At 51.8% G+C, this 57671-nt stretch carries 47 protein-coding genes and 1 tRNA gene; 23 read left to right on the forward strand and 25 right to left on the reverse strand.

Features of this window, described 5'->3' with window-relative positions; translation table 11 throughout:
• Positions 1-265: 265 nt before the first annotated feature.
• The 7 genes from ACFSSA_RS10905 to smc form a co-directional block, all read right to left on the reverse strand.
• Complete coding sequence (locus tag ACFSSA_RS10905) at positions 266-1165, reverse strand: IS110 family RNA-guided transposase (RefSeq protein ID WP_386820529.1); 900 nt, start codon at positions 1163-1165, stop codon at positions 266-268.
• Positions 1139-1215 (reverse strand) — tRNA-Arg (locus ACFSSA_RS10910). The genes ACFSSA_RS10905 and ACFSSA_RS10910 overlap by 27 nt, the downstream gene beginning before the upstream one ends.
• Positions 1216-1311: 96 nt before the next feature.
• Positions 1312-2502, reverse strand: coding sequence for a tyrosine--tRNA ligase (gene tyrS, locus ACFSSA_RS10915; protein WP_386820481.1), 1191 nt, complete (start codon positions 2500-2502; stop codon positions 1312-1314).
• Between the two features lie 104 nt (positions 2503-2606).
• On the reverse strand, positions 2607-5003 hold the full coding sequence (locus ACFSSA_RS10920) for a serine/threonine protein kinase (RefSeq protein ID WP_386820482.1): 2397 nt from the start codon (positions 5001-5003) through the stop codon (positions 2607-2609).
• Positions 5004-5043: 40 nt separating this feature from the next.
• The gene (locus tag ACFSSA_RS10925; RefSeq protein ID WP_386820483.1) at positions 5044-6030 is read right to left on the reverse strand and encodes a SurA N-terminal domain-containing protein; all 987 of its coding nucleotides are present in this window, start codon (positions 6028-6030) and stop codon (positions 5044-5046) included.
• A 249-nt stretch (positions 6031-6279) separates the two neighbouring features.
• On the reverse strand, positions 6280-6681 hold the full coding sequence (locus ACFSSA_RS10930) for a hypothetical protein (protein ID WP_386820484.1): 402 nt from the start codon (positions 6679-6681) through the stop codon (positions 6280-6282).
• A 203-nt stretch (positions 6682-6884) separates the two neighbouring features.
• The gene (gene smc, locus ACFSSA_RS10935) at positions 6885-10631 is read right to left on the reverse strand and encodes a chromosome segregation protein SMC (protein WP_386820485.1); all 3747 of its coding nucleotides are present in this window, start codon (positions 10629-10631) and stop codon (positions 6885-6887) included.
• Between the two features lie 273 nt (positions 10632-10904).
• Between smc and ACFSSA_RS10940 the strand changes: the two genes are divergently transcribed.
• Both ACFSSA_RS10940 and ACFSSA_RS10945 read left to right on the forward strand, forming a co-directional pair.
• Positions 10905-13106 carry a tetratricopeptide repeat protein gene (locus ACFSSA_RS10940; RefSeq protein WP_386820486.1) on the forward strand — a complete coding sequence of 734 codons (2202 nt, stop codon included), beginning with the start codon at positions 10905-10907 and terminating at the stop codon, positions 13104-13106.
• Entirely contained in the window at positions 13103-13699 is a 597-nt protein-coding gene (locus ACFSSA_RS10945) for a hypothetical protein (RefSeq protein WP_386820487.1), read from the forward strand. The genes ACFSSA_RS10940 and ACFSSA_RS10945 overlap by 4 nt, the downstream gene beginning before the upstream one ends.
• A gap of 132 nt (positions 13700-13831) precedes the next feature.
• On the opposite strand, the gene ACFSSA_RS10950 is transcribed toward ACFSSA_RS10945, so the two are convergent.
• The 5 genes from ACFSSA_RS10950 to ACFSSA_RS10970 form a co-directional block, all read right to left on the reverse strand.
• A complete protein-coding gene (locus tag ACFSSA_RS10950; RefSeq protein WP_386820488.1) occupies positions 13832-14758 on the reverse strand; it encodes a PulJ/GspJ family protein in 927 nt (308 codons plus the stop codon).
• A gap of 21 nt (positions 14759-14779) precedes the next feature.
• Positions 14780-15523, reverse strand: a complete 744-nt coding sequence (locus ACFSSA_RS10955; RefSeq protein ID WP_386820489.1) for a type IV pilus modification PilV family protein — start codon at positions 15521-15523, stop codon at positions 14780-14782.
• A 4-nt stretch (positions 15524-15527) separates the two neighbouring features.
• Positions 15528-16232 (reverse strand): pilus assembly FimT family protein, encoded by a 705-nt coding sequence (locus ACFSSA_RS10960; RefSeq protein WP_386820490.1) that lies wholly within the window; start codon positions 16230-16232, stop codon positions 15528-15530.
• Positions 16233-17481: 1249 nt separating this feature from the next.
• Positions 17482-18492, reverse strand: coding sequence for a COX15/CtaA family protein (locus tag ACFSSA_RS10965; RefSeq protein ID WP_386820491.1), 1011 nt, complete (start codon positions 18490-18492; stop codon positions 17482-17484).
• A gap of 84 nt (positions 18493-18576) precedes the next feature.
• Positions 18577-19731 (reverse strand): AI-2E family transporter, encoded by a 1155-nt coding sequence (locus ACFSSA_RS10970; protein ID WP_386820492.1) that lies wholly within the window; start codon positions 19729-19731, stop codon positions 18577-18579.
• 752 nt (positions 19732-20483) lie between these two features.
• On the opposite strand from ACFSSA_RS10970, the gene ACFSSA_RS10975 reads away from it, so the two are divergent.
• From ACFSSA_RS10975 to ACFSSA_RS11045, 15 genes are all read left to right on the forward strand, one after another.
• Positions 20484-20759, forward strand: a complete 276-nt coding sequence (locus ACFSSA_RS10975) for a hypothetical protein (RefSeq protein WP_386820493.1) — start codon at positions 20484-20486, stop codon at positions 20757-20759.
• Positions 20760-21316: 557 nt separating this feature from the next.
• Positions 21317-22300: an AAA family ATPase gene (locus tag ACFSSA_RS10980; RefSeq protein ID WP_386820494.1), complete on the forward strand. Its 984-nt coding sequence runs from the start codon at positions 21317-21319 to the stop codon at positions 22298-22300.
• 22 nt (positions 22301-22322) lie between these two features.
• Positions 22323-23213 carry a DUF58 domain-containing protein gene (locus ACFSSA_RS10985; protein ID WP_386820495.1) on the forward strand — a complete coding sequence of 297 codons (891 nt, stop codon included), beginning with the start codon at positions 22323-22325 and terminating at the stop codon, positions 23211-23213.
• 4 nt (positions 23214-23217) lie between these two features.
• The gene (locus ACFSSA_RS10990) at positions 23218-23763 is read left to right on the forward strand and encodes a hypothetical protein (protein ID WP_386820496.1); all 546 of its coding nucleotides are present in this window, start codon (positions 23218-23220) and stop codon (positions 23761-23763) included.
• Positions 23760-24773: a VWA domain-containing protein gene (locus ACFSSA_RS10995; RefSeq protein ID WP_386820497.1), complete on the forward strand. Its 1014-nt coding sequence runs from the start codon at positions 23760-23762 to the stop codon at positions 24771-24773. The genes ACFSSA_RS10990 and ACFSSA_RS10995 overlap by 4 nt, the downstream gene beginning before the upstream one ends.
• A 2-nt stretch (positions 24774-24775) precedes the next feature.
• A complete protein-coding gene (locus tag ACFSSA_RS11000) occupies positions 24776-26740 on the forward strand; it encodes a vWA domain-containing protein (protein ID WP_386820498.1) in 1965 nt (654 codons plus the stop codon).
• Between the two features lie 3 nt (positions 26741-26743).
• Positions 26744-29185, forward strand: a complete 2442-nt coding sequence (locus ACFSSA_RS11005; RefSeq protein WP_386820499.1) for a hypothetical protein — start codon at positions 26744-26746, stop codon at positions 29183-29185.
• Positions 29182-30207 carry a chorismate-binding protein gene (locus tag ACFSSA_RS11010; protein WP_386820500.1) on the forward strand — a complete coding sequence of 342 codons (1026 nt, stop codon included), beginning with the start codon at positions 29182-29184 and terminating at the stop codon, positions 30205-30207. The genes ACFSSA_RS11005 and ACFSSA_RS11010 overlap by 4 nt, the downstream gene beginning before the upstream one ends.
• 86 nt (positions 30208-30293) lie before the next feature.
• Entirely contained in the window at positions 30294-31283 is a 990-nt protein-coding gene (locus tag ACFSSA_RS11015; RefSeq protein WP_386820501.1) for a malate dehydrogenase, read from the forward strand.
• A 150-nt stretch (positions 31284-31433) separates the two neighbouring features.
• Entirely contained in the window at positions 31434-32285 is an 852-nt protein-coding gene (locus ACFSSA_RS11020; protein ID WP_386820502.1) for an SMP-30/gluconolactonase/LRE family protein, read from the forward strand.
• Between the two features lie 11 nt (positions 32286-32296).
• The gene (locus tag ACFSSA_RS11025; protein WP_386820503.1) at positions 32297-32875 is read left to right on the forward strand and encodes a Maf family protein; all 579 of its coding nucleotides are present in this window, start codon (positions 32297-32299) and stop codon (positions 32873-32875) included.
• Positions 32872-33855, forward strand: a complete 984-nt coding sequence (locus ACFSSA_RS11030) for a diacylglycerol/lipid kinase family protein (protein WP_386820504.1) — start codon at positions 32872-32874, stop codon at positions 33853-33855. Before ACFSSA_RS11025 ends, ACFSSA_RS11030 begins: the two co-directional genes overlap by 4 nt.
• A gap of 32 nt (positions 33856-33887) precedes the next feature.
• Positions 33888-34523: a SanA/YdcF family protein gene (locus tag ACFSSA_RS11035; RefSeq protein ID WP_386820530.1), complete on the forward strand. Its 636-nt coding sequence runs from the start codon at positions 33888-33890 to the stop codon at positions 34521-34523.
• Positions 34524-34807: 284 nt separating this feature from the next.
• Positions 34808-35449: a MarC family protein gene (locus tag ACFSSA_RS11040; protein ID WP_386820505.1), complete on the forward strand. Its 642-nt coding sequence runs from the start codon at positions 34808-34810 to the stop codon at positions 35447-35449.
• A 115-nt stretch (positions 35450-35564) separates the two neighbouring features.
• A complete protein-coding gene (locus ACFSSA_RS11045) occupies positions 35565-36638 on the forward strand; it encodes an Ldh family oxidoreductase (RefSeq protein WP_386820506.1) in 1074 nt (357 codons plus the stop codon).
• A gap of 114 nt (positions 36639-36752) precedes the next feature.
• On the opposite strand, the gene ACFSSA_RS11050 is transcribed toward ACFSSA_RS11045, so the two are convergent.
• The 5 genes from ACFSSA_RS11050 to ACFSSA_RS11070 form a co-directional block, all read right to left on the reverse strand.
• Entirely contained in the window at positions 36753-37322 is a 570-nt protein-coding gene (locus ACFSSA_RS11050; protein WP_386820507.1) for an elongation factor P, read from the reverse strand.
• 88 nt (positions 37323-37410) lie between these two features.
• Positions 37411-37881, reverse strand: coding sequence for a molybdopterin adenylyltransferase (gene mog, locus ACFSSA_RS11055; protein WP_386820508.1), 471 nt, complete (start codon positions 37879-37881; stop codon positions 37411-37413).
• Positions 37878-38324 (reverse strand): cyclic pyranopterin monophosphate synthase MoaC, encoded by a 447-nt coding sequence (moaC, locus tag ACFSSA_RS11060; RefSeq protein ID WP_386820509.1) that lies wholly within the window; start codon positions 38322-38324, stop codon positions 37878-37880. Before moaC ends, mog begins: the two co-directional genes overlap by 4 nt.
• Before the next feature lie 12 nt (positions 38325-38336).
• A complete protein-coding gene (locus tag ACFSSA_RS11065; protein WP_386820510.1) occupies positions 38337-39491 on the reverse strand; it encodes a molybdopterin molybdotransferase MoeA in 1155 nt (384 codons plus the stop codon).
• Between the two features lie 6 nt (positions 39492-39497).
• Positions 39498-42212, reverse strand: coding sequence for a helicase-related protein (locus tag ACFSSA_RS11070; RefSeq protein WP_386820511.1), 2715 nt, complete (start codon positions 42210-42212; stop codon positions 39498-39500).
• A 137-nt stretch (positions 42213-42349) separates the two neighbouring features.
• On the opposite strand from ACFSSA_RS11070, the gene ACFSSA_RS11075 reads away from it, so the two are divergent.
• From ACFSSA_RS11075 to ACFSSA_RS11090, 4 genes are read left to right on the forward strand one after another with little or no spacing between them, the layout of a single operon-like run.
• Positions 42350-42697, forward strand: coding sequence for a VOC family protein (locus ACFSSA_RS11075; protein WP_386820512.1), 348 nt, complete (start codon positions 42350-42352; stop codon positions 42695-42697).
• A gap of 33 nt (positions 42698-42730) precedes the next feature.
• The gene (locus ACFSSA_RS11080) at positions 42731-43075 is read left to right on the forward strand and encodes a DUF2288 domain-containing protein (RefSeq protein WP_386820513.1); all 345 of its coding nucleotides are present in this window, start codon (positions 42731-42733) and stop codon (positions 43073-43075) included.
• A 59-nt stretch (positions 43076-43134) separates the two neighbouring features.
• Entirely contained in the window at positions 43135-43881 is a 747-nt protein-coding gene (locus ACFSSA_RS11085) for an HAD-IIB family hydrolase (protein ID WP_386820514.1), read from the forward strand.
• Positions 43882-43902: 21 nt separating this feature from the next.
• Positions 43903-46116, forward strand: a complete 2214-nt coding sequence (locus tag ACFSSA_RS11090) for an HAD family hydrolase (protein ID WP_386820515.1) — start codon at positions 43903-43905, stop codon at positions 46114-46116.
• A 102-nt stretch (positions 46117-46218) separates the two neighbouring features.
• On the opposite strand, the gene ACFSSA_RS11095 is transcribed toward ACFSSA_RS11090, so the two are convergent.
• The 6 genes from ACFSSA_RS11095 to ACFSSA_RS11120 all read right to left on the reverse strand — a co-directional run bounded on the left by ACFSSA_RS11095 (position 46219) and on the right by ACFSSA_RS11120 (position 52085).
• Positions 46219-47043 carry a LysM peptidoglycan-binding domain-containing protein gene (locus ACFSSA_RS11095; RefSeq protein WP_386820516.1) on the reverse strand — a complete coding sequence of 275 codons (825 nt, stop codon included), beginning with the start codon at positions 47041-47043 and terminating at the stop codon, positions 46219-46221.
• A 168-nt stretch (positions 47044-47211) separates the two neighbouring features.
• A complete protein-coding gene (locus ACFSSA_RS11100; protein ID WP_386820517.1) occupies positions 47212-47535 on the reverse strand; it encodes a YegP family protein in 324 nt (107 codons plus the stop codon).
• A gap of 95 nt (positions 47536-47630) precedes the next feature.
• Positions 47631-48302, reverse strand: coding sequence for a lysophospholipid acyltransferase family protein (locus tag ACFSSA_RS11105; protein ID WP_386820518.1), 672 nt, complete (start codon positions 48300-48302; stop codon positions 47631-47633).
• Positions 48302-49801, reverse strand: coding sequence for an FGGY family carbohydrate kinase (locus ACFSSA_RS11110; protein ID WP_386820519.1), 1500 nt, complete (start codon positions 49799-49801; stop codon positions 48302-48304). Before ACFSSA_RS11110 ends, ACFSSA_RS11105 begins: the two co-directional genes overlap by 1 nt.
• A gap of 81 nt (positions 49802-49882) precedes the next feature.
• Positions 49883-50521, reverse strand: a complete 639-nt coding sequence (can, locus tag ACFSSA_RS11115) for a carbonate dehydratase (protein ID WP_386820520.1) — start codon at positions 50519-50521, stop codon at positions 49883-49885.
• 64 nt (positions 50522-50585) lie between these two features.
• Positions 50586-52085, reverse strand: a complete 1500-nt coding sequence (locus ACFSSA_RS11120; protein WP_386820521.1) for a CbiX/SirB N-terminal domain-containing protein — start codon at positions 52083-52085, stop codon at positions 50586-50588.
• Positions 52086-52277: 192 nt separating this feature from the next.
• Between ACFSSA_RS11120 and ACFSSA_RS11125 the strand changes: the two genes are divergently transcribed.
• Positions 52278-52538: a hypothetical protein gene (locus ACFSSA_RS11125; RefSeq protein ID WP_386820522.1), complete on the forward strand. Its 261-nt coding sequence runs from the start codon at positions 52278-52280 to the stop codon at positions 52536-52538.
• 206 nt (positions 52539-52744) lie between these two features.
• The gene (gene rpsA / locus ACFSSA_RS11130) at positions 52745-54454 is read left to right on the forward strand and encodes a 30S ribosomal protein S1 (protein ID WP_386820523.1); all 1710 of its coding nucleotides are present in this window, start codon (positions 52745-52747) and stop codon (positions 54452-54454) included.
• 280 nt (positions 54455-54734) lie between these two features.
• On the opposite strand, the gene recN is transcribed toward rpsA, so the two are convergent.
• Both recN and ACFSSA_RS11140 read right to left on the reverse strand, forming a co-directional pair.
• Entirely contained in the window at positions 54735-56393 is a 1659-nt protein-coding gene (recN, locus tag ACFSSA_RS11135) for a DNA repair protein RecN (RefSeq protein WP_386820524.1), read from the reverse strand.
• Positions 56394-56571: 178 nt separating this feature from the next.
• On the reverse strand, positions 56572-57615 hold the full coding sequence (locus ACFSSA_RS11140) for an N-acetylmuramoyl-L-alanine amidase family protein (protein ID WP_386820525.1): 1044 nt from the start codon (positions 57613-57615) through the stop codon (positions 56572-56574).
• Between the last annotated feature and the right edge of the window lie 56 nt (positions 57616-57671).

Here is a 57671-nt window from a genome sequence, read left to right on the forward strand (position 1 = left end):
GTGGTTTTACCACAAGAACTCTAAAAAGGAGCTGTCCGATTTTCTGGGGTCAGGCCAAGGACAGCACTCCTACCGACGATTATGAAGCGAAGCAAATTCTATGAGGTGAGGAATTTGCTCGAATATCACAATACACCTGATGAGATTGCTTCACGCACAGATTCGCTATGGCAATAACAAATAAACCGAACAAGATGCTGCGTTGAAAGCGCAAGGGTAATTTGTCGGTTTTAGGAGTTTTTTGTGGTGGTAGTGAAGGGATATTTCAAGACTCGATGAAGCCTCTTTTTTCGGGGTTGTAGGGTAGTCCTGACTTGAGGATTCCGTAGATTTGGTGAAGCAGTTTTTTGCGCATGATTGCGATGATGACCTGCTTGGGTTTCTTACCGTTTTCCTTGAGCCTGTCGCAGAAGGTTTTGAGCAGGGGATTGTTGTTCCGGGCTGTCATGGCGGGCATGAATAGACCCCGTCTCAAGCGCACCGATCCTATCTTGGTGATGGGTGTCTGGGTCTTGCCTGATGTCCCGCTCTGGAAGTGACGTGGTGTTAGGCCTGACCATGCGGCGAGCTGGCGCGCATCTTCGAACTCGGACAGATCAGGAAGCTCGGCGATGACGATCTGAGCGGCAACATCCCCGATGCCGGGAATGGTTTTCAAGAGCTTGTATTTGGCGAGGAGTCCGGCATCGGATTTGATGGTTGTGAGGATGCCTTTGCGGATGGATTTGATCTCCTTTTCCAGGAATTTGATGGTCCGCTCGAGTGATGCCACAACGGTTTTCTCCGGTTCGGCGGAGAGCCTGGTCTTGAGTCTTGCCGCGTCCTGGGTGAGGGAGTCGGCGTGGCGACTGAGTTCGGTGATTCGTTGCTGCTGCGGGCTTCGCGGCTGCCAGGGACGTAGTTCGTGTTGTTCTGCTTTAAGGAAACGGGCGATGAGTTTGGCGTCGGCGGTGTCGCTTTTGTTGCGCCTGAGTTTTTGTTGTCCGAATGATTTGATCCACTGCGGATTGACCAAGTGTAGGCTGTTCATCCCACGCATGTGAAGGGCTGCGGCAATGGCACCGCCGCATTCCGCCAGTTCGGTTTCTCTCCCGGCACTTGGTTTGTTTGGGGAAATCCTTCCATCCCTTATGGAATATGGTGCGCCCGACTGGATTCGAACCAGTGACCGTCCGCTTAGAAGGCGGATGCTCTATCCAGCTGAGCTACGGGCGCTTGGGAGAGGGGAGGTGGGTAACAACAGTTATTGGAAATGTCTAGAGAGACTTTAAGAATATTGAAAATTCGGAGGATGAATTCCGTTTCTAGAGATCAATTTATAAAGCGGACGGCATGCTTTTTGGAGAGTTTCAGCGTATCGCCGGGAGATGGTTTGATTGGCAAGGTTGGATCGGTTTGTTTTTCTCCATTCAGCTGAACTGATCCCGACACGATGAATTGCTTTCGGAGCTCACCGTTTGATTTTTTTAATCCAAAAGAGGCTTCAAAAGCGTGGGAGCAAAGGCTGAGAACAGTAAGGCCTGCAGGTAATGCGCTGAGTGAAATCTCAGGGAGATCTGCGGCATTGAGATCTTTTTTAGAGAAGCGGGTATCCCAATCAAGCCGAGCATTTTCTGCCTCGGTAGCCCCATGGTAGCGGGCGGTTAGTTTTTCCGCCAAAGCTTTTTTGGAGTCCATCGGGTGCTGGGATGCATCGCGTGACTCGCCTAAAAGAAGAAGGTAATAACGATCCATTAGCTGATCGGAAACAGACATCAGCTTACCATACATTTCCTGTGGAGATTCGGACACTCCGATATAATTTCCATAGGATTTCGACATTTTCTTCACCCCGTCCAGGCCTTCGAGGAGAGGCATAACCATAACTACCTGTTGTGGCTGACCTTCGTCTTTTTGCATATCACGACCTACCAAGATGTTGAACAATTGGTCGGTGCCGCCGAGTTCCACGTCGGCGCGGATCTCTACGGAATCCCAGCCCTGCATTACCGGATACTGCAGCTCATGAAGACGGACCTCTTGTCCGGAATCGAGCCGGTTGCGGAAATCTTCCCGCTGAAGCATTTGCTGCAACGTCACCCGGGCATTGAGACGGAGAATCTCTTCATAAGTCATTTTCCGGAACCAATCTCCATTATAGACGATTTCTGTTTGGTCCCGATCGAGGATTTTGAATGCCTGCTCGGTATAGGTGGCCGCATTTTCGAGGACTTCATCGCGGCTCAGCGGCGGCCGGGTAGCGGAGCGGCCGGATGGATCGCCAATGGTGGCAGTGAAATCGCCGATCAGAAGAACTGCCTGGTGGCCGAGAAGCTGGAATTGGCGAAGTTTTTCCAATGCCACTGTGTGCCCGAAGTGGATGTCTGGTGCCGTGGGATCAACACCGAGTTTTACGCGTAATGGACGGCCGAGTTTGAGCTTTTCCAAGAGTTCTTTTTCGGAAAGGACTTTGGCGGCACCGGAGGTGAGCTGGGCAAGTTGTTGTTCTGGAGTGAGAGTCATACCTGTGGAAAAATAAACGGTCGTCGCCGGACGACTGCCGTGTGGAATGCTGAAACAGTTTTCGGCTGCGGTTTAACCACCGCAGCGGTCACATGCAACAACGGTTATTTTCCTCCTTTGGTTTTTTGAACTTCTTTGAGCCTTTGGATGGCTCGTTGCGCAAGATCGATCACTTTGTCGCTATCCGCGGTTTTGGTGAGATTCTCGAGTATGGCAAATGCCCATGGAGCAGGATCCACGTTGGCAAGACCGCGAATTAGCTTTAGCTGTTCGTTCTGGGTCTTGGTTTGCTCTGAGAGAAGGGTCCAATTCTGCTCGACTTTGTCCGGGGAAGCTGCGGCATATTGAATAGCGGAGTCATAAGCCCGGTCACGGAGTTGAACCTCGGGTGACGAGGCCAGATACTCAATGAGGAGTTTATAACCTTCGTTGCCACTCCATGTAGCTAGAGCGACAATAGCTGCGATGTTATCCTTCATGTCTTTGCTGAAGAGATTCTCCTTGGCAAAAGAGAGTGCGAAATCCCCGCCTACACGGCCGAGGAGACGGAGCATGGAGTGACGGATTACATCGTTTTCTGCGGCGCCGTATGCCGAGATAAGATCCGCGGCGAGGCTATTCTTGGAGGAAGACTTTTCTATTATGGTTGCCGCATTTTCTTCAGCTGCCTTGCGGATCAGATCGTTTGAAGTTGTTTTTATGATATTGATGAAAGCCGGTAGCTGCTGCTCGTCCGACATAAACCGGCAGGCCTCGATTGCTGCGACTGCGGCATTTGGCTCATTGGTGCTTTCCGCAAAATCCAGCAATGTGCCGATGATTGCGGGGTTTCCACGTTTACGCAGCACGTCCCGGATGAGAACCACACGGACATCCGGAATCATGGTTTGAGTGGTGGCAAATTCCGCAATGCGTGCGTCAATATCCGTGCCGTCTGTGGATTTTGCGAGGAAGAGCGCTTTGTAGATGACGTAGCGATTTTTGTTAGAGGCTACGGAAGTGGCTGCCCGCAGGAGCATTTCCAGCTTATCCTTATCGACCGGTAGTTCGGTGGCATCACCTTTGGCCACATATTCTATCATGGAATTGTAGGTCTTTGCCTCGGCATTCGCCCGCATTTTTTGCATCAGAACAAAAGCAAGGATGAGGACCACGATTGCGGTGCCGATTCCCAAAACAACCTTGCCGCTGCTTGATAATCCTTTTTGCGGGGTTGAGACCTTTGTCGCCGGTGGCTTAGATCCGATGGGAGAAACCGCTTTTTTACCCGGAGTTGCAGCATTAGTTGGGGCGGGGGTGAGCTTCGGCCCGGTAGGGGGTGTGACAGCGGGAGTGGACGGTGGGGAGGAAGCAGCTGGCTGGGTGGGTTTCGCCGTTGGGATTACCGGGGCTGTGGCCGGCGGGCTGATCGGGGCTCCCGAACTGGTAGGAGTGACGAGGCCTGTTGCCGCACGTGATGCCTGAACTACTTGAGCGGTCGTATGGACACTTGGTTTCGAGCCTTCAGGTGGAGCCAGCGCTTTTGGCGCTGAAGCAGTTTTGACAGGTTGGGTAGGAGTTACTTCTGGGACGACCTCTGGAACTGGAGCCGCACCAGGGATCACTAGTTTCGGACGTTTCGGTTGTTCTGGGGCGGGTGATGGTGTTCCGGTGCTCATTGGGGGAGAAGGTTGTGCTGCGTCGTTTTCCACGAAATTCTGTAATGCCTGCCGGGCGGATTCCGGGCGGTCGGATGGGTTCCGGTTGATATGCCACATGATCCAATCACATGCCCATAGAGGGATTCCGTCCCGGACTTCCTGGAGAGGGTTTACATAGTGCTGGAGATGGGATGCCATGACCTCCGCCGCAGTTTCACCATCAAACGGATAGTAGCCGGTCAGTGCATAGTAGAAGACGCAGCCGATGGCATATAGATCGGTTCTCGCATCAATAGGCACGCGTTCGAACTGTTCGGGAGCCATGAAATAGATGGAACCGAAAACGCCATCAGATTGGTCGGTGGTTTGTAGCGAGGGCTTCGCAGAGAGCTTGGCCAAGCCAAAGTCCACGATCTTCACCTGGAATTTGCCGGAGGGCAACCAAGTCAGCATGATATTGCTGGGTTTGAGATCGCGGTGGACCAGATGCAATTCCTGAGCGGCTATCAGGGCTTCAAGCACTTGCATTGCCAGCTCCCGGAAATCGCTCCAAGTGAAAGAACCTTTGAGGATAATATCTTCAAGCGTCTCGCCGGCGAGTAGCTCCATGACAACATAGGGGCCGTCTTCATCGGATCCCACATCATAGATCGTGACGATATTTGGATGCTGTAGGGATGCCAGCGAGCCGGCTTCCTTCAGTAGCTGCCGGGTGCTTTCCTCGGAAATTTCCGCATCCTCTGAATTGGCGATGATCCGCTTGATCGCCACATCCCGGTTCATCCGGACATCGTGAGCGCGGTATACGGCGCCGAGGCCACCTTGACCGATTTTCCCTTTGATTTCGTAGCGATCTTCCATGGGTTTCTTGCTGGTGTCTGGAGCCTCCGGATAAAACCGATCAGAGCTTTTTGATATCGATCATAGCGCGCTTACGGCGGGACTCGATCCAGCGCTCATATTGAGCGGAAGTTTTATTGCGACGGACCCTTTCCTCGATCATGGAGCGCACTTCCGATAGGGAAGGCGATGGCCCAAGATTTTTGCTGATGACCTTAACGATCGTGAAGCCACGCGGATCGAGAAGAGGACCGATGATTTTTCCTTCGTCCGCTTCAAAGATGATAGCGGCAAATTCCGAGGAGAGATCCGTCCGTGGAAGATCTTCCTGCAAACCGCCTTCTGAGGCGAACGCATCACGTGAGTTCTCCTTCGCAATCTCTTCGAAGTCCGCTCCGTTATTGAGCTTGCTCGCAAGGCTTTCCGCTAGGGCCAGCTGAGTTTCCGGGGTTGCCAGAGGGCTCTCCGGATCGGCTGCCGGGATAAAAATTTTCCGGAAAGTGATCTTATCTTTTGAAATATCCCGAAGGGTGCTTTTGACCTTATTGTATTCGGTTTGGACTTCGTTTGGGAGCGGAGGCGGAGCATCCGAAAACTGCTGGGCACGCATCGCCTGCACGACCATTTTCTCACGGGTCATTTCACGATAACCCTCCATCGTAAGCCGGGATTTTTTCAGTTCCTCCCGGAATTTTGCCTCATCGCCATTGTAAAGCTCCCGAATCTGACGGTCCACTTCGTCATCGACCAGACTCGGCCGTATGCTTGCTCCGAGCTGCTTGAACTCGTCCAATATGATCTGCCTATCGATTAGTTCCTGAATAATCTTGTCCTGAGCCTCTTTGAATTGACGCTCAAATTCAGGACCGCGCCGTGGGAACTGTGTGGCCAGCTGCGCATAAATTGGTGCGAGCATGAAAGAGACCTCGTTTTTAGTGATAACCTGTCCGTTGACCTTTGCCGCGATCCCATTGACTTCGATCGCTTGGGAAAAGGCAGAGGTGCTGGTCAGTATCGGAATAAACAGAAGAGAAAGATAGCGGATCATTTAGATAGAATGGAAAATTATTGCCAAGGTATTGGTGAAGCGGCGTGAAAGAGTTTTCCGCGAGATGACAGATATTGCAAGCGGAGAACCTCGTAGCAAGAAACTCTCTCGTTACCGGTTCATCCTCATGCAACCAAGTGGCACCCCGCTTGTAAAAGTCCGCTTCTTTGGCAATAAATACTTGGGGAATTCTCCCGTTTCTATCTTGGATGCGAGGCTTATTCAGAATTTTTTTCTCCCGGTGGACTCTTAGGCGGTTCGGGCTAGCACTGGAGCTCCACCAGCCTCGGGCATGGCGGAAAATTTCCCGACGACATTAGCGCGATTGATCTCGATGTCATCATTGGGAACCCAATTTGTAAGTTTGCCCAAAGTCTCCGACGGGAGAAACTCAAGAATCCTTCCGTATTGTTTGGTTTTACAGGCAAGTCCCCATGTCTCGGTGTTGTATCTCAAAACAATTTTCTCAATAATTTCGCCAAGGGTCTGATAGCACAGGGTTTCATCTTCCCAATGAAGTAGAGGCGTGCCGGTCTGGCCCCATGATTGGAATTCTATCCGCTCAACGAGCTCCGCGTTACCATTGGGATACAACAGGTAGGCGAAAAGAGCATCGAATCCCGTGCAGATTACGATTTTGTGGGTTTTCATAATAGTTGTTTGAAGAACCCCATCGCAAATAACATGCCGGAATTGACAGTTCTTTTGCACTCAAAAAGTTGTTGGGAAATATAGAGTTTTCAGAATGCCCAGGGTAGTGAGAAAACTCTATCGCGATGCAATCTGCAATATGTGCATTGTGAAATGCACGATTTCGGATGGCCTGCACGCGGACACTTTGAATGAAAATTTTATCATGCGTCCAATCTGAGTGCTGCCTTTTGTGCAGCGGATTTCGCCTCTCCCTTGAGATCGGTCGACGAGCTACTGGTGAGGCGCATTCCCACCGGCTTCGATACACCGAATTCTTCCATAGTGACCCCATACATCACATCGGCCCGGGCCATGGTTCTTTTTGAGTGGGTCACGATGATGAACTGGGATCTGTCGATGAATCGATCGAGAACTTTCACAAACCGATTGATGTTTGATTCATCCAATGGCGCGTCGAGCTCGTCGAGCACACAGAAGGGCGAAGGCTTGATCATATAGATGGAAAACAGCAGTGCGACTGCCGTCATCGACCGTTCACCACCGGAAAGAAGAGTAATCGACTGGAGCTTTTTACCGGGAGGTTTTGCAATCACCTCAATTCCGGATTCCAATGGGTCGTTCTCATCAATCAAAGTGAGATCAGCCTGACCCTTTTCACCGAAGAGTTCCTTGAACATATCCCGGAAATTGATTCTTACCTGGGCGAAGGTTTCTTTGAAACGGCGTTGGGTCTCCTCATTTATCCGTTCGATTACAGACAGTAACTCGGTCTTGGATGATACAAGATCATCGTGCTGGTTCCGCAGGAAGTTATGGCGTTCTTCCAGCTCATCGTATTCTTCGATCGCATCGATATTGACCGGGCCCATGGACTCGATCTTACGTTTGATGTCATGGACCAGAGATTCCACATGGGACCAGTTTGGCTCGCCCGGCATGTCTTTGATCTCCTCAGATGGGTTGATGGCGCTATTGTGCGTAGCTAAGATTTCAGAATCGGTCTCATCCGCTCCGGAGGCATTTCGGGCTGCCCGGGACTGGAGTGTGGCCAGGAGGGAATGCGCATCCGGCTGGAAGCTTGCCAATACAATCTGATGTCTCTCTTCTGTGGATGAAACCAGATTTTCCAAACGTAAATCGAGCTTTGTTGCGGCGATTTCTTCCCGTCCTTTTTGCTCATTGATCGAGGCCAGATCTTTGCGGATCTTGGTGAGCTCGATCTCGGCATCTTCGATTGCTTTAATGAGTAATGTGCGACCTTCCGCCTTTTGACTGAGTTCCTGCTGTAAGTCCTCGGATTCCAGCTGATGGTCTTCCACTTGGGAGGCCAGGGACTCATTCTCGTCGATGGAAGCTTGGATACGCTGGGTGAAATTCTCGATCTCCGTTTCGCGTCGGATAGCGATCTCCCTAAGCTCCGATAGCCGGGCTTCCATGGGGCGTTGCTGCTCTTCGGCTGCCTGTTTGGCCCGTTTTTCGACTGCGAGATTCGTTCGCAATTCGTTTAATACTGCATTGAGCTCCTGCTCTGCTTCCGCTGCGGAATCCGATTGTGATTGCAATGCACGGGTCTGGCTTTCGATCGCCTCCAATCTTTCTCTGGATGCGGCTAGCTCGCTCTCAAGAGACTCGCGTGAATCCGATGCCGCGGATTCGCGCTTTTCAAGCTCGTTACGCTCCCAGCGGACGTTTTCAATGCGGGTATTGAAATTCTCGACTTCACGGGAGGCCAGCGAAAGTTGCCCTTGGAGGGTGGATAATTCCACCTTCTGTTTCTGCAGTCTTTCCCGAGCGACCTCGACAGACTCACGCCCAGCTTCAAGATCTGCTTCCAGGGCAATAACCAACGATCTTGCCTGTTGGTCTTTCGCGGTCAGTTCCGATACTTCATTTTCCAAGGCTCTCACTTCATTTTGCCTTTCCAGCAGGGAAGCGGAGGCTCCCGAGGCAGCACCTCCCTGTATCGTTCCTTCCGGAGAAAGAGTTTCACCGGCCAGCGTTACGAAGGTGAGTGTGGAGTAATCGCCGCGCAGTTTGAGTGCAGTTTTCAGATCCGGCACGATCAAGGTTTTTTCAAGCAATTGCTCGATGATTGAGGATACCCGTGGTTCTGACTTCACACGATCCAAGGCCCAGGCGATCGCTCCGGAAGGGACGGTCTCCATTTGGGTGCCGTTGGCTTTGGGAACCAGATCTCTGGGAAGAATAGCGGCTAGACCGAGCTTCTTTTCCGTCAACCTCTCGATCAATTCCTGAGCAATCGAGGAATCCGTAACCAGCACGGTCTGGAGTTTTGCCCCCAAAGCTGCTTCGATGGCACGGGCTGCGGAATCATCCGCGCGTATGAATGATGCGAGAACCCCTTCGATGGAGTTTTTGAAGTGATCCGGCTGGTCCAAGCCTTTGAGCAAGTTCTGCGTGCCTTTGGCAAAGCCCTCACCAGAAGCGACCAATTGTTTTACCGCATCATGCCGAGCCGAGCGTTGGGCCAGAATTTTGTTCGATTCTGTAGCTGCTTTCCGGGAGGAGTCGAGATCGCCCCGAATGCGTTGGTAGTTGCGCTCGGCTTGCTGGAAAGATTCTTCCAGTTCTGTCAGCTGGGAGCTGGTCTCCGAGACAAGTGAGGCAATGCGGGTCTGTTGTTCGATGTGCTCTTCCACGCCTAAATTCAGCCTTTGCTCCTCCTCGGCCAACTGACGCGCCCGTTCACGGTTGCCTTCCAGCTGGGCAAGGGATGACTCGATTTTTGCCTGCATCGTGGCGATCAAAGTCTGGGTTTTATTGGCTTCTGCCCGGGAGGATCGTAGGGAAGCCTCAAGATTTGCGCGGTTGCTGCGGGCGGCTAGAGTTCGCTCCTCTTGCTTCTCCAGCTCGAGTTCCTGTTCCGCGATTCTTCGGGTGAGCTGTTCGAGCGCTTCGTTGGCAGCAGTGAAATCGAATTCCTGCTGAGCGAGTTTTTCGCGTGTCGCCGCGATATCCGCATGATTCTGCGATATCCGGTTTTCCAGCTCCGCTTTGCGCTCATTATTGAATGCGATCCGTGACTGTGCGGCGGTCAGCGCATTCTGGTGGGTATTCAATTGCTGGCGTATTTCCGCGAGCTCGGACTCGAAAAGCCGTGCTGATGAGCGGGCTTCTGAAACTTTTTCCTCTTTTTCAGGAAGTTGATAGCTCAGATGGGAATCCTGTGCTTCAAGAGAGCGAATAGAGGTCGTGAGCTCTGCCCGCTGTCCGGTGATTTCAGTGAAACGCTTATGGGCAAGATGAGTATCCAGAATGTGGTAGTCGGCACTCAAAGATTGGAAACGGCGGGCTTTGGCCACCTGGCGTTTCAGTGAGTTCATCCTGCGCTCCTGTTCGGCAAGAACGTCTGAAACACGGAGTAGATTCGCTTCGGTATACTCAAGTTTTCGCAGGGCGTCCTTCTTCTCGCGCTTGAATTTGGTGATTCCCGCAGCTTCCTCGAAGACCGCCCGGCGCTCTTCTGGTTTTGAAGACAGAATTTGATCAATCTGGCCTTGGGCCATAATGGAGTATGCGGTGCGGCCAATTCCCGTATCCATTAAAAGATCGTGGATATCTTTCAATCTACACAAGGTGCCGTTGAGTCGGTATTCCGAACGTCCATCTCGAAAAACTCTGCGGGTGAGAGATACCTCATTGAAGTCGACTTTGAGAGATTCCTCGCAATCCGCCATCGTCAGCGTGACCTCGGCCATTCCCAATGGCTTTCGTTTCTCGGTGCCATTAAAAATAACATCGGCCATTTCTCCACCGCGCAGCGCTTTGGCGGAGGTCTCGCCAAGCACCCAGCGGATAGCATCCACGACATTAGATTTTCCGCAGCCATTGGGGCCAACGATCCCTGTCACCCCTTGGGCAAACTCGAAGACTGTTTTGTCGGCAAAGGATTTGAAACCCTGAATTTCGAGCGTTTTGAGATACATGGAGGTAAAATGGCTTAGTGCGGAATTCCACAACCTGTCTGGAGCGGTCCGGAGGATGGTAAATAAATTTTTAAAGTAGGCAAGGTGTGAATCGGTTTGAATGCAATATGTGGTATGTCTTGTGATGGAGTAGGGCCGGATATGGTGGTCGCAGGAAGTTAAGAGGAATTGAATAATCTGTATCGTGGAGGTGAATTTTTATGGGAGCCAACCCATGAACGTCAGAAAATTGAGACTTGCGAAACCAGTCTGCAGTGGTAGTTCTAAGTGCTGATGTTTAAGGTAGATGCGCAAACCCAGGCGTGTTTTAAATGGGCGGTAACTGTCTGTGTGGTGGTATTCATGCAATGCGAAGTCGTTGCGCAATCTCCCGCGAGTCCCCAGTTTGATCCATCGGATGTCTACTTTCAGGCTTACCTTGCAGTAAGAGCCGCCGAGCAGTTGGAAAAAGACGGGGATTACGTTGGTGCGATCAATAAATACCGCCAGGCTGAGGATCTGTTCGGATCAGTAAGCCGTTATTATCCGGACTGGAAATCCGGCATGGTGAAGAACCGGCGGGAGCTAACCGGGAAGTCTATCGCCGAAGTGAGAGAAAAGGCCGGGGAACAGCTGCAGAAGGATCGCGGGGCAATTGCCGAGCTCGAAGGAGGTGCACGGAGTGGGGGAGAATTTATTGATCCCGCTAAAGATGTGATGCCTTTGAATGGAGGGATCCTAGAGGTGGATCCACTGCAAACACGTCGTCTGAAAGACGCGGAAGCCGAAGTAGAGCGTCTTCGTAAAATGCTATCCGGGGCAGGTGGCGGTAGCAATGAGGCGATGAGGAATGCTTCCCGTGTGGATGACCTACGAAGGCAAAACGAGGCACTGACTGCAAAACTCCGCGCTGCGGAGACCAATTTGGAGTCACTGAGGGCCCGCATGGCTGCCGCTCCCATGCAAAATGAGCTGAAAGCCTTGAATAACCAGATCGAGCGTCTGGAACAAGAGCGGGAAGCGATGGCAATGGCTCTGAAAACCAGCCGCGGGGATCATGCTGAAGCACTTTCCAGGATCGAAATATTGAATGCAGATATGGAGATCATGCGGCAGCAAGCCAAAGATTTACGGCAGCAGGAGGCAAACCTCCAGCGGGATCTGGAAACGGAAAGGAATGTGGCCAACGAGGTCGTGGCCGGCCAACGACGACAAATGGATATGCTGGAAAAACAGCTGGAACTAAAATCCAACGAACTGAAGATGGCCAATGAGGAAATCGCGAGCTTGAACCAAGAGCTTGCTGAAAGCCGCGATGCCTTCAATGAGCTGAGGGAGGAACGTGACGGTCTTTTACAAGAACGTGACCAGATGGCAGCCTTGCTGAAGCTGAACGAAGCGGGGCGTATCGAGCAGCTCATCGAGCAGAATATGGGTCTTGCGAAGTCCCTGCGTGAGGCCAATGAGAAAGTAGAGCGGCTGAATGTGGACAACAATGCGGCAAAGGATGACATCGTCGACGCATTGCGGGATCTTGCGATTGCAAAATCACAGATCAATAGGCTTCATCAGGAAAAACGGGAGCAGGACAAGAGGCTGAGTGAGCTGACCGCAAAGTTGAAAGCCGAGGAAAGCGCTTTGGCTGGAGGCGAGGTCCATGCCGATCCCGCGGAAGTGGAAATTCTGCGGGAAGTGATCAAACGGCAGCTGCGTGTGCAGGAGCGCAGAAGGCAAGCGAAGGAACTTTTGGTGCAAGCGGCAAGGGATCTCGGGAAAGAAGATGAGCGGCTCAGCGAGGCGATAGATCTTTTCGATGGAGCGGAGATGGAACTCACGCCGGAAGAGCAGCGTCTGGTCGCGGATCAGCAGGTGGATGGAGAGTTTGTTTCACCTTTCGCCCGCGATAGATCAACCGTCGGTCGCGCGACCAATAAGCTCAACCGCGAATTGGATAGCTACGATAGAGCCGCCCAAAAGGCCTATCTTGCAGGCAGATTGCTCCCCACGCGCGAGCTTTTGGAACTGATGTTGGATCAGAATCCCGGACATATTCCTGCATTATGTAAGCTCGGAGTCGTCCATTTGAAGCTAAACGAACCTGGCGAAGCAGTTGATAGCTTCCGGCGCGCCATCGAATTGGAAGAGAATAATCCTTATGCGAACCGGATGCTGGGCTACTCCTATCTGAAGATGGACGACATGCCATCTGCAGAGCATTTCCTCAAGAAAGCGATCGATATGGCACCGGATGACGCCAAGAGCTATTTGCTGTTGGGCACTATTTCCTACACCCAGGGACAGCTCGTTGACGCGGAGTCATATTTCAAAGCGTCGATCACCGCCGATCCGGTTCCAAATGAACCATACTTCAATATCGCTTTACTCTGTGCCAATGACGGACGCTACGAAGATGCTCGAAAATTTTACAATCAAGCTCTGGAGCGAGGTGCGATCCCGGATCCGAATTTGGAGAACACGTTACAAAAAAACCTATGAAACCTCTACTCACACATTTGTGGACCCTCGCAGGCATCAGTGTCATCGCCACGGGTTGTGCTGACAAGAATGTGGATCCCGCCAAGCCGACTGCTGCAGCCGAACACAAGTCCCTGAGCGAACGTCTTTCCGAGGGAGGAGGCTATAAGCAGGATGAGCAAGGAAATTGGGTCCCGAAATCTGATAAGAGGAGTTCATTCGACAGCCAGCGAGACTCGCCTTACTTCAAAGGAAAGATAGATAAGGAAGAGTACAAGACAGGAGAGGTCGCCAAGAAGTCCTGGTGGGGAAATAAGAACTACCAAACCGCGGAATATGCGGGGAATACGGATGCCTCGAGGTTCCAAACGACGGCGCGGCAGCAAGGACAAGTGGCAGAGGCTAGCGGAAAGAAATCCTCATTAACACGGTCCTACGAAACCAACACGCTGGATAATAGCCGTGCACGGGAATCCAATGCCGCTCAAGTCAGTCGGACATCGAACAGTGCTGTGGAGGCTAGAAGAAAAGTTTTCAAAGCTCCCTCGGTGATCGATTGGCAGCAACAGCGTGAGATGAGTTTGGAGCAATCCAGAGGTATACTGGGTAGATGATTTCCGCCATTTTCTCCGGAAGGTCAGGTCAGGTCTTCTCGATCCCGGAGACGATTTTCTGTCAGAAGAAGGCATAAAAAAGCTCCCGGCCCTCTCAAGGTCGGGAGCTTGCGGAGAATCCTTTACAGTGGATCAGCTTCCGGGAACCGGAATCAGCTTGGAATATTGATATGAATTCTGGGCAATGAAATCATCAATATCGTCATCCGAAATACTTCTACGACGCATTTGCTGCATTCCAAAGTCAGTCAAAACAGTCAGGGAAATCTCAACTGCGGAAACCCTGCCGGTCCGTAGCTGATCGGCGCTTACCGAGGGGTTAGTGATGGAATAGGTGGTTTCAATACCTGAGCCCGTGATAGAGAACTCATCCGTCTGGCTGTCCGACTGACCTACCGGCACAGCGACACTGATAGTCTGCTGGGTGTTTCCGGAGGCGATTGTCACATCCACATGAAAGGTAATGGTAAATTGGAAGACATTTTCACAGATGAAGTTTTCCTCGTCGTCCGCCGCGCCACCTGCTGCCTCGAATGCGGTCTGTAGGGAAGTCTCCCCCAAGAGATCGGTGAACGTATCGTCAGGATCAATTAGTTTACGATACAACACGAAGGTTTTGTAGTCATCGTCCGCTGCTCCATCGATTGGATCCTTATAAGCAAGTTCATAGGAAACCCCTGAAATATCTCCTCCCGCATCGGTATTTGTTCCGATCTGACCCTCATAGCGATCGCTGGCAGCGGTAAGGAAGAAAAGATTCACCGAATTCGGGCTTGCTACCTTTTTAGGGCCATCGGTTGAAGGGGCTGACTCCGCATACAGCCATTCGAAGTTATTCCCATTGCGTGATACCATGGATTCAAAATCGCTCGCCATCGTGTCGAGCATCGCCTTTCCCTGACGTGCGGCACGGATTTCAGAACGATTTCTGTTCCAGGTATCAAGGGAGAGTGAAGTGATCGAAACGAGAATGGTGACGATAATCGTCGTAATCGCCATCGCAACAAGTAACTCGATCAGGGTGAAACCTGGATTGCGTCTAGTGTATTGGGTTTTCATTGAAGTGAGAAATTGATGGGTTCAACGACGGATTGCCAGATTGCGTGTGAAGATAGGGTTTCTCGCACTATTGAAGCGATCCCTGAACTTTGTGCCGGTAAGATAGGAAGACGCTTTTGTTGGAACACCATAAAATTCAGCAGTAAAAGTGATCACCGCATCCTTATATTCGCTTGCGCTCGAAGCTTTGGCGGGATTCTCACCTTTCGGATTTGAAATTTCACCAATCTTGCCCAGAGACATTTTATCTTCGTTCCTTATAAGTTGGGTCGGCTTGACATAAAAGATGGTTCCTTCAATCGCCTGCAGATCTTCGGTGAACTCAGGATCATTAGCCTTACGCACCATCGATTGGATTACATAGTCCACCCCAGGCTGCCCTTCGATCGCGTCCATAGGCTCAGGTGTCCCATCCGTCCTAAGTGAGGAAATATCACCGCGATACTGGTAAACGAAGAGAGCACTATTTGGGTTACCAGCGTCTTTTATCCACTCGAAGCCTTTGTCAAATCCCGTTTTTATTGTGCCAGTCTCCTGGCCAGGCCTCAGGGTAACCAGTTCTTGTTCCAATCCTGTAGCCAGGCGATCTGCCTGCTGAGAGCTTATCGAACGGCGGATACCCTGTGCTGCCGGGGTGAAGACGGCGAGGAAACCGGTGAGTAGCACTGCAAGCACACCGATGGCAATCACAGTTTCCATCAGCGTGAAGCCTTTGGAGGCAGGATGCATTCGATGCCGATAAGATATAACGATAGGGTTTTTCATTGGATTAGAAGTTCTTTGTGGTTTGCGGAATGTTCATTTGATCTGGGCTCCGGTATGATGATGTCCTTCCATTTCTCCAGATCACAAACCCCGCAAAATCCCTCTTCGCTGAAGCAGTAATGAGAGGCTCTCTACCCTTGGGGCGGGCTCCTGAGGCTATAATGAAGCTGGCACCAGGTTGCTGGAAAATCCCTTCACCATTGAACTCGTAATACACATATCTACCGGAATAGTCAGACATGTTCGCTCCTGCTTCACTTTTTAGGGTAATGGACGCCTGATCCATGGCTCCACCAGCTTCCTTGACTGAAAATACCCGGCTGAAAAAGGTGCCTGGAGGCATCGTGTATCCTCGATTTGCCAATACCCATTGTCCAGCTTGCACGGTGCCATCGGCGTTGACCTTTTCATGCGCGATAACAACCCGACGGAGATAGGAATCAGAATTGATGTTCTGGACATCAACCATAATCCGGGTTTTGGCGCGTTTCGAGATCGCGGTCGTTCTAGCTTCCTCGAAAAGCGACTCACATGCGGCAATGGCGCTGGTTGTCCCTTTGCCGGCGGTCAAATTGCCGAGACCGATCGCCCCAGCAGTCATAAGCACAGAAATGATTGCGATAACGACAAGAACCTCCACGAGTGAGAATCCTCCTTGCTCTCTCGCTCGATAGATGGCGGTATTGTATTCTTTTTGAGGGTTTTTCATCAAAATTTTCTGGGTTTTTAGTGTTGATTTACTAGAAAAGTGACCGAATTAGGGATTTTCGCAAGAATATAATGTCAATACATCGCATTTACCGCACTGCGGCATTTTGAGGTTGGATATTCGGTTGGGTGATCCCCGCAGCTGCAGGCCGCGGTGACAGATCAAAACGATTTTAATCGACGCTCCGATACCTCAGGAAAATCCCTGGACGAAAAATTGTTGAATAGACTCGATGGGTATTCTGTCTAAAATGAGTTATGAGAATTCATCGCGCACTGTTGCTGGGATTGGTGGCCGGGGTCTCTGCTTTTGCAGTGTCGTCCTGTGCTTATGATCCGTATTATTCGGGCACATCGTATTCCGGCGGATACGGTGATGGCTACGGTTATGGAAGTTCTAACTTCTCGACCTCTTTATTTGTCAGCACTGGAAGCTCCCGATGGGGTTATGATCCGTATGCCGGAGCTTATTATGACTATACCCGCCGGGCTTATTATGATCCTTATTTATACGGATACTACCCGGTCGGATATCGGCCCCGTTACGTATACGGGGCACCGCATCCACACGGTTGGCATCGGGGGAGCAACTATTGTCCCCCTCCGAGCAGAATACGCACCTACAATCTGACAAATTACCACGATCGTAGCTCAAGATACCAAGGATTGGGCCGGGATTGGTCAAAAAATGTTCGCGTCGAGTCCTCTTCGCGGAGCCACAGGGATTCCCATTCTTCGTTTGGCGGACGGAGGGAATCCGATGGGCGGAATGGAAGCATCTTTGGGGATCGAGGAAGATCACCTTCGGTAACTCCCGATCGTGGTAGGAGGCCGGATCACTTCCAACGGGATAATTCCCGTGGCGATAGCGGACGCGGGGGAAGCCGCCCGGATTACACACGAGGACATACTTCCGTTTCCACCCCGATACCCGCGATTCCGAATCGCGGGAGTGTAGATAGAGGACGTGGCAGTGACTCTTCACGATCCCGGCAAGAGATGATTGATCGAATGAGAAGCCGTGGTTCGTCCAGTTCATCCGGCCGTAGCGAATCTTTCGGGAGACCAGATAGAGGAGGTAATTCCGGAGCGGTTCCGCCGATCAGGGGTGGAGGACGTGATGGAGGGTTTCAACGTGGCGGAGGCGACCGTGGCGGGAGCGATCACAGTCGTGGAAATCGATCCAACGGCGGAGGTCGTGGGGTCCGGAGCCTGGGTGAAGGTTAAACTTCCTTTAACAACCCGACGTCCTACTGCTCACACAGTAGGGCGTTTTTGTTTGGCGTTGTGAGCAGCCAGCGGAAGATCAGGGCTAGCAATATGGCTGCCAAGCCCACATGAAGGACCTGAACCCAGGAATAGATATGAAATTGAGCCATAATCAGCCCCAGGATCATTTGGAATAAAACGATTCCCAAAACTCCATATTGAGTAGGTGAAGGCCCTGATGGCTGGTTCTTTTTCACCAACAAGAACGTCCATAAGGTGAGTAGCAGAATGATCCACGAAAAACTCCGGTGAATGAGGTAGAGACTGGAATTTTCAAGCTCGCCGATCCAGGTTGAACGAGGTGAGTTCAAATGGAATTTCGCCAACTCATCCGTCATTTCCCTGATCTGGGAGCCCATGATTCCTTCCGCGATTGTGGTGACCAAAAGTGCGGCAATGAGAAAGCGTGTTAGGAAAGCATCTTTTTTAACCGGGATTTTGAGAGGTTGACTAGTCCCTGCCCACACGCAGTAAACCAGGACGCAGATTAACAACATTGCGAGAGCCAGATGCGTTGTCAGCACTCCGGGCGAAAGGCCACTGTAAACGACCCGCGCACCCATGATCGCATTGGCCAATACAAGTAAAAGAGCCGAGAACGAGAGCCAGAAAATATGAGGTCGTTCCCTTCGCTGCCAGAAAGAAGCGATGAAGGTGGCGAGCGAAAAAATGCCGACCGGTAGGCTGCACATGCGATTTACAAATTCGGTCCAGACATGGCGCGGGTTGAACTCCTTTCTAAGGGATTCTTCGGTGATCAGGTTTGGATCCCTTCCCATTCTTTCTGCCTTTTTCTGAAATTTTTCGATTGGCAACTTTTCGAAATCGACCTGCTCGACGTGGGTTGGCGGAATTAGCAGTCCCCAACAGGTGGGCCAATCCGGACAGCCCATTCCGGCTCCGCTCACCCGGACAATGGCCCCGACAAAAATCAGTAGAAGAACCGAGACCAGGGCACCAATTGCCAGTTTCTGATAAAAATTCGTATTCATATTTTCGATCGAGGGTGCTGTTTGAAATCGGGGTGACCTCGAACAGACGCGACAAGCCTGCAAATAAAATCACAGAGGGCTAGCTCAATGAGACTCGCTTGACGGCGATATTTTCGCAGGTGGTGTGACTTCGAGTAATTTCTTTTCAGCTGAGCCTGCAGGTTGCTCTGCGGAAATGGCGATCCCGATCCAACGGAATTCGTCGCTGCTTTCCAGGATAACCTTTAGAACCATTGTCAACGGCACTGCAAGCAGCATCCCAAGCGGTCCCCACAGCCATCCCCAAAAAACCACAGAAATTACCACGACCAACGTAGAAATACCAAAACGACGCCCTACGAGCATTGGTTCGACGAAATTCCCCAGGAAATTATTGATGAGTAAATAGCCGCCTGCAACGAGAACCGCATTCGGCAAACCTGCAATACACAGTGCGAGGATTGTCGGCGGCACTCCCGCCACAATTGATCCGATAACCGGGATGAAATTGAAGAAAAAAGCGAGAATTCCCCAGAGAACGTAGAAGTCCAGCCCTGCCGCCCAACAAAGGGTTCCCGCCAATAGCCCGGTGATTACGCTAACTCCGGTTTTTATAGCGAGAAATCTCTGGATATCACGGGTCGCGCTCAATAATTTCGTTAGGTTTGGTCCCCTGGCTTTGCTTATTGCCTCGAACCTTCTGCCAAACATTCGGGCTTCGCTCAGCATGAATACGGTGAGAATCAGAGTAATCAGCGAGGTGCCCAAAAAGCCAACGACCCGGCCCAATACCCCGGTTCCCACATCCCATATCTTTTCGAAACGAATATTCTGCAAATTCGCGACATTGTTGTTCACGACCTCATAGATTTTGGTTTCTGCATCCGGAACGCCATATTCGTTGAGTTTTAAAACCAAAGATTCCGATCCTTCACGGATCTGGTTGGAAACCTCCGCCGCATATCGGCTGTTCCACTTTTCCTGTAGATCTCCGACCAATGTGATGGCTAGCACGGCGAGCGCTGCGAGAAAGATGAAATCGAACCCGACCGTCATCATCACAGCGATGGCCCGGGGGACTTTTTTTTTCCGCAAAAAATGAAGCAGGGGGAAGCTCACTGTCGCGATAAAGAACGCGATGAGGATAGGAATGAAAAAATCCTGGGCCAGCTTGAGTCCGGCGATAACTATCGCCAAAGCGGCAATCATCCAGAGCCCCTTTGCTGCTTTGATCCTACCGGTTTCTGCGTTGCCTGACATCTGGGCTAATTAAATGCCGCCAAGGGATTTGTCGCAACTTATTATCGGTGATATGGCAGAGTAAATCGCCCGTGCCATGAACTCATGAGGAAGGGAGCCTCCGATGGGGATGGACGGGATGACAAGGGTAATAAAAAAGCTCCGAGTCTTCTGAAGACAAGGAGCTCTCTATTGAAAATGGTATGGAATGTCCGGAAATTATTTCGAATATTCGACTTCTACAGGTGCGCTTTCAATTTCCTGGAATTGCGGAAGAGGGCGGAGTCCTGGCGCTTTTGAATCACTCGTGCAGCAGCCGCAAGAAGAGGCAAGAACTGCGATGGCGCTGGCGGAGATGGCAAATAGCAAACGAATCATGGTGGGCTTTGTTTATCGTGGTGGATTTTTGTTGAAAAGAAAATTGATCGCAAATGATCTGAAAAATTCCCGTCCGTTCGAAACCATCTGATTCAGAGTGAATGAACGGACAGGAATAAGATGTGTTACTTGGCTGGTGCTTGGTAAGCAGGAGCTGGTGCTGGAGAGCTAGGGCAGCATGAAGCCGCGAAGAAGGCTGCGAGAGAGGCAACGATGACAAGTTTGATCATGTTCATAGTAATTAAGTTGTGTTGGTTGTTACAGCAGGCACCCGTTATGGATGCTTGCTGACACGCAGCCTAGCCGCAAGTGCAATGGCTGCAAGGCAAAATCGCTGTTCCTTCCAAATGCTTCGTCCGTGTTGACCCGGTGCCGTTTCCGCTTAGGTTGGAGTCATGTCCAGCCAGCGTCCTCCAAAGCCATTTCTCAATATCTGGCTCAAGCGAACCCGTAAGCAGCTGAGTATTAGCGGCAGGCTCTCGGAATTGGCATTGGTTCTTGCTCGAACAGGGGAGAAGGACGCGGAATTCTGGCGAATCAAGCTGCAGCGAATTCTGGCATGTAAGGAAGATCCGACATTTGAACTACTGACCTTCATCGATTCATTTCTGTCATCCTCGGCAGCGGCTTCAGACAGCGAACGAGGAGAGTGTGAATTGCAATTATTTTAAGAAAAAAATGAAGGGGCGATGGACGAATATTCAATGATGATTTGTGAATTATAGTCATTGGATAATTGTAGTTGTTAGATTACTTATGAATAATAGATTTGAATTTTATGCATAAATTGCCCTCGAGATCTATATTGAGAAAATTCCGGATCGCTTCGGTTGCCGTGGTTTTGACCTTTTGCTGTATTCCTCTGGTCCTCGGTTTGCTCGCGTATGGAGTCTTTACGGGCAATGATTACTGGCTCGTGTTCTCGGGCGCCTTTTTGATGGCTTTTATTTGCCTGATCCTAATCGGATTTATGGTCGGAGGACGTCTGAGATGTCCGTTATGTATGGTGACTCCATTGGTGAACCGGAGATGTTCTAAGCATAGATCTGCGAAGAAAATATTTGGCAGCTATCGGCTGCGTGTCGCGCTGTCGATTTTATTTAAAAATTGTTTTCGGTGCCAGTATTGCGGGGAACCGACCGCTATGCAGACGCGCCGTTAGTCTGAATCTCCCGCGACGTTTCTGTTGCACATGCCGATGAGGATGGCAGAGTCTTCCGTGTTAGCTATGACAACCGAAGAACTACAGGAAAAAATCGCGCAGAGCAGTGGATGGATTGGCCAGGTGAAAGCGGAGATGGCCAATGTGTTGGTGGGGCAGGAAAGCCTGGTGGATCGATTGCTGGTCGGGCTCCTGTGCAATGGACACATCCTCTTGGAAGGTGTGCCGGGCTTGGCGAAAACTCTGGCGGTCAAGGCTCTCTCAGGCTCTCTTTCGGCATCGTTCGCGCGCTTCCAGTTCACACCCGACTTACTTCCTGCGGATCTGGTAGGAACGATGATTTACCATCCGCAAGACGCAAAATTCGAGCCCAAGCTAGGCCCGATCTTCAACAATCTGATCCTAGCCGATGAGATTAACCGTGCACCGGCGAAGGTTCAGTCAGCATTGCTTGAGGCCATGCAGGAGAAGCAGGTGACTCTCGGGGATCGCTCTTATCCGTTGCCAAAGCCGTTCTTGGTTCTCGCCACGCAGAACCCCATCGATCAGGAAGGAACCTATCAGCTTCCTGAAGCCCAGCTGGATCGTTTTCTTCTCAAAGTGAATGTTGGCTATCCAACAAAAGATGAGGAGCTGGAAATTTTGAATCGGATGGCAACATCCGCACCCAGCTACGAGACCAAAAACGTGGCAACGCCGGAACAAGTCAGCGCATCCCGGGACTTGGTGAATGAGGTCTACATTGATGATGCGATCCGGAAGTATATTGTGGAGATTATCTACTGCACCCGTTTTCCGGTGAAGATAGATGCTCCGCTGAAAAATTGGATCCGCGCGGGAGCTTCGCCCCGGGGCACGATCAATCTGGCGCTAGCTGCTCGTGCGAGAGCATTTATGAATGGCAGAGCATTTGTTACTCCGCAGGATGTCAAGGACATGGCACTGGATGTCCTCCGTCACCGGATTCTGCTCACCTACGAGGCCGAGGCCGAAGGAATTACAACGGATGCCATTATCGACCGGATTCTCGCAAAAGTAGTTGTTCCCTGACAATCCAAATAGTCACCTAACAATGAGCGAAGAGGAACAAATTGAGGAAATGATGGCCCGCGTGAGGCAGCTTGAGCTAAAGGCCCGGCGGCTGGTCCGAGAATCATTTTCCGGGGAGTATCTGTCTTCCTTCAGGGGGCAGGGCTTGGATTTCGATGATTTCCGCGAGTATCAACACGGTGATGAAGTCCGCTTTATCGATTGGAACGTTACCGCGAGGATGAATGAACCATTTGTCCGGAAATTCCGTGAGGAACGCGAGCTTTCCGTGGTGATGGCCGTTGATGTCTCGGGCTCTGCGGATTTCGGTAGCAAACACCTTAGTAAGCGTGAGCTTTCCGCCGAAATTGCGGCAATTCTGGGCTTCAGTGCACTGCAGAACGGCGATCAAGTCGGTCTACTAATCTTCTCGGAGGAGCCTCTGATGTTCATCCCCCCGGCGAAGGGAACAAAACATCTGTTGCGAATGATACGCGAGGTGCTGATGGCCAAACCGGAAAAAAAAGGAACCTCAATCGAGGAGGCGTGTAATTTCCTGATCAAATCGCTGAAACGGAAGGCGCTGGTATTCATGATCTCGGATTTCCACGCGGAAAATCTCGATAAACCCTTGGGCAAACTGGCAAGAAAACACGAAACCGTGGCCCTCCGGGTGAATGATCCTTTGGAAGAGGAGCTCTCGAATGCTGGAAGAGTGGTTCTCATTGATCCGGAAACAGGGTTCGAGACAATGGTGAACACCAGCAATCCAAATCTCCGGATGGCTTATAAAAAGCTAATGAAGAGACAAGCTGAGGGCGCTGCAACGGTATTTAAGAAACACGGAATTGATACTGCGACTCTGATGACAGATCACGATACGTTGCCAGCGTTGCATCAATTGCTCAAGCGTAGGGGAAGAAGGCGGAAATAGGAAGGTGATGGTAGATGCTGAAAAATTGAAGCTGGTGGAAGATCGGCAGGCTCTTGAGTTAGTCCCTACATGGGAAGCTCAGGGCTGGTGGTATCTGGCTGGAGCCGCAATTATTGTGCTCATCATTTCTCTTTTTATATACAGCCGTCGGAACAAGAATTTCCAGGATCCAGATAAGGAAAAACGGGAGGCATATAAGACCGCCCAAAGCGATTTTGCCGAGCTTGGTGAGATGGATCCAAGAGGTATGGCGGTAGGAGTGTCATTGATCCTGCGCGGCTATCTCGCACGCACTGTGAAAGAGCCTGCATTATTTGAAACGCACGAGGAATTCATCGGTCGCCACGATAGTCTGGCGGAGCTCCCGGATGATGTCCGTGAGGAAACATCGGAATTTTTCAGCAAGCTGGCTGAGCTCAAATACGGACCGGGAAAAGAGGCGGATCCGGATCTGGCAGGGACGGATGGGGATATTGTGGATGTCCACCCCGTTGCCGAAGGCATCAAAGCCGAGGGGAAAACGCTTTTGGAAAGGATTCACGCGGCATGATTGAGAGTTTTTTATCCCATTTTCGTTTGGCTCAGCCGGGTTGGCTGCTCTTGATGCTGCCAGCTTTAATGTTGTTGATCCTACGGCGTGGCAAGGGAGCGGCGGGTGCGGTAATGTTTCCGAACCTTGGAGTGCTCGTGAGCCTGGGGAAAAAAGTCAATCGGCTTTCCTGGAATATTGGTTTCCCGCTCGCTTTCAGCGCGTTGATCATGGCGATCCTCGGAATGTCCCGGCCTGTTTGGAGGAATGAATACCAGAGCCGGATAGCCAGTGGCATCGATATCATGCTGGCGTTCGATGTCTCACTTTCGATGGATATCGACGACTTTCGCCTACGGGGGCAGCCAATGCGCCGGATTGACGCGGCGAAGCAGGTTGTCGATGCATTCATCTCACGTAGGCCGGATGATCGTATTGGTCTTGTGGCCTTTGCGGGTCGGCCGGTTTCTGTTAGCCCGATCACGCTGGATCATGATTGGTTGCGGCAGGGGCTGGATGGGCTGAAGCTCAACCGCCGGGGTAGTGGAACGGTCCAGGAGCAGGGCACGGCAATCGGCTCGGCGCTGGCTACCGCCGCGACCCGCCTCAATAACCGTGAAGCGAAAAGCAAGATCATCGTTTTGATTACCGATGGAGCTAGTAACTCCGGAAAGATTTCCCCTCTGGAAGCAGCGAAGCATATCAAAACGCTCGGTATAAGAACCTACACGGTTGCGATAGGCACTAAGGAAGGGCGGGTTTCCGGAAGTATTCAGCGATTTCCAAGGCAGGAGTTCGATCTGCCGACCTTGAGTAAAATTGCAGCGGAAACGGGTGGCGAGCACTTCTGGGCGCAGAGCCTTGAGGATCTGGAGAATAACTTCCAGACAATCGATAATCTCGAAAAGACGGAATCGCGAAGTTTGACCGTTACGGATGACCGGGAGCTTTATCCATGGTTTGTTGGTGTGGCATTGCTATTTGCCACAGGAAGCGCGGTTTTTATTATTCTGAATAGAACAACGGTCTGAATATGAATTTAGCGCATCCAGCCTGGCTTTTTCTGTGGATTCTCGTGCCGATCCTGGCAATCGGGGGGATCCTTGTCGCCCGCTTCGCGAAACAACCGTGGAATGACTTTGCCGCGGAGCGTTTAAGGGGGAAACTCATCAGGCGCGCCCATCCTTTGCCCCGGTGGCTCTCATTCGTCTTGTTGCTGGCGGCAATTGCCGCATTGGTCGGAGCGCTCGCCCGTCCGCAAGGGGATGCTGGTGTCAAAAGTGAAAAGACGGAGGGAAGAAATGTGATGATTGCCCTCGATTTATCTCGAAGCATGAGGGTGCGGGATGTGAAGCCCGATCGGCTCTCGCAGGCAAAGATCGTGATCTATGAGCTACTTGAGACTCTCAAAGACGACCGTGTCGGCCTGGTGGGTTTTGCTGGAACGTCTTTTCTAGCCGCTCCCTTGACGATTGATCATGTGGCTTTGCAGGAAACTGTAGAGCAGCTCGATGAATACTCGCCGACGCAGGGTGGCTCGGATATTTCTTCCGCGATCCAGCTGGCTACGGAGGTGTTGAAGGAAACCGGGCAGAAGAATAACGCGCTGATTCTGATCAGTGATGGCGAGGAACATGAGGGTGAGCTCAACACAATCATCGCGGAAGCCGAGAGGGCCGGAGTGACGATTTTCGCGATCGGTGTGGGAACGGAAGACGGAGATTTTGTGCCTCATTCCGATTTCCAGGGAGGATTCTTGCTGGATCGCAACGGAGCAAAGGTCTTGAGCACCTTGGAACCCAATGTTTTGAGGAAACTGGCAAATGAGACGGGCGGCCGTTATGTCATTGCCGGCCGTGGCGCGGATATTCCGGCGATGGTGGAACTTGCAATTCAGGGGTTGGACGTTTTCGAGATGGAAGGTGGAAAAACCCGCGTGGTAGTGGAATTTTTCCAATGGTTGCTACTTCCCGCGATCGTTTTTCTGATGGCTTCGATCATTGCCGGAACCCGCTGGAGAAAGCTCATCGGCCCGGGGGTCGGCTTGTTTGTTTTGTTTTCGTTCCAGGATGCGTCCGCTGATTTGCCAGGCGAGGCCAAAAGCGCGTTCCAAGCTAAGGATTATATAAAATCCCGCGATATTTATCGTTCGCTCGCGGAGCAACACGGTGGGGACGAAAAGGCTGCGAGGTATCGTCTCGGTGAAGGACTTGCGGCCTATGAAGCACAGGATTATCGGGGGGCCCGTGGAGCCTATAGTGATGCGTTGCTTTCGGACGAACCCAAGGTGACGGCCAAAGGGCATGAGGGAATAGGAAACACTCTGTTCCAGCTGGGTTGGATCGGTATAGCTGGAGCTCCGTATGACGGTGGTGAAAATGCCTCGATGGAGAAATTCGAAGCAATGGTGCGTGACCGGATTGCCAGGATGAGCGAGGTCGATGTGCCTGAAAAGGGTGAGAATAGTGGTTATACTCGGTTCAAGTCAGTGATTCAGAACTGGACGGATGCAATCAGGCATTATCAATCGGCTACTGAGAATTATCCTTCCGATGAAGGCCCGAAAACCAACGCGAAGCTCACGATGGAATATCTGACCCGTCTGGCGGAGATTTTGAAGGAGGAAAAGGATGAGCTGGAGCAACAGATGCCGCAACCCGGCCAGGGGCAGGAAGGACAGGGCCAGCCACAGGAAGGCGAAGAAAGCGGGGAAGGCGAGCCGCAGGAAGGTGATGGGAGCGGCGGCGAGGAAAATGAGGATGGCCAGGACGACGGGGATAAAGGCGATGAGGAGGATGATGGTAAGGATGGAGATGAGGAAAAGGATGGCGAAAGCGGAGAGGAAGAGTCGGAATCTGATCATGATGACGGAGCCGATCCCAATGAAACGGCCGAAGAACGCGCTAGCCGTCTGCTGAAAGAAAACGCGGACTTGGAAAACGGTAGGTTGAACCGCGGCAACCGCAGAGAATTGAGAAATCCGGAGAAAGATTGGTAAATTATGAAAGCATCGTTTCTAAGAATACTTGCCGTGTTCGTATTACTGGCGGCCGTCGGACACGCAGCCGAAGTTCGCACGCGTCTCGCATCCACCTTTCTCGCCAGAGGGGAAAAATCCTTGCTCGAAGTGCGTGTGGAACAGGATGAACCGGACGAAATGCCCCGAATCCCACAGGTAAAGGATGTGGTTATCGAATCTCTGGGCTTTGCGACTCCCAGAATGCTGCCGGGGAGGAGATTGGAATATGTGTTTCAGTATATCGTTTCCAGCTATGCGATCGGCGAGCACGAGATTGCTCCCTTCGAAGTGGTTGTGGATGGAGTCCGGTCAAAAACCGAACCCATCAAATTTTCCGTTTTTGACCCAAATGATTTGAAGTGGGGCGAGGCAGTGGGGAAACCGCGCGAGGCCCAGGAAGCAGTCCGATACGCAAGTGTTATCAAGGTGGGTGACAGCAAGGTTTTTGAAAATCAGACCATTCCCGCTGAGATAAAAATCTATATTCCTCGTGAACTTTCGCGCTATATACAGGACTGGGGGGTGCCGGAATATGACCGGAAAAACCTGGCAGTCTGGCGTTTCGAGCCATCTGAAATACGGGGTGAGGTGAATCTTCTGGGTCAGCCATATATTTCCCTTTCTTACCCGACCACGATGACGCCGTTATCAGCCGGAGAAGTGGAAATCGGACCCGCGACAGTAAGGATCACCTATGCGAAAATGGTGTTCGATCAATTTGCCCAACGGCTTGATGTCCAGGCCACTCTGGATATTCCAAAACATACCTTTGAGGCCGCGCCTCTGCCAAATGGGGCGCCCGAGGGTTTCGATAATGCCGTGGGGAAATTCATGCTTGGAACTGCGATCAAAGATACGGAGGTGACTGAGGGCGAGCCCCTGGCGCTTGATGTGATCGTTACCGGTAGTGGGAATTTGGACAATCTCCGCTCTCCCAAATTGATCGATCCGGAAGGTTGGAAGATTTATGATGCAACCCCGAATCAGCGCGGTGATGAGCGTCGGAACCTGGATGGAACAGTGGTATTCAGTCAGTTTATCCGTCCTCTTGAGATGAAAACCGCCATTCCTCCTTTCCGGTTGGTCTATTTCGATCCCGAAAAGGAGAAATACGAAACTGTGACGACGGAACCTATTTCGATCAATATGACCCCGGCCACTGGAGGACGTAATTTCGAGACCTCCGGCCCGCCACAAGCGTTGCCGATGCCGGTTGAAAGAATGACGGACATTCTGGGACTAATCGATACAAAGACGCTGTTGGTAGATTCAAATACCGGGAAGATCGGTATCATCGCCAAGGTGATCGGCGTGCTTGTCGCAGTAGCGCTCATGTTAAGAGCATTGTGGCTGCGTTTCGGGCACTTGCTTGAGCGTGATGAAGAGAAGATCGAAATGCGTAAGGATTTACAGGATGTGGAGAAATTACGCAGCGCTGATGGCGTGACTTTCCTCAAAAGGGCGGGTGCCTTTATCGAAAAGTGGTTTCCCCGTGAGGAGGATGAAGAACTTGCCCGGATATTGAGGGAACGGGACCAGTTATGCTATCGGGCTACGAAGCAAGAGACTGATTTAAGCAAAGCACGCCGTGGAGAAATTCTGAAAAATCTGAAAAAGGCGGCGTTTGGATTCATGCTGCTGATCATTTTTGGCGCGACTTCCGGGCATGCGAATGGGAAAGATATCCATACCGCCGCCAAAACCGCCTACGAAGAAGCGAAGTATGAGGAGGCCGCGAAAAAGTGGCTCGATGCGGGCCCTTACGAACAGCTTTCCGCCGATACGCTCTATAACATCGGAAATGCGGCCTATCGAATGGGAGAGCCGGGCCAGGCCGCTCTATATTATCGACGGGCCCTGCTACGGGAAAGGAACCATACGGAATCCTTGCAAAACCTGCGCTTCATCGAACGAAAATATGGAGCAATTACGGTGAAACGCCCTTCCTACCAATACTCCCTTGCAAAGATTGAACTATCCACCTGGAAAGGGATTCTTTGGTCCGGTGGCTGGCTATTAGTGGTAGGTCTATTGATTTTTCCGGCCACGCGTGCCGGCTCTCGCTGGCGTGTGGTAGGAGTCATCGCTTTTGTCCTCGGGCCTTTGTTAATGTCATTGGGGAGCCTCGGCTGGAGATATTATCCTGATGATGCCGAGTTTGCAGCGGCTGAAAGACAAGCGGTGGTTGTGAGGAAAGGAACGGCTTTACATACAGATGCATCGCGCACATCGACAGAAGTTATTGATGCGCCGCAGGGCTCCCTCGCCGAGGTTATAGAGCGCTCAGGTAGATGGGTCTACATTGGCTTTGCGACAAAGACGCGGGGCTGGGTTCCTGCGGAATCCATCGAGATGGTCGTTCCCGATTCAAAACCGGAAGCCCCGAAGGTGAGAAAATCCACAGCCGATGGCAGCAGTGCATGAAGTCGTTCGCGAATCAATCCAACACGCAGATTGCCTGGTTAGCGCGTCGAGATGGCACTGTGGTGATCGGTCATGGCCCTTTTCGAGCGGCAAAGGAGCCATTGGAAGACGGAATTTCCTTTTTCAAACGTGATTTTGCGATCCAGGAAGACTTCCCGTGGCAAATCCCGGCTGATTCGGAGGTGATTTCAGCCGCTGATTTCAAAAGCAGATTTGCTGGGGAGGGGGGGCTGGAAGTCGAGTGGCACACTCCGGATGCGATGCCATTCTCTTTGGTATTTCAGGAAATTATGGATCGGATTCGCCAAGGTTTGATCGAGAAGACGGTCCCTGTGGTTGTTGAGCGGGGGCGCGCAAAACATGCTGCCGGCGCAAATATTGTGGCTGCGATGGCTAGACAAAGCGCCCCCCTTCATACTTACGGTTGGGTCGACGGCGATGCTGGATTTGCAGGGGCCACGCCAGAGCTTTTGATTTCGATGAAAGGCCTTCACCTGGAGACCATGGCCTTGGCCGGAACAGCACGCGAAGAGGATGAGGAGGTTTTCGGCGTCGATGAAAAAGAGATCCGCGAGCACGAATATGTTGCCCAAACCTTGGTATCAAAGTTGCTGGACCTTGGGGGATTAAGGCGCCAGGAACGGGCAATTCTCCATCTGGGATCGATCGTCCATTTTCTCACGAATATCTCTGTGGATTTGGAGAGTGAACAGGAGCCTAAAAGACTGTTGCGGCGCCTGCATCCCACACCGGCTCTTGGCCCATTGCCACGAACCGATGAGACGATGGCGATGCTCAATGAGTGGCGGGAGCGCTTGGACTGTCCCAGTGAATTCGGTGCCCCGTTCGGCGTCTGGGAGGCGGGCCGTTTCGAGGCGGTGGTGGCGATTCGTGGATTATGGTGGCAAGGAAAGGATGTTCTTTTGCCAGCAGGCTGCGGAATCATCGAGGCCAGCCGTTTGGTCAACGAATGGCGTGAGCTGCGTCTCAAACGGGATGCCGTCAAAAGGTTTATCATCTAACATCAAGGACATCGGGAATAGCTCATATTCGGCTAGCCGTGGGCAGGGCCTTTCCCTAGAGTTCATACATCTCAATAAATTCCATTATGAAAGAACCAATCACAGTTTCCATCACAGGGGCAGCGGGCCAGATCGGCTACGCCATTCTTTTCCGTATCGCATCGGGCTTTGTTTTTGGCGAAGAACAGCCGGTAAATTTACGTTTGATCGAGATTGAGCCCGGCTTGCCGGCATTGAAAGGCGTGGTGATGGAACTTGAGGACTGTGCTTTTCCGCTGCTCAATGAGGTAGTGGCAACCACGGACCTGGACGAGGGCTTCAAAGGCGCTAACTGGGCGTTTCTGATAGGTTCCGTGCCCCGTAAGGCAGGTATGGAACGTGCCGATTTACTTGGGATCAATGGTAAGATTTTCACGGGGCAAGGCCAGGCTATTGCTCGTTCCGCCTCAAAGGATGTGCGGGTGCTGGTAGTGGGTAATCCGTGCAATACCAATGCATTGATCGCTATGAATAATGCGGAGGGAGTGCCAAACGACCGCTTTTTTGCAATGACGAGACTCGATGAAAACCGTGCCAAAAGTCAACTGGCCGCGAAGGCAGGAGTTCATAATTCCGATGTCACAAACCTCTGCATTTGGGGCAATCATTCAGCAACCCAATACCCGGATTTCACCAATGCAAAGATCAAGGGTCGCCCGGTCACCGAGGTGATCACGGACCGCGATTGGCTGGAGGGAGAGTTCATCAAAACGGTCCAGCAACGGGGTGCGGCGATTATCAATGCCCGTGGTGCCTCGTCGGCGGCCTCGGCGGCGAACGCTGCGATGGACACAGTGAAAAGCCTTATCAACCCGACTCCGGAAGGAGATTGGTATTCCGTAGCGGTATGTTCCGATGGTTCCTATGGAATTGAAAAAGGTCTTATCGTATCTATGCCAATCCGAACCAAAGACGACGGTTCCTGGGAAGTCGTCCAGGGCGTCCCGGTAAATGATTTCTCCCGGGAAAAAATCGATGCGACCGTAAATGAACTCAAGGAAGAAAGAGACGCGGTGAAAGATCTAATACCTGCCTAATCCGCTCCGGCGCTGTCTTATAACTATTAGCACCTGCAATTGATTTGACAGGTGCTATGGCAGCTGTGGCCGGATGATCGTAGAAGTTTAGGTAGGGCGTAGAACAGTTTTCGATTGTCAGTCCACGGAGAATCGCAAGAGTCTCGAAGCATGATCAGCATCGAAGTTGTCGGAACACATAAGTCACAGTGGGGCGAAGGTCCAATCTGGTGGAAAAATGCTCTCTACTATGTGGATATCGAGGGACATCACGTGCATCGATATCGTCCGGAAACCGGTGAGGAAACTTCATGGGACGTCGGTCAACGGGTTGGCACAGTCGTGCCCCGCGAGAGCGGAGGGCTGGTTATCGCAGGTGATAACGGCATCTTTTTCCTGGAAGAAAAGAGTGGAGATCTTGCCGCGATAGCCGATCCCGAGCCGGGGAAGACGGATAATCGCTTCAATGATGGAAAGTGCTCGCCGGACGGCCGTTTTTTCGCTGGCACGATCAGCTTGGTAAAAAAGCAAGGTGATGCGAAACTCTACCGGCTTGATGGAGATCTATCGCTCCATGACGCCTACGGACCGGTAACAAATTCAAACGGCATTGCATGGTCTGCGGATGGAAAGACCGTTTACTATATCGATACTCCCCGGAAGGAGGTTCTGGCCTTTGATTACGCTGACGGCCTGTTCACGAATGAACGTAGCGCAGTCTCAACGGCACACTATGATTCCTCACCGGATGGGATGACGATCGACAGTGATGGCAACTTATGGATTGCCTTTTGCCATGGGGCGTGTGTTACGTGCTTTGATCCGGAATCAGGGAAGGAACTGAGAAAGATCGATCTACCTTGCCTGGAAACTACCGCGTGTGCATTCGGTGGGCCGGGATTGGCTGATCTCTATGTCACCACCGGGGTCCACAAGACCGAGGAAGAGGAACATGCGGGCCGGGTTTTCAGAATCCGCGGACTTGGGGTAAAAGGCGTGCCAGCCTTTGCCTTCAAAGGCTAATACCGACTCGGATGATGAAATTGATTCTGGCATCTGGTTCGCCAAGGCGGCGCGAACTTTTGGAAAGCGCAGGCTTGGAATTTGATATCGTCGTTTCGCCGGCGGAGGAAATTCATGATGCAACGTTGGGGATGATCACTTTGTGCGAGGAGAACGCCCGGTTGAAAACGGCTGCGGTAGCGGTAGAGCATCCGGATGCCGTCGTGATCGGGGCAGATACACTGGTTTTCATCGGAGATGAACCTCTGGGAAAACCAAAGAATATGGAAGAGGCCCAGCGGATGTTGCGTCGCCTATCAGGCCGCGTTCATCAGGTTTGCACGGGTTTCTGTATCATTGGCCCGGATGGTGGAGTAGTGAAGTCCCACGGACTCACGGCTGTAACCTTCCACGAGCTTGATGAAGCACGCATCGAAGAATATCTCCGGAAAACCCAGCCGCTTGATAAGGCCGGCGCCTATGGCATCCAAGACCACGGGGAGATGCTGGTTAAATGCATCGATGGTTCTTTCGACAATGTCATGGGACTGCCTGTGGATCTGGTTTTGCATGCTTTGCGGGGAATCGGGTTGCCGATTCATGCCAGATGAGCGATGAATTAATCATGTCCCACCCACGGCGATATCCTCTGATATTCAATCCACGCGCCCGCAGTCAAAAGGGGTATCGGGCGCGTCAGTTTTTGATGGAGCATGCCAACCGTTTTGCGCTTTATGCGACAAATACCGGACAGGAAGCTGTCGATTTGGCCAAAAAGTTTGCTGCAGATGGCGAGCCCGTGGTGATTGCAGCAGGCGGCGACGGAACGCTGAATGCTGTGGTCTCCGGGCTTGCCGGCAGTCATACCGCGCTAGGTGTCATGCCGGCGGGGACGATGAATGTTTTTGCCAGGGAACTGGGAATTCCCGCCAACAGTTTGCCAAAAGCCTTTGAAGTCATCGAACAGGGGCTGATCAGGGAGGTGGATCTTTTCTCCGCCAATGGCGCTCCTTTCGTCCAGATGGCGGGCGTGGGCTTTGATGCAATGGTGATTGAGGAGACCAAGTGGGAGAGCAAGAAAATGCTCGGTCCGCTGGCCTATTTACTCTCGGCCGTTAAGGTCCTTGGGGAAACGCCACCGAAGATAGAAGTGATTACCGCCGAGGGCAGGCGTGAGACCGGAGTGGCAATGCTGTGCGGAAATGGCTCATTGTATGGAGGGCAATTCAAGCTTTTCCATAAAGCGAATAACCTCGATTCCAAGTTGGATGTGATTGTTTTCAAGGAAGCAGGTTACAGGTTGGTGCTGGATTCGCTTCACGGGATCGCTCTTGGTGGCATCGATTTGGCCGCTTCCACGAGCTATTTCCAATCGGAGTGCATCACCGTGAAGTCTGATCGTGAAGTCCCGGTAGAAATCGATGGAGAACTTTTGGGACGTTTCGATGAAATTACTTTCTGCGAGACTTCCTCGCGCCTGCGTGTAATCGCTCCGGAAAATCCTTGTGGCACGCCATTTGTGGATGCGGTAAAATCTTTGCTTCAGTGGCCGCCCAAGAAAGTAGAACCGTCAGCGATTCCGGCAAATTGAAAGAAAAGAAAAAATCGTCCCTGTTCACTTGGATCAAGCGGCTGTTCTATCTCGGTCTGCTCTTGTTTTTGGTGATTGTCAGTCTGATCGTTTATGCAAATGTCACGGCTAGCTGGGCATCGCGAGGCAAGCTTTTTGATGAAATTTCTGAGCTTCCGGAGGCAAAGGTGGGTTTGGTTTTCGGCACGTCAGATCGATATAAAGGGCGTGAAAACCGGTATTTCCGCTATCGGATCGATGCCGCTGTCAAAGTATGGAATGCCGGAAAGGTCGAGACCTTGATCGTGTCCGGTGACAATCGGAGTAAATACTATAACGAACCTGAAAAGATGCGTGCCGCTCTCATGGAAGAAGGTGTTCCAAGCGATCGCATTGTCTGTGATTACGCAGGACTGAGGACTTTTGATTCAGTGGTCAGGGCGAAGGAAATCTTCGGCGCCAATACGGTTCTGGTGATCAGCCAGCGCTTTCAAAATGAGCGCGCCATTTATCTCGCGCAGGCAAATGACATGGAGGCTTATGGCTTCAATGCGGAGGATGTGGAGATCCAAGCTGGATTTAAGACCAAAATCCGCGAAGTCGGCGCTCGGGTAAAAATGTGGTTGGATGTGAATTTCCTGGATACCCGGCCGAAACATCTCGGCGAAAAGGTTCAACTTCCGGAATAATTCGCTTTACCCTGAAAATCTGAGAGCACTTTTCATTGGGTAGATAAGTGTTTTCCATATATCTAATTTATTTTCGGCTTTAATAGTCTTTGTATCGGTCTTTCTATAATTACAGGCGTTTGCTCAGTTTGAATACGATCTGTCCTGCTTTTTATCGGAGGAAGATCTATCTAGGGAGTAACGTAAATCAGCAGCGCTTTTGATGGCGAAGAGTATATACTTTGTTTCAAGCAGAACTTGCATAAATCCCAGTCATGCCATTGGATGTATGAACGGATAACACATTGCTGATCCACTTCGCCGCAGCGTTGTTTGCGATCATGAATCCGCTGGGAAACCTTCCGGTTTACATAGGTGCCACAGAGAGTGCCCGTCCCGGGGAACGTAAATATGTAGCGGTTCTATTGGCATTGTTCGTCCTAGTGATGCTTTTGATCTTTTTCTGGGCTGGGGAAAGTATCCTGCATTTCTTTGGTGTGAAACTGTCGTCGTTCCGCATCGCGGGCGGAATTTTATTACTTTTGGGCGGCATTGGAATGGTCCATGGAAAGGAGGGGAAAAAAGTCACTGAGCTTGCGGATAAGGTTTCTGAGGAAAGTGACCTTCGTGCCGCAGAGAATTTGTTGCAGAAGATTCTCATTCCGGTAGGGATTCCGTTATTTGTCGGACCTGGATCGATCAGCACGGTAATACTTTTCGCGGGGAAAACCCCAAGCTTTCTCTCCAAGATCGGGATGAGCGGCGTCATCGTCGGTATGGCATTGATTCTGTGGATTCTACTTATGGTGAGCGATCGCGTGGGCCGTTTGCTGGGTCCGATGGGGCTGGATATCGCTGCTCGCTTGATGGGATTGATTCTCGCAGCGATCGGCGTGCAGTTCATAATCGATGGTCTTTCCCTGGAGATCGTAAATTTTATGAACTAGCGTCTCCAACCTTTTTTATAAGGCTTGGCTTGCCGAAATTTTTTGCGCTATTTTAAATGTGTCTGACAAATTTGTGTATAACTCGCACAGATCAAAATCCTCTATCTACTAAATCATGTCCGAATTCCTTACCATCTCCCGCCAGTCTCACGACGACCTTGTAATTGCTGCGTATAAATCGCGTGGTTATACGGAGGAGGAAGCAAAACTGGGAACGAAGCTTGCCGGCGAAGCCGCGCGGCACGGTATCCGCACCCACAATGCGCTCAAAGCTCTTCATTTGGATCATCTTTTCGGCTCGGCAACAGGTGGTTGCGTCCCGGGTGCTGAGATCGAAGTATTGCCATCCCGTTTTCCGGCCTCGGAAATTTGGAATTCCAATAAGAAGCTTGGTCAGGCAGTGGCCTACCAAGCCATCGATCGAGCCATCGAACTCGCGGATCAGTATGGGATCGCACAGATTTCCATTGATAATTGTTTCCATTACCTTTGGGGCGGTGGCTACGTGATGGAAGCCGCGCAACGCGGATATTTTGCTTATACCAACTGCACTTCCACTCTTGCTGAGGTCGTCCCATTCGGAGGTAAATTTCCGACACTGGGGACCAATCCGCACTCATGGGGAATTCCTTCCCAAGAGGCAAATGGCTTTCCGATCGTTATGGATTGGGCGACTTCCACAGTGGCGATGGGCCGTGTGCAAGCTTTGAAACGGGAAGGAAAACAGCTGCCTCCTGGCGCGGCGGTCGATAAGAATGGACAGCCGACGACCGATCCCAACGAAGTGGCGGCGTTGCTACCATTTGGTGGGCATAAGGGTTATGGAATGTCGCTTCTTAACGAAATTTTCGGAGGCTTGATTGGTGGATCAATTCCGACCATTCGGGGGCGCAAATGCGATGACAAAGAGGAGAAAACGACGATGGCATTTTACTTCCAGGTCATCCATCCTGACGCGCTATCTGGAAATAATTTTGCCAAAGGGCGCACGCAGAAAGAGAACCTCAAAGCTGTTATCGAGGATATTCTCGGCCATGGCAATGAGAATGCGATGCTGCCAGGTCAGCTCGAAGCCGAGGCACGCAAGGTTTCGGATGAGGCTGGTGGTCTCCAATTCACAGCCGCAGAAATCGCGGAGTTCAATGAATTGGCGCGTGAGCTCGGAGTGGCGGAACTCGTCGGAAAATAATTTGATAGTTATCTTCCCAAAAAAAGCCCGGCTCCTCGCTTGGAACCGGGCTTTTTATATACTTCACAAGCAAGTCCGGGTTCTATCCCGAGGCTTGGTTTCTTGCGATATTGATCAGTCGTTGGAGCGGCCCTGATAGGTGCCATCCTCGGTTTTTACAACAATACGCTCACCTTGATTAATGAAGAGCGGGACGTTCACGTTCAGACCCGTTTCCATGGTCGCCGGCTTATAAACATTGTTGGCGGAGTCTCCTTTCACACCTTCGGACGATTCTGCGACAACCATGACCATTGTGAGTGGCAGTTCGATACTTACGACAATACCATCAGCGATAAGAAGCGTGTATTGCTGGCCCTCGATAAGGTAATTTTTAACTCCTTCGATGAGGTCTTCGTAGACGACCATGTCATCGTAGGTTTCCGGGTGGAGGAAATGATAGCCTTCCGTGTCCTTGTAGGAATATTCATACCCGACTTTTTCAAGGTGAACCCCTTCGAGAGAGTCATTGGATGTCAGACGGAGGTTGGAAACCTTTTTGCTAGCCACGCTGCGAATGGACATCTGGACATAGGATGCCATACGGGGAGGTGTTTTCAGTTCGTGCTCGATGACGAGGCAAACTTCGTTGTTGTGGCGGACTGCATGTCCTTTTCGGAGGTTGATTACGTTGACGCTGGCCATAATGTTGTGGGGATTGCCTAAGACGTGGTGCTCGAATTAGCAAGGGTTTTCGCCATGGGGAGCCACACGAGTCTACCTATGAATCGGATTATTCGCGGAGATGTTTTATCGCCTCCCGGACCGCAGGGAGCAACATCGGAAGACATTCTCCGATCGCTTTGGGATTTCCCGGTAAGTTGATGATCAGACTCTTGCCGCGGGTGCCGGCGGTGGATCTCGAAAGGATGGCGGTAGGAACTTTATCAAAAGTTTTGACGCGCATGATTTCTCCAAAACCGGGAAGTTCCCGCTCCAGAACCGTGCGGGTCGCCTCAGGGGTGTTGTCGCGGCGGGAAGGGCCGGTGCCACCCGTTGTAAGAATGAGATCACAGGCATCTTCATCACAAAGCTTGCACAGTAGATCCTCAATATCGGAGCGGTTATCCGGCATGATCAACCGCACCCACTCGCTAACGCAAAAATCGGCTTCCAGGATGATTCGCTCAATTTCCGGACCGCTGAGATCCTTGTAAATCCCCGCACTGGCCCGATCACTGAGGGTGAGTCTGGCAATTTTCATTGTTTGGTTTTTTCTAAAAGTTCGATGCCGTCGATTACCATTTCTTTGTCCACTGCCTTGCACATGTCATAAATGGTCAGTGCTGCGATGGAAACCGCCGTCAAGGCTTCCATTTCCACTCCGGTTTTCGCCGATGTGCTGGCAGTGGCACGGATTCCGACTCCGTTCTCCTTGATTTCAAAATCCACATCCACCCGGTCCAGAGGTAGGCTGTGACAAAGGGGTATGAGTTTATCGGTGATCTTCGCGGACTGGATGGCTGCGATCCTCGCTACCGTGAGAACGTCGCCTTTCGGTAAATTATTGTCGCGGAGAGCGGCCACAGTCTCCGGAGCACACTTGATGAAACCGCCGGCTGTAGCGGTGCGGCGCTGGATGGCTTTTGCCCCGACATCGACCATACGTGCGGTGCCTTCGGCATCTAGGTGGGTGAAGTTTTGCATAATTATGTGTGACTATGAATTCAGTGGAAGAGTCAGTGGAAAATCCTTGGAACTGACGCGTATCAGAGCATTGGTGCCGATGAGAGAAAAGGTATTGCCGGAGCTCGACCAGCTTTTCGGACGGGAGGTCCATTGCTTGTCTTTTACTAAAATTTCCGCTGGCCAGAAGGTTTCGCGAGGATTTGGCTTCAATAGGGATTGCTCCGTAATTTCCAGTGAAAGGAAGCTCCAGTTTGGCGCCATTCCGCAGAGCGTCTCAAGCGCCAACCGTATTGCCACGTGAAAGCATACGAAGTGGGAAACCGGATTCCCTGGAATCACAAATGCCAGCTGATTGCCCCGCGTGGCAAAGGTCAGGGGTTTGCCTGGGCGCAGGTTCACCTGATCAAAATGAATCGTGAAACCCATTTCCCCCAAGACATCCGCGCCGTGATCATAGTCTCCCACACTGGCACCGCCGGAAATTAGCAAAACCTCCCAATCACCCTCGGCCAGTGCACTCATCATGGAAGGCTGATCCGGAACCAGCGATGAATCCATCCCGCTGCAATATTGTGCGGTCAATCCTGCCAGAAGACTGGAATTTGTGTCTCTGATTTGACCCGCCGAGGGCACCTCCGTAGGTTTGACAAGTTCATCTCCGGTCGCAAGATGGCGGATTCTTGGCTTGCGGATCACTTGTGGCTGCGTGCAGCCCAGCTGGGCCAGGACCGCCATTTCCGAGGGGCCGATCAGCTGCCCGGAGCGTAAGATCAGATCCCCGGGTCTCGCCTCAGCTCCTTTTTCCCGGATGAAAAGACTATCTGGAAACTCATTGATGGATACCATGTCACCTTCCCTGACACAGGCTTCCTGCATGACGACGCGTCCGCCGTTTTCCGGGAGAATCCCACCTGTAAAGATCCGCATCGCTTCCCCCCGGCTGAGTTTCCCGTTCGTAATTTGTCCGGCAGGAATTTCGGCGATCACTGAAAAACTACCGGGCTGTTCATCCTCGCGGATCACATAACCGTCCATCATTGATAAATTCGCGGCAGGATAGAATTGATCCGAAGAGATGTCGTGGGCGAGAACCCGTCCATTTACTTTAGTCAGATCGATGGCCTCCGGGTGAAGAACCCGGGTATGGCTGCCAATGATTTGGCGGGCTTCGTCTAGGGATATCATGGTAAATTACTGGCAGAAAATCAGACGGATGGAATCCAAGCGAACACGGGCGTGTGAGAGAGACTCGAGGGTTTCATCCAAGGTGTTCTGTAGGGTTTCGATCTCAGACTCCGGGATATGCGGATTCCGCGTTGCGAGGTCTTTGAGACGTTCGATTTGGTTCCCGATGGTTTCGCTGGCGAGAGCCTTGGCAGTATCAACGGGTTTGGTGGAGGCTCTTGTGGCGACTCCCTTTGCGGACTCAAGCATCGTCGGAAACAGATCGCGGCGGAATGCTTCCTGCGAGACAATCCGGCGTGGATCCCCGGATTTCAACAAAGTGGCAGGAGGTGCCTTGGTCTGTGCTTTTCCTGTGTGATCGACGATCACCCGGAGCAATGTGGGCGGGAGAAAACGATCGAGATGAAGGCGGGATGGCGCAATCACTTCCAGAACGAATGCGCACTCAAGGAGGATGGATTTTCCCTTGCCGGTAGCCAGATTGGCAAACGAGGCATTGCCCGAGTTTCCATCTAACAATTGTTCCAAAGCGTCGCGGAAAACCGGGTGGTCAAAAGTCAGGAACGATAGATCTTCACGGGAAAGCGAAGTTGTCCGGTCGAATGAAACAGAGAGTCCTTCTTCCGGAACATCGGCGAAGGCATCGGACTGGCGTTGCCCGCGTTTGAACAGGAAGGCACGTTCCGAGAGATCGGAAACGTCCAGTCCCAGGTGATCGAACAGACGTATCGCGAATTTTTCAAAACGTTCGTCATTGTCCGCCTTTTCAATGGCTTCCAGCAATTCCGCGGATTGCGATGCGGGTGGAGCACCGAGCTCCAGCAAACGGTCGTGACCCGTGGCCAGTTGATGGGTGACCTCGGATTTTAGCTTGGCGGAATCTTTAAGAAACTTTTTGAACTCTTTCGAAGTGGGCGATGCTTCCGCTAACTCATCAAGCTGTGGGAGGAGAGCTGTGGCTAATGTTGTCGCACCTTTCAGAGGTTCCGAGAAAACGTCCAGAGCTTCGTGCAGCCATCGGGCTTGCAACTCTGATCTACTGCCTTTTCCGTAGGGAATATGGATATGGATATCACCGGTCTGGCCGATGCGGTCCAGCCTTCCGATCCGTTGCTCAAGGACTTCGGGATCGCGTGGCAGGCCGAACAGGACCAGATGTCTGGCAAACTGAAAATTCCGTCCTTCCGAGCCTATTTCAGAACAAATGAGTATTCGTGCACCGTCCTCCTCCTGGAAGTAGGCAGCGTTGCGGTCGCGCTGCATCATGGAAAGATCCTCGTGGAAGAGCGCACTTTCGATATGGATCTCTGCAAGCAGCTTTTCCTGCACCGTAATAGCTGCATCGGGAGAATTTGTAATCAGAAGGATTTTATCGGTCTCCGGTAGGTTACGGAGTAGCTCTGCGAGCCAGGAATAGGGGGAGGTTCCTTTCTTGAGGGGATGAAGAATCGGCAGACGTTTGGGGAATCCCGTAAGCCGCTCACGTGTGTTTCTAAATAGGACACGGCCGGTGCCAAAGGAATCAATAAGCTCCGAAATCAATAATGCGCGCGAGGCTTCATCGCCTTTTTTCAAGGCTCGAAGGTGGGCCTCGGCACGCGGAGAAGATAATGTGAAATCGGAGATATTAGATGGAATGTTGCCGTTGCCGAGTGCTTCTACTGCAGTTGCAAGAGGTCCGTAGGATTCCGTCTCGGAGAGAAATTCATCGAGATCCGAATACCGATCCGGATCCAACAGACGTAGCCGGGCAAAATGACCTTCGGGACCGAGCTGCTGAGGCGTAGCGGTGAGCAGGAGCAGGGAGGGAATCCCCTGGGCAAGGGTTTCCACCGTTTCGTAGGCTGGAGAGGCCTCTTCTTCCGACCATTCCAAGTGATGTGCTTCATCCACAATGAGTAGATCGAAGCCGGCTTCGGCTGCTTGTGCCGCTCGCGTCGGGTTTTCCGAAAGAAAATCCGTCGCACAAAGAATGAGTTGGGATTCTGAAAATGGATTGCTCGGAGGAGTGGTGGAGCTCTCATCCTCAGGAGAAATAGCACCGCAGCGGTCTTCGTCAAAAATCGCAAAAAGCAGGTTGAAACGGCGGAGCAACTCGACAAACCACTGATGGACCAGAGGTTCCGGAACGACGATTAGAATACGATTGGCCCGACCGGTGAGGTGAAGCCGATGAAGGATGAGACAGGCTTCAATGGTTTTTCCAAGCCCGACTTCATCTGCCAACAGGACACGAGGATACAAACGGTTCGAAACCTCGGCGACGATCGCCAGCTGATGCGGAATTAAATCAATCCGTGCGCCGGTGTAGCCACGAGCCGGGGATCGCCTGATGAGAGCATTCCAACGCAGGGCTTCGAGTCGTTGGTCGAAGTCCCGGGGTTTGTCTGTGAGACCGGCAAGCAGCCGTTTATCGGGGCGGATGAATGAAAGTGAATCCAGTAGATCTGCCTCGTGAATACTTCCGCCGGCACCGTGATAGGTGATCAAATCATTTTCTTCGGTGATTTCCTCCACCACGATTTTTAGTCCTGTCTGATCTTCGATCTCATCACCGGGAGCAAACTGGACACGCACCAGAGGTGCGGTAGCCGCGGCATAGGTGCGGACATCTTCCGCTGCGGGGAAGCATATCTCTACGTGTCCGTTTTCTTCCGCAAGGACATGGCCCAAACCGAGGGAGGGCTCTGAAGTGGAGATATATCGCTGGCCGGGAATCATGGGGAATCTTTTTTTGGGGAAGAATAAAGGAAAATCGTGGGAGGACGCGTGCTGGTGCGCGGGGAGTCTTTAACATCGATTCCAGTTCGTCCAACATTGAAGATTGAATATTTCGTGGGGTTGTAAAGAGTGCTGCGATGAACGTCGAGAAGGTGAAATACGTGCTCTGGGCTGCTGACTGGCAGCGGTGTTTGAAGTTTTACCGCGAGATGTTTGGCGGGGTGGTGAGCTTTGAGATGGAAGTGTGGAGCGAAATTGTCATCGCGGGGGCAACGATCGGGATTCATGGTGGGGGAGAGGGTAAAAGAACATGGACGGGACTTTCCTTCCAAGTGGATGATTTGCGTGAGGCGATCACGCGGTTGACCGAATGCGGCGGTGGCTTGACTGCGGAGCCAAATGATACTGAGGACGATCCCCTACACTTGGCAATGTGTGTGGATACAGAAGGCAATGAGTTCATGTTGACGATGAAACGCTCTTGAAATACCCGCTGCTTGCTTCCTAACTTCTCATCCATGGTAGCACCGAACCCGAACAATCCGCAGCCGTTGAAATATGCCATGCTTGGCGTGGATGAGAGCACACCTCTGGAAAAGCTGGAGAAATACACTGGGACGGTGGGCTGGAAGTATCTGGCTCCTCATTATCTCAGCGGGGTTCTGTATTTTGTGGATCCGGAGCTGAAATTGGCGGAGGTCGGTTATGCTTTTTCCGAGAACCACAAGGAACAGGTCGAAGCGTGGTTGAAGGCAGGTGATCTGGTGAAGATCGGGGATCTGCATGCGGAGCAATGGGCCAAAGCCGATAACGAATTCGAAGCTCTTGTCGTATCTCCCTTCGTGCTTTGCAGACCTATATGAAGATTTTTTCGTAGATCATTCCTTGAGCTGTATCGGATGAGTGCTAAGCTCGGATACAAATGGGAATAGAAACAAATGTTCGGCTTTTTTGCTCGGACCTGGACGGAACGCTTCTTGGAGAACCTGAAGCCACAGCTGATTTTATCGAGGCCTGGAATGCGATAGAAGGCGAAAGGCCAATTCTGGTCTACAGCACAGGAAGGCTGGATGGCGATGCCAAGCGGATGATAAAACTCCACGGTATGCCCGAGCCGGATTTTTACACCACTGGAGTCGGCACAATGATATTCAGCGTAAAAGATGGAGCGATGCTTGATGAGTTTTCCGAATCACTCAATAAGTCATGGGATCTCGAAAAGGTGCGGGAAATTGTAGCTGGTCTTGTGGATATCGAAGAACAGCCACCCGAGCAGCAACACGACTGGAAGAGCAGTTGGTTCTGGCGCGGTCGGACCAACTCGGAAATAGACTCCCTTCGTAAGGAGTTGCAGAAGGCAGGGCTCGCGGCCCAAGTGATTTATTCGACTTCGCGCGATCTGGATATTCTGCCTGTGGCCGCGAACAAAGGGAACGCCATCACTTGGCTTACCAATTATCTCGGGGTGAACCTTCAGGAAACCGTCGTGGCCGGGGATTCGGGGAACGATTCCTCAATGTTTTTACTTGAGGGAGTAAAAGGAATCGCTCCTGCCAATGCAGAGCCGGAGCTTCTGGAAGCGCTCGACGGGATGCCGGTATTCCGGGCGAAGAGAACCAGTGCCCGCGGTGTGATCGATGGGCTCCGCCATTATGGAGTTTTTTCATGAACTTACAGACGCAATTCAGTTATGAGCACCGCTAATAAAACTTCTCCCAAGCGCAAGCTTGATATTCTCCATATCTCGATCCACGGGCTGATCCGTGGCGAAAACCTGGAGCTCGGCAGAGATCCCGATACCGGAGGCCAATGTCTTTATGTGTTAGAGCTGGTAAAGGCGCTGGCAAAGGATGAGCGGGTGAAACGGGTCTCGTTGGTCACGCGGAAAGTGATCGATTCAAAGCTTTCTCCCGATTACGCGAAATCCCGTGAAAAGATCGATGACATCGCTGATATTATCCGGATAGAGGCAGGACCCAGGCGGTATCTTCGCAAAGAAATCGTCTGGCGTCATCTGGATGCGTTTATTGATGGCACACTTGCATATTTGCGCCGCGAAAAGCGGGTTCCGGATCTTATTCATGCTCATTATGCGGATGCCGGATATGTGGGTAGGCAGATAGCTGCTGTATTAGGCTGTCCGTTTGTTTTTACAGGACATTCCCTCGGCCGCGTCAAACGCCAGAGATTGGTGGAAGGGGGAGTAAATCCTGAGGAGATGGAGAAGCGCTATAACCTGGGAGCCCGGATCGAGGCCGAGGAGCTTAGTCTCGACGCGGCCAGCATGGTATGCACCAGCACCCGGCAGGAAGTGGAAGAACAATATGCACTTTACGATCAGCATACGGAAAGCCGGATGAGGGTCATCCCACCCGGGGTCGATCTCACTAGGTTTGATGGCGATGGATGCCCCGAAATTGCCGAGTCTGTAAATGCTAAGCTTGAGAGGTTTCTGAACGATACCTCGAAGCCGCCTGTTTTGACCATCGCGCGTGCGGACGAACGGAAAAATCTACCAGGTCTGGTCCGGGCATTTGCCAAAAATAAATGGCTCCGCGAAAATGCGAACCTAATCGTCATTGGAGGTAACCGGGAAGAATTGGATAAACTCCCGCCTGGCACCCGCAAAGTATGGCTGGAACTTCTCCGCACTTTTGACGATTCGGATCTGTATGGAATTGCTGCTTATCCGAAAAATCACAAATCCCAAGAGGTTGCCGGGTTTTATCGTTGGGCTGCGGAGCGGAAAGGTCTTTTTGTCAATCCGGCCTTCACTGAGCCTTTCGGGCTGACCCTTCTGGAGGCTGCTGCCGCAGGGCTCCCGCTTGTGGCGACCCACGATGGAGGTCCGCGGGATATCATTGCGAATTGTAAAAATGGAACATTGATTGATCCGCTCAACGACGAGGAAATGGGAGATGCGATCGAGGCAATCCTCTCAGATCCTACAAAATACGAAGAACTCACCACGACCGGGCATCGCGAGGTGCGGAATCATTATTCCTGGGCGGCACATGTCGCAACCTACCTGGACGAGGTCTATAAGATTATTCCCGAAAAACCGAGAGTCCGTTCGAATAGTAGTATAAGAGGTGCTCTGGTAGAGCGGGATCGCTGGATAGTGATGGACCTTTTACCACGGATTGAAAATGAGTCGGAGGAGACGATTGCGAGATGGAGAGACTTGTTTGAAAACAAGCCGGTCGGCTTCGGTATCGCCACAGGTTTGTCCTTCGATGAGGCCTGGGAAGTCATTCATCGATGCGGAATGCCCCAGCCGGGATTCGTCATCTCCTCGTTGGGCGCGGAAATCCGTTACGGAGAAACCGGTGTTCCCGATGAACGATGGAATAACCAGGTGAGAAACCGATGGAATAGGGAAGGAATCGTCGAGGCCTTTTCCACCTTGGATTGCCTTTCGCCCCAGGATGATTCTTTTCAACACAAGTTCAAGGTCTCGTATTTCATGGATTCCAACAAGGCGATGGGAAGGGTGGCACTCCAGCGGATTTTGCGGGAAAACGGCATTTCCGCGAAAGTCATTGTGACTGCGAAAGCTTTTGTGGATGTCATCCCTGTGCGCAGTGGAAAGGATGTGGCGCTGCGGTATCTGGAAAATCGCTGGGGAATCGATCCCGCACGCATTTTCTATTTCGGAAGTTACGGCAATGATATTGCGGCAGTTCGCGGGAGGAACCTTTCGGTTTTGGCCGCGGATTCCGATCGGGTTCTACGACAGCTGCTTCCCAGACCGCGGCTGTTCCATGCCAGCCTGCCTGGTCTTAGCGGGATGTTCGAAGGCCTGGATCACTATCAATTTATTGAGGGTTCAAAACCTCCGAAACCGCATGAGAATGAGATAATCAGTGAGGAAGATGTGCCGGAGATAGAATTGCATCCCTAAAAATGATCTTCTAACATGGAAAAACCGCCCGGAGATGAGACTCCGGACGGTTTTTTTACTTTCGGGTTTAGGCGGAAGTCCGCGGGATCCCGGCTGTAACGCTTATGGCTGGGCGGGAATATACAGCTCGGAACCTTGCGCGAGAACGGTAGAGGGGTCTAGCTCCAAGCCGTTTAGCTCATCGAGCCTTTGGGCAGTGGTATTGTGATTTTTGGCAAATTCCCCGTAGGTGATTTCTTTCTGGATTTTGATCGGATGGTCCGACGCCCGAGGTTTTTTTACAGGTGCCGGGTTCGAAACCGGAATCGATGGGGGTGAACTGAGCGATGGCATCGAGGGCTTCGACGCAGTTGGGGCTGTCGCGATATCGCCCGATGATGCAAAACCTTTCGAAACGGTAATTACCTGCCCGACACGTAGCGCCCTGTGATTTACCGAAGGATTTGCCGAGATCAACTCGTCGACAGAAACACCATATTGGCGGGAAATTTTGTAAAAAGTATCGCCGCTTTTGATGGTGTGCTTTTTCGATGCGACAGGTGCTGGTGACGACGGAGAATTCTCTCTTTCAGCAGAGCTCCCCGGAAGTTTGAGCTTCTGGTTGGGGTGGATGATGGAATTTGCTTTCAGTCCGTTGATGCTTGCCAACGCTTGGATCGAAGTGCCGTTCTTGCGGGCGATCCGTTCAATGCTGTCTCCGGGCTGCACCGTATAATATGCGGCCTCCGCGGCTGGTCGATACTCAGGAACAGGTGTATTCCGGCTCGGCGGAGGAGTATCGGTAAGACGGGCAATTTTTGTTTCCAGTTGCTTGATCTGCATTTCCTGCTCAGCGCACAAAGCACGGAGACGTTCTACTTCAGTTGCCGAAAGAAGAGGACCGGAAGTGGCGAAAAGGGTAAGAAGAGTTGCTAGGCGTATTGTCATCTTCATAAGTCGTGAGTCTGCACGATTTTATTCAACGAACAATAAAAATTTAACTTCTCCTTACTATTTTTTCAAAAATTCTAAAAAATCTAAATCAGGTTGAGGATTTTGAATAAGAAAAGGACCCCCGGCAATAAGGGGAGTCCGGAGCGGAAGATGACAATTGAATCACGCATCCTTGATCACGGTGGAGGAGCAATTTTTTTTGACGGATTCGATCCCGTTTTTTGCTGCTGCCTCTGAATTATACATCTCGCTCTTTCCAATGACCTGACCGTTGGAGGCTTTGAGATTGAAGTATGGTTGCCCGGAGGTCGCCGTTTTGAGCTCGAAGTTTTTATCATCGGATCCATGCTTTTGCACCGATGAAATTCCGTTTTGGGCGGAGCCTTTGCTCTCGTAGAGTTGGCTGGTGAGAATTACCTGATGATTAGCCGCCTTGAGATTGAACATGAATTTTCCGCTGGCAGATTGTTTGAGTTCGTATGACATGGTATTTAGAGGATGTAATGAGATATTTTTCTTGGAAAAATATACCAGTCCTTAGCGGATTGCAGGACCTCTGCCAATTCCGAACTTTCAGACGATCAACGGTCGTCGCTGCCGTCAATCAGCCGTGTTTCCAGATCTCTACGAGCCACTTCGAATTCTTCTTGGGACATTTCCTTTGGATAGTTCAACGGCGTATCGAAGACGACGGTGACCCGGCTGAATGGCTTCGGGATGACAAAACGATCCCAAGTGTTCAGACGCCAGGCAGCACTATACTTGATGTGGATCGGAATAATGTCCGTGCCTGTCGCCTGGGCTATTTTTATAACCCCTGGTTGGACGGAATAACGCGGTCCCTTTGGGCCATCCGGGGTTACACAGACATCATATCCGGAAAGGAGCGCTTTTTTCATTCCAATGAGGGCGGATACCGCACGCCTGGATGAAGAGCCACGGATTGCACCGAGGCCGAAAAGCTGCATGGCTGTGGCTAATGTGGTGCCATCCTTGCTGGCACTGGTAAGCACCACCGTTGAGCGTTTTTTTCCGCCGGTTCTTTGCCAGATCGGAGGCATGGTGAAAATCCGGTTATGCCAGAGGGCGAAGATCACAGCCTTTTCCAGTATGATCGGTTGAACGATGCCCGCCTCGTCATTGACGTTGTAGCGCAGAGTCAGGCTCCACAATTTCATCAGAAATCCAGCGATATATCCGAGCAGACGGGAAGTGCGCGAGGCACGTATTTCAGTGTTTTTCGAGCGTGGCATTAGAGAAATCCGGCTGGGTGTAAGGTATCCACTAGGTATTGTTGTCTTGCCATGAGATCGAGATAGAGCTCGTGATTCTCCGAGCTTGGCTCACAGCGTCCGCTAAGATTTCCCGCAACCAGATAGCTGCAGATTTCCTCGAATCCCAGGGATTCCCCACAGTTTTGGAAAAACGCCACAGCGGCCTGCATCGCCGCGCCTACTGCCGCGCCTTGTTTTGATGATACGGGCACTACCGTAGTTCCCAAAGCGTCTGCAAGTAGCTGGCGCATCACGGGGCTGTCCGCGCCGCTGCCGAGTAACCGGATTTCCGCAGGGTCGAAGCCCATATCACGCAGACGGCTCATGGCATAGCTGAGACCCAGAACTACGCCTTCCGCAGTAGCTCTTGCCAAGTGGGCGGGCGTAAAATTCGCAGGCGTAATGCCATGTAGGACGCCACATCCATCCAACAAGCGAGGAACCGTTTCCGGGGCGAAATACGGTAACAGGAGTAACTGATCGGCCCCAGGGGTGACGCTGGATACCATTTTTTCGTATTCAGCGGTGTTCCAGCCGTAGTGCCTTTTCAAAACCTCCGGAGCAAGAGAGGTATTGGGGCTACTCGCCAGGCCTAACCAGGATCCTGTGGCACTACAAAGGGGGATGATTTCATCCCTGAGATCAATAACGGGATTTGCACCCACGCCGATTACTCTACCGGTGGATCCTAATTCTACGGCCACTGTCCCGTCCTGAACGCAGCCGGCAGCCAAGGTAGAAAGCATGGCCGCCGAGCTGCCCGCACCGATCTGGACTAACTCGGAGAGTCCCCATTCCGAAGCTAGGCTGCCGCGTAGCAGTCCGCGTGGTTGATCTGATGCTCCGATGGGGGGGAGCAGATCAGAGAGCTCTGGATCTATATAATCTATAATTTCTGAAGACCACTTGCGTAGCCGGATATCAAAAAGTCCGGTCGTGGAGGCGCTGCCCGGCTCTGTCGCCCTTTCACCAGTGAGCCAGTAAGCGATGAAATCCTGAACGCTTAACAGTGCAGCTGTGCGTTTGTAATGATACGGTTCATGTTGTTTGAGCCATAAACACTCCGCTGCTGCGGAATCAATTCCCGGAGATTGGCCGATGAGCTCTAACATCCCCGGCGATCCTCCGAACGCTCGGGAAATTTCCTCGGCTTGTTTTTTGATCGAGAGGTCTCCGGCGAGTTTTGTGGGGCGGACGATCCGGTTCTGCTCATCTAGAGCAACCAGGCCGCGCTGCGGACCTGCAATCCCGATTGCGGCGATTTGCTTCTTATTGATTCCAGGCTGGTTCAGGCAATCGCGAACCACCTTGTCGGTAGCCTCTATCCAGCGAGCAGGCTCTTGCTCGCAGTAGCCCGATGGAAGGCCTTCGATCCATGCGTGTGAAACGAAGGCTTCCGAGCGAATTTCCGCGGAATCGAGATCCAGCACAACAGCATGCGTGCCATTGACTCCGATTTCGATTCCGATAAATTGCATGAGCGGGAGTCTTTCACCGATTCCTCAGATTTGACAAGCGCTGAGACTCCCTTTGGGAAGGAAAAGAATCGTCCGCCATCGTCATCGCGGAGACTTATCGAAATCGATTGCGATCTCGATGTCATCCGGCCCATGAATCGGATCCCGCAACTGCGTGATCAGGCCGCTGTCCAGGCGGTAGATCCAAGAGTGGATGGCAAGCTTCTGGCCGCGTTCCCAAGCATCTTCAACAATGGTGGTGCGGGCTACATGGCGGACCTGGGAGAGAACATTGAGCTCACAGAGGCGATCCAGTTTCTTCGCATTATCGAGAGGGGCCAGCTCTTCCTTGTGAACACGGGTGAGCGAGCGCAAGGGGGCCAGCCAGTTATCGATCAATCCATGGCGGAAGTTATCGAGCGCCGCCTGAACGCCGCCGCAGCCATAGTGACCGCAAACTATCACATTGGTGACTTTGAGAACATCCACCGCGTATTGTAATACGGCGAGAACGTTGAAATCGCTTTCCTGGACAACGTTGGCGACGTTGCGGTGCACGAACACTTCGCCTGGCGGGAGGCCGGTGATTTGGTTTGCCGGCACCCGTGAGTCGGAGCAACCAATCCAAAAATACTTCGGATTCTGCTGCTGAGCTAAACGAGTGAAGAATTCCGGATCGGTGGAGCGAATATTTTCCGCCCAACGGACGTTGTTTTTGATTAGTTGATCGATTGATTCCATGGCGTTGTCTGGCTGCGGAAGAAGTATGATACCGGCTATTTAAATTGCGACATAATTTTCGTATTTATTTTTTGTCGAACTCAGCTTTGGCTGCTTTCCTGCATTCGGCTACAAAATGGTTGCAAGCCTCTCGGCAAAGCAGCGGGATCGCCGTGCCTCTCTCCGCATCACCCGGAATACCATTGAAGCGGGAAGCTTCACTGTCTTCGAGCGGGGTTTGCTCATCGATCCGCCATAGAATTCGCTTTGCGCATTGATGCGCCGGACCACAGATCTGCTTAACGAGCTCTTGTGCGCCCGCGTCACTGATCGTTCCGGCATATCGATACATGCCGGTTTGGCGGGCGAGCTTTTCACGGAGGTTTTGGACGGATAGCTCGCCATCCCGGTGCTTGATGAACAATGCGGTGCAAGCCGGATAAAATTGGTCGAGAGCGCGTAGGAGATCCTGCTCCGTATCCAGAGTGAGTATCCATCCACGCCGGAGATTAGTCTTCCCTTTGGTGAAGCGGTATTCGCCATCTTCCGAATAGGTCGAAATCTCGCGGGCTTTCCCAGCGTCTGTGAAGTGGTCAAGGCCTCCAAAAGCAGGCTGTGTCGCTAGGTCTTCATCTTCCACATGAAAGAGCGCGTAGGCAAATTCGCACAAATCTCGATAGATGTAGATCTGGCCGATGCGGTTTACACCACTGCGTAGGATTTGTTTGAGCTGGGAAGGCAAAAATCCAGAGTTTGCCCCGGCGACTGGTCCGGGAGAGTATTTTTCGTCGAAATCCGTTATCTGGTCTAAAATCACATCAGCCAACAATGGTTCTGTGCCAATTGCGGAGGAGTAATAGAGGGTTTTCCCACGAAGGAAGTGAGGATTTTGACGGAAAACTTCAGTCTGGCTGGCGGCAGGACCTACCTCCGGCTCAATGCCTAATAGAACCGGAATATCTTGGAAGGAATGCAAGCCGTCGGAAATGAAGAATGGAACCACTACGACATTCTGGGTTTCGGAAAGTTTGTCCCACTCTGCGATGAATGGCTGCTCTTCCATGTAGGCATCCGTGACCATCTTGTATCCTGCGCCTGAAGCGGCGATGAGATCCACCTGGTCTCTGATTGCTTTCGTGGAGTTCTGATTTAATCCGGTGCCGTGGCCGGTAATGATCAATGTGGTGTCCTCGGGAGCAGCCTGCGGAGCTACCTCTCTGGCGCGGGTTAGAATAAGCTCGGTCATCGATTTATGGACCCCGACAGGAAGACAATAGTGTAGGGTCTTTCCGTCACGTATAGTGGTGGGGCCTTCCAGCTCCAACTCCCTCGGAATGACCTCCTGCGTGAAATAGCCTTCACTGATAAAATCAGGCACAATGTAGACCTCCCGTGCGTCGATCATATAAAGCGCCTCACGCATGGAGGGCTCTTCTTTCCAGAAACAAACATGGACCTCCCCGAAAAGTCGACGGCGGCGGATCTCCTCCGCGTGATCAAAATACGGTGTGGAAGAATCTGGATTTTCCGTAGAACCGTGGCCCACGATAAGCAGGGCGGAATTTGGTTTCGGCGTAAAAAGCATGCTGGGAAAATGGCGAGACAGAGCAGGAATGCAAGCGGGGGAGTCGGGAAACGGAATTTCACCTAGGATTAGGGGCCGAGAGCTCTCATTTTTTTTGGGACAATTACAGATACAGGGTTTATTTTACCCTAGTTGCGTTTTTTCCGGAATTCGCCTGAATATTTTTTTGTGAACCCCAGTCCTACAAGCAGTATGAAAAATATAATCTCCTTCATCTTGATCGGTGCCATCGGCCTATCGGCTGTAAGTTGCACAACTTCCTATGATGCTTATGGCCAGCCTCGCCAAACGGTTGATCCGGGTGCCGCCACTGTCGGAATCGCCGCCGCAGGCATTCTTGGTTACGCTTTGGCCAAGGATAAAAACCGTGATAAGCACCATCATTATAACAACCATCACAATCATTATAACCACTACGATCGCTATAACAGACGTCATTATCGTCGTTACTGATACGCGGATATAAAGGGTCTTTCTCTAACGGGTGTTTGAGTAAGGATCTTTAGGCTTGCCAACGGAGGGTGAAACACTAGGTTCGCCCTCCGTTTTTCTTTTGTCTGGCAAGCGGTTGGAGCTCCGGTGCCTGTCAGACGCTACTTTTCCGGGGCAATTGTCGGAAGGAAAACGTAACCAAACTAACCAAACACTAACCAAACCATATGAGTGCTGCTATCGCAGAACCCACCAACCAAGAACTGAGTGACCTTATCGACTCCAAATTCACGGAATTCCGTGAAGGATCCATCGTAAAGGGCACTATCCTCGAAATCCGCCCGCAAATCGTGCTCGTGGATATCGGTTACAAGTCCGAAGGCGCAATCCCATCCAACGAATTCGAGGATGAGGATATCGAAGTCGGCGATGAAATCGAAGTGCTCCTTGAGCGCCTCGAAAATGATGAAGGCATGGTTGTCCTCTCCAAAGAGAAGGCTGCCTACAAACAGAACTGGGACAAAATCGTCAAAGTCTATCAGGACGGCGGCCTTGTTCGCGGCAAAGTCAAATCCGTTGTCAAAGGTGGTCTCACCGTCAACGTTGGCGTCGAAGCTTTCCTTCCAGGCTCCCAAGTGGACATCATTCCACCGAAAGATCTCTCCGAATACGTGGGCAATGTCTACGAATTCAAAATCGTCAAGGTCAACGACGAGCGCAAGAACATCGTTCTTTCTCGCCGCGAAGTCATCGAGGCAGAGCGTTCCGAGCAGCGTCAGGCATTCCTTCAGACTGTCAAGGTCGGGGACAAGGTTGTCGGCGCGATCAAGAATATCACCGATTTCGGTGCATTCGTCGATCTCCAGGGCATGGACGGACTCCTTCATATCACCGATATGTCATGGGGCCGTATCAACCATCCATCAGAGCTGCTTCACATCGGCCAGTCCGTGGATGTTGTTATCCTTGATGTTGACCGCGAGAAAGAGCGTGTATCGCTCGGCCTCAAGCAAATGTCAGATAACCCATGGGAAGATATCGAGCGTAAATATCCAATCGGCCAACAGGTCAAAGGACAAGTTACCAAGCTTCTTCCTTACGGCGCGTTCATCGAAATCGAGCGTGGGGTCGAAGGCCTTGTGCACGTTTCCGAGCTCAGCTGGGTCAAGCGCATCACCCGTCCTTCCGACGTTCTCGAACTCGGCCAGGAAATCACCGCAGTCGTTCTCGGCATCAGCATCGAAGAGCAGAAGATCTCTCTCGGTGTCCGCCAACTCGAAGGCAACCCATGGGACGAGATCGAGCTCCGCTACCCTGTCGGCGCGACCATCACCGGCCCTGTCCGCAACCTCACCGCCTATGGCGCGTTCGTGGAGCTGGAAGAAGGTATCGACGGTATGATCCACGTTTCCGATATGTCTTGGACTCGCAAGATCAACCACCCATCCGAAGTTCTCAAGAAGAATGACGAGATCGAGGCTGTGGTTCTCGCGATCGACAAGGCGAACCAACGCGTTTCACTTGGTATCAAACAGACCGAGGACGATCCATGGTCCGCAATCGACGATCGCTTCAAAGTTGGCGATCTTGTCAAAGGCACTGTTGCTAAAATCGCATCCTTCGGTGCATTCGTATCCCTTGACGGTGATATCGATGGCCTCATCCACATTTCGCAACTCAGCGAAGACCACGTGGAAAAAGTCAAAGACGTCATCAAAGTCGGCGACGAAATCGAAGCCCGCGTCATCAAGGTCGACAAAGTGGAGCGCCGCATCGGTCTTTCCATCAAGGCCGTTGGTTACTCCGAGGAGCAGCTCAAAAAGGAAAGCGCAAGCTTCGAGTCCCTTCGTCCATCTTCCGAGATGGTCGGCCTCGAGCAAGCCTTCAACCTTGCAGCCGCAGCTTCCGAAGAGTGGAGCCCAGGCGACGAAGACTAAATTCAAAACGAGCCGGAAAAATCCGGCTCGCTATTCCCTCAAAGCCGGACAGGTTCGCCTGTCCGGCTTTTTGTTTTCCGGCAAACCAGCCGTGTGCCGATCCAAGTCGCTATCGGAATAGCTTTTGGCTTCTAGCCGGGCGCAATGGCGAAATCCATCCTAACAGGCCAAAACTCTGTTGCTCGAGGAGCTCTATGGCAATCTACGTGGATTTGTCAGCGGTCTCATCCTGATCGTTTCGCACGAGACAAGTCCGGACCCGGCCGATTTAATCGGATTTTTACGAAACCGGCGTCTCCAATAAAGAGGCTGCCATCGCGCGGGCTTGATCTCCGCCACCTCCCAACATGCGGACTAGCTCCGCAATACGCTTCTCGCCTTCCACCGGATATAACCGGGAACGGGTTCTGCCAGAGGAGACTTCCTTCTCGACAACGAAGTGATGCGCCGCGATCGCTGCGACTTGTGGAAAGTGGGTGATCGCGATCACTTGGTGCAGTTGTCCCAGCAATGCCATCTTTTTTCCGACAGCACGCGCGATCTCTCCGCCGACATTGGCATCGATCTCATCAAAAACCATAAGCGGCGTGGCATCTTGCTCGGCTAGTGACGATTTGACCGCAAGCATCACGCGGGAAATCTCACCCGAAGACGCGATCTGGCGCAGCGGGTGCAGGGGCTCTCCGGGATTCGGGCCGAATAAGAAATTGCAGGATTCAAAACCATGAAAACCCGGATCCTTCTGTTGGCTCAGGCCTACCTCAAAAGAAGATTGTTTAAAGCCGAGCTCCTTCAGTTGGGATGCGATATCTTTGGCCAAATTCGGCGCTGATTTTTTTCGTTGGTTGGTTAGCTTTTTCCCGATGGTCTCCAGCTCTTGACGAATTCTGGCAAGTGCGGCGGTGAGCGCCTCTATTTTTTCACCACGGTTGTCGATGTTATCCAATCGATCGGAGATCGCGGCTTCACGATTGGCAATGTCCTCAATACCGGGGCCGTATTTACGCTTGAGCGACTCCACAAGATTGACGCGTTCTTCAATAGAGGCGGCTTCGGATGGATTGATATCCAGTTCCTCCGCGTAATCGGTCAGCGTTGCCTCCAGATCCTGTAGCTCGATGGACGCCGTTTCCAATGAAGATAGTTTTTCGGAAATGGAGGGATCGTATTTTTCAAGCTCCCGGGTAAGACGCTGCAGATCGGAAATCCTGCTGAGAATACCATCATCGCACGTTAACGCCGTCACCGCCTGTGCGCTCAGCTCCACAAGACGTGTGGAGTTCGAAGAGCGATGATATCGCTCTTGTAGCTCTTCTCCATCTTCGGGAGTGATATTGGCAGATTGGATTTCCTCCAGCTGGTAGCGCAGCAATTCCAGCTCCTGCTCGGAGGCACTTTCAGCTGTTTGTATTTCCTCCAGCTCTTGGGACTTTTCCCGCCAGACACGATAGATGGACCGGTAATCGTTTAGTAGCAATTCGTTGTCCGCATAAGCGTCCAACATGGCTAGCTGCCGCTCCTGGGAAAGTAGTGATTGGTGATCGTGCGGGCCATGGAGATCTACTAGTCTCTCTCCAACTTTCTTCAGAAGCGTCAGGGTGACAGGGGAGTCGTTGATAAACTGCCGGTTTGCCGAAGTGCCAATGGAGCGGCGTATAATAATCTGGGTATCTTCGCACGGCTCGAGACCACCTTCCTCCAATATGGCGTTGATTTCCGCAGGATCTTTTAAATCAAAAACGGACTCGATGGTGCAGGTGTTTTCTCCGGTGCGGATGAGCCCTTTGTCGGCACGCTCACCCAGAATCATTTTCAGGGCGCCAACGATCACAGACTTACCTGCGCCAGTTTCCCCCGTGACACTGATTAGGCCGGAGCCTAACTCCCAAATGAGCTCGTCTACGAGTGCAAGATTACGGATTTTTAGAAGGGTAAGCATGAGAGGATTTCGGCGTGATTATGCAGCCACATCGGAGAGAATCAATGCGTTTGGAAGCCTGTGGGACGTTTAATTTTGGAGAGTTCCGCACTGGCCCGGAATCGGCGGAAAAGGCCCGAACGATGGAGGTCCCGCAGCGTAGACTGCACATGAAAAATCCAGTAGTAAACAATTTGGCCTATTGCTTCCCGGCAGTGGGTTTCCGCCCCACCGCATATCGGTATCTGGCGATCGCATCGACCATCCCAGCCGCAATAGCAGCCTGAAATGACTCATTGGCGATCAATTTCGCCTCGTATGGATGGCTCATGAAGCCTCCTTCGAAGAGCACCGCGGGATGCTTGACTCCGGATAAGACGCTAAAGCGCGCACGCTTGATACCGCGGTCCAAAGTATTATTACCCAGTCGCCGCAAGACTGAGCCATGCAAAGCGGTGGCAAGAGCGATATTGGCGGAGTCATGCTCGTTGCCAGTCACCTTATTCGCGTCACTGGCACGTAGACCGCGGCCATAATGGGATACCCCCGGAGGGGATAAGGTGAAGGTTTCGATCCCGCGGGCGGTGCGGCTACCGGAATTAAAATGCAAACTTACGAAAATAGCGTTTTCGTTCACGCTGTTGGCGATGTTTACGCGTTCTTGGAGAGAAAGATATTTATCCGATTCACGGACCATTTTGACTTTGAAGCCCTTTGCCTCCAGCAAGCCTTTTAGCCGGATCGCAAGTTTCACATTGTAGTTTGCTTCAGTTCCGAGCGGATTGGTGGCGCCGGGATCTTTTCCACCATGACCCGCATCCAAGATCACCGTGCGGAAATCTCCCGCATTTTTGATGAAATTCGGCCGTAGAACAGGATCGATCAACTTAGCCAGATCCATGCGGGAAACATAAACGCCGTTTCCGGAAGAAACCACGGAGTTGGAAAACACGAATTTCACATTATTCATCAGGCACTCGTTCCCGCCTACCTTCAGTTTCATCTCGACCTTAGGGTTTTCCAGCACGACAGAGCCACCGGTGCGGGTGAGCTTCGTAAAACTGTAGAAGCGTTTGATGCTTTCCACGGAAACGTAATCACGCCCGCCGACTTTGATCATATCCCACCCGGCACCGGAAACCTCGGCCGTGGACACACCTAACGATGCAATAATTACGGCAAGAAAGCGTAGTAAATTGGAAATAGCGGCAGTTTTCAAAACGAGGGTTTTTCTCAGATACATAATGCGATCACGAGGACTTATGAAAAGTATCTGGAATAAATCTCTCTGACAATCGG

The organism is Luteolibacter algae (assembly GCF_042683045.1).
Taxonomy (GTDB): domain Bacteria; phylum Verrucomicrobiota; class Verrucomicrobiia; order Verrucomicrobiales; family Akkermansiaceae; genus Luteolibacter; species Luteolibacter algae.

Bases quoted from the DNA above. Each gene is read 5' to 3' on its own strand.
- tyrS (WP_386820481.1), bottom strand. From the start codon at position 2,502: ATGACTCTCACTCCAGAACAACAACTTGCCCAGCTCACCTCCGGTGCC.
- ACFSSA_RS10920 (WP_386820482.1), bottom strand. From the start codon at position 5,003: ATGGAAGATCGCTACGAAATCAAAGGGAAAATCGGTCAAGGTGGCCTC.
- ACFSSA_RS10925 (WP_386820483.1), bottom strand. From the start codon at position 6,030: ATGATCCGCTATCTTTCTCTTCTGTTTATTCCGATACTGACCAGCACC.
- ACFSSA_RS10930 (WP_386820484.1), bottom strand. From the start codon at position 6,681: ATGAAAACCCACAAAATCGTAATCTGCACGGGATTCGATGCTCTTTTC.
- smc (WP_386820485.1), bottom strand. From the start codon at position 10,631: ATGTATCTCAAAACGCTCGAAATTCAGGGTTTCAAATCCTTTGCCGAC.
- ACFSSA_RS10940 (WP_386820486.1), top strand. From the start codon at position 10,905: ATGTTTAAGGTAGATGCGCAAACCCAGGCGTGTTTTAAATGGGCGGTA.
- ACFSSA_RS10945 (WP_386820487.1), top strand. From the start codon at position 13,103: ATGAAACCTCTACTCACACATTTGTGGACCCTCGCAGGCATCAGTGTC.
- ACFSSA_RS10950 (WP_386820488.1), bottom strand. From the start codon at position 14,758: ATGAAAACCCAATACACTAGACGCAATCCAGGTTTCACCCTGATCGAG.
- ACFSSA_RS10955 (WP_386820489.1), bottom strand. From the start codon at position 15,523: ATGAAAAACCCTATCGTTATATCTTATCGGCATCGAATGCATCCTGCC.
- ACFSSA_RS10960 (WP_386820490.1), bottom strand. From the start codon at position 16,232: ATGAAAAACCCTCAAAAAGAATACAATACCGCCATCTATCGAGCGAGA.
- ACFSSA_RS10965 (WP_386820491.1), bottom strand. From the start codon at position 18,492: ATGAATACGAATTTTTATCAGAAACTGGCAATTGGTGCCCTGGTCTCG.
- ACFSSA_RS10970 (WP_386820492.1), bottom strand. From the start codon at position 19,731: ATGTCAGGCAACGCAGAAACCGGTAGGATCAAAGCAGCAAAGGGGCTC.
- ACFSSA_RS10975 (WP_386820493.1), top strand. From the start codon at position 20,484: ATGTCCAGCCAGCGTCCTCCAAAGCCATTTCTCAATATCTGGCTCAAG.
- ACFSSA_RS10980 (WP_386820494.1), top strand. From the start codon at position 21,317: ATGACAACCGAAGAACTACAGGAAAAAATCGCGCAGAGCAGTGGATGG.
- ACFSSA_RS10985 (WP_386820495.1), top strand. From the start codon at position 22,323: ATGAGCGAAGAGGAACAAATTGAGGAAATGATGGCCCGCGTGAGGCAG.
- ACFSSA_RS10995 (WP_386820497.1), top strand. From the start codon at position 23,760: ATGATTGAGAGTTTTTTATCCCATTTTCGTTTGGCTCAGCCGGGTTGG.
- ACFSSA_RS11000 (WP_386820498.1), top strand. From the start codon at position 24,776: ATGAATTTAGCGCATCCAGCCTGGCTTTTTCTGTGGATTCTCGTGCCG.
- ACFSSA_RS11005 (WP_386820499.1), top strand. From the start codon at position 26,744: ATGAAAGCATCGTTTCTAAGAATACTTGCCGTGTTCGTATTACTGGCG.
- ACFSSA_RS11010 (WP_386820500.1), top strand. From the start codon at position 29,182: ATGAAGTCGTTCGCGAATCAATCCAACACGCAGATTGCCTGGTTAGCG.
- ACFSSA_RS11015 (WP_386820501.1), top strand. From the start codon at position 30,294: ATGAAAGAACCAATCACAGTTTCCATCACAGGGGCAGCGGGCCAGATC.
- ACFSSA_RS11020 (WP_386820502.1), top strand. From the start codon at position 31,434: ATGATCAGCATCGAAGTTGTCGGAACACATAAGTCACAGTGGGGCGAA.
- ACFSSA_RS11025 (WP_386820503.1), top strand. From the start codon at position 32,297: ATGATGAAATTGATTCTGGCATCTGGTTCGCCAAGGCGGCGCGAACTT.
- ACFSSA_RS11030 (WP_386820504.1), top strand. From the start codon at position 32,872: ATGAGCGATGAATTAATCATGTCCCACCCACGGCGATATCCTCTGATA.
- ACFSSA_RS11045 (WP_386820506.1), top strand. From the start codon at position 35,565: ATGTCCGAATTCCTTACCATCTCCCGCCAGTCTCACGACGACCTTGTA.
- ACFSSA_RS11050 (WP_386820507.1), bottom strand. From the start codon at position 37,322: ATGGCCAGCGTCAACGTAATCAACCTCCGAAAAGGACATGCAGTCCGC.
- mog (WP_386820508.1), bottom strand. From the start codon at position 37,881: ATGAAAATTGCCAGACTCACCCTCAGTGATCGGGCCAGTGCGGGGATT.
- moaC (WP_386820509.1), bottom strand. From the start codon at position 38,324: ATGCAAAACTTCACCCACCTAGATGCCGAAGGCACCGCACGTATGGTC.
- ACFSSA_RS11065 (WP_386820510.1), bottom strand. From the start codon at position 39,491: ATGATATCCCTAGACGAAGCCCGCCAAATCATTGGCAGCCATACCCGG.
- ACFSSA_RS11070 (WP_386820511.1), bottom strand. From the start codon at position 42,212: ATGATTCCCGGCCAGCGATATATCTCCACTTCAGAGCCCTCCCTCGGT.
- ACFSSA_RS11075 (WP_386820512.1), top strand. From the start codon at position 42,350: ATGAACGTCGAGAAGGTGAAATACGTGCTCTGGGCTGCTGACTGGCAG.
- ACFSSA_RS11080 (WP_386820513.1), top strand. From the start codon at position 42,731: ATGGTAGCACCGAACCCGAACAATCCGCAGCCGTTGAAATATGCCATG.
- ACFSSA_RS11085 (WP_386820514.1), top strand. From the start codon at position 43,135: ATGGGAATAGAAACAAATGTTCGGCTTTTTTGCTCGGACCTGGACGGA.
- ACFSSA_RS11090 (WP_386820515.1), top strand. From the start codon at position 43,903: ATGAGCACCGCTAATAAAACTTCTCCCAAGCGCAAGCTTGATATTCTC.
- ACFSSA_RS11095 (WP_386820516.1), bottom strand. From the start codon at position 47,043: ATGACAATACGCCTAGCAACTCTTCTTACCCTTTTCGCCACTTCCGGT.
- ACFSSA_RS11100 (WP_386820517.1), bottom strand. From the start codon at position 47,535: ATGTCATACGAACTCAAACAATCTGCCAGCGGAAAATTCATGTTCAAT.
- ACFSSA_RS11105 (WP_386820518.1), bottom strand. From the start codon at position 48,302: ATGCCACGCTCGAAAAACACTGAAATACGTGCCTCGCGCACTTCCCGT.
- ACFSSA_RS11110 (WP_386820519.1), bottom strand. From the start codon at position 49,801: ATGCAATTTATCGGAATCGAAATCGGAGTCAATGGCACGCATGCTGTT.
- can (WP_386820520.1), bottom strand. From the start codon at position 50,521: ATGGAATCAATCGATCAACTAATCAAAAACAACGTCCGTTGGGCGGAA.
- ACFSSA_RS11120 (WP_386820521.1), bottom strand. From the start codon at position 52,085: ATGCTTTTTACGCCGAAACCAAATTCCGCCCTGCTTATCGTGGGCCAC.
- ACFSSA_RS11125 (WP_386820522.1), top strand. From the start codon at position 52,278: ATGAAAAATATAATCTCCTTCATCTTGATCGGTGCCATCGGCCTATCG.
- rpsA (WP_386820523.1), top strand. From the start codon at position 52,745: ATGAGTGCTGCTATCGCAGAACCCACCAACCAAGAACTGAGTGACCTT.
- recN (WP_386820524.1), bottom strand. From the start codon at position 56,393: ATGCTTACCCTTCTAAAAATCCGTAATCTTGCACTCGTAGACGAGCTC.
- ACFSSA_RS11140 (WP_386820525.1), bottom strand. From the start codon at position 57,615: ATGTATCTGAGAAAAACCCTCGTTTTGAAAACTGCCGCTATTTCCAAT.